Here is a 55429-nt window from a genome sequence, read left to right as displayed (position 1 = left end):
CAAGGCGATCGCGGCGCGCTTCGGCGCGGTCTGCTACGCCGACCCGTTCGTGGCGAACAACAACGACACGGTTGAGGAAGGCATTCTGACCCGCGCCATGGAATGGCTCGCCCTGCCCACCGCGGCGGTGCGCGACCGCATTGCCATCCCCAGCCGGCAGAAGGGGCAGCTCGCGCTGCCGGCCCCCAGTCAGCGGCGCGATCAGCCGAGGCAGGGTTCCAGAATGGCCGAATCGGAAAGAAGGGTGAGAAGTCGTTATGCTCCTCAGAGCGCTTAGCCGTCGGTCGACCGGCTTTGGCCTAAGGGCCCGTCTCCAGTCTCCCATGCTTGGCCTCTGCGGCTTGCTGATGCTGTTCGGCCTTGCCGCGGATCGCGCCGTCGCGTCCGATCCGGCCAAGACGCTCGGACCGAATGCCTGCGGCGAATGCCACAAGCAGGAGACGGAGGCCTGGAAGGGCTCGCACCATTTCAAGACCTTCCGCGAATTGCCGCGCAACGAGAAGGCGAAGGAGATCGCCGACAAGATGGGCGTGCGCCGCATCCGGTCGGAAGGGCTGTGCCTGAACTGCCATTACACGGTGCAGCAGAAGGACGGCAAGGAGGAGGTCGTCGCCGGCATCTCCTGCGAATCCTGCCATAGCGCCGGACAGGACTGGATCAAGGTCCATAGCGAGTTCAGCGGCAAGACCGAGCAGTCGGAGACAAAGGCCGAAAAGGAGGCGCGCTGGAAGCTCGCCGATTCCAAGGGCATGATCCGGCCGGAATCGCTCTATGCGCTGGCGAAGAACTGCCTGGGCTGCCATGTGGTGCCGCAAGAGGACCTGGTGAACAAAGGCGGCCATCCCGCCGGCAGCGCGTTTGAACTCGTGTCCTGGTCGCAGGGCGAGGTGCGGCACAATACCTGGCTCTCCAAGGGCAAGGACAACGTGCCGGCGGACGCCGCGCGCAAGCGGATGCTCTATCTCGTCGGCCTTGGCGTCGAGCTCGAGACCGGCATTCGCGGCGTTGCCCGCGCGACGGCGAGAAAGCAATATGCCTTCGAAATGGCCAAGCGCGTCGACCGCGCGCGCAAGCAGCTCTCCGCCGCGGCGAAGGCGGCGCCGGGCGTGCCGGAAATTGCGGAGATGGTCAAATTTGCCTATTCAGCCGGACTGAAATTAAATAATGAACGGTACCTGACGGCGGCTGCCGACGGCGTCTCCAAGCTGCTCGTGAGCGTCACTCAGAAATATGACGGCAGCACCTTGGCCGGGCTCGACAGCCTGATCCCGGGACCGGACAAGTTCAAGGGCACGGCGACGAAGGCCGGCGCAACCAATTGATCCCGGCCAGCCGGCCAACGACAACAAGCTGAATGGATTTGATGGGGAAAGAACCACCGCGGATGGGTGATTTTGTGAGGCTGCCGTGAGATCGGCGGGACGGCGCGCGGGCGACGCCTCGATCGGTGGACGCGGTATGGGCCTCGCCAGATTTGTCAACGGCCAGACAATCCAGGGCGTTCTGATCGCCGCCATTTCCGGCGGCCTGTTCTGGCTTGTCTGGATCTATGGCAACGGCCTGCGCGACCCCCGCTTCCTCGACGGCTGGCTGCTCGCCAGCGGCATGACCGTCCAGCTCTATTTCCACATCGCCATCAAGACCTCGCGGCTGGCGCCGAAAGCCGCCATGCGCTGGCGCAAGATCCATATCTTCCTCGGCTATCTGCTGGTCGCCGCCTTCGTCTCGCATTCGGATTTCTCCCTGCCGGACAGCGGCTTCGAATGGGCGCTCTGGCTCGGCTTCGTGCTGGTGACGCTGAGCGGCATTTTCGGCACCTATCTCGCCTGGGGCCTGAAGGCCAAGAGCGGCATCGAGGAGGGCACCGGCTTCGATCGCATCCCGGCCCGCCGCGCCGAGCTGGCGCGCGACGTCCACGCCGCCGTCACCAAGGCCGACCCGGCCGCGGCGGCATTCGCCTTGCCGGCGGCGCCGCATGACGCCTGGGTGATGGACCTCTACGCCAACCACCTGCGCGATTTCTTCGAAGGCCAGCGCAATTTCGCCGCCCATCTGATCGGCTCGCGGCGGCACATCAAGCGGCTGACGGTGGAGATCGACAATCTGTCCCGCTATGTCGACAAGCCGAGCCAGGAGAAGCTGGCCATCGTCAGGGAGCTGGTCATCGAGAAGGACCGGCTCGATTTCGCGCGCGTCTATCTCGGCTTGACCAAGGCCTGGCTTTTCGTGCATGTGCCGGTCACCTATGGGCTATTCGTACTGATGGTGCTGCACGTCATCGTCGCCTATGCCTTTTCGTCGGGGGCGTGGTGATGCGGCGACCAGTACGAATGAGATCGGGACGGGCTCCGAGGGCCGAGCGGCCGTCGAAGCCGCCCTCCCCGCGCGACCGTTTGGCGGTGCTGCTGGCGATCGTCACCGCCATTTGCCTCGGCGCGGCCTTCTTGTTCTCCAGCGGAAAGCAGTTTCTGGCGCCGGGGCCATTGGCCAGCGCTCACGGCGCCATCGAGAATTGCGGCGCCTGCCACACCAAGAGCGGCAGCGGCAGTTTCAGTTGGGTGCAGGGCCTCGTTCCCGGCGATCCGCTCGCCGACAGCAAGGCCTGCCTGACCTGCCACAAGATGCCGAAGACGGCCTTCAACCCGCATGGCGCTCTGCCGGACGTCTTGAAGCAGAGCACCAAACGGCTGGCGAAAGTCGCGGCGGTGACGCCGGCGCCGCAATCGGCCCGCGCCCAGAGCATCGCCTTCCCGACCGATGCGGCGGTTGCGGGCGGCCTCAACTGCGCGACCTGCCACCAGGAACACAAGGGCGCCAATTTCAATCTGAGCAAGATCTCCAACGAGCAGTGCCGCTCCTGCCATGTGGTGAAGTTCGACAGCTTCGATGGCGATCACCCGCGATTCGACAATTACCCGTTCAAGAGCCGCACGCAGATCGTCTATGACCATGCCGGCCATTTCGGCAAGCACTTCCCCGACGTGGCGCAGAAGGACAAGGAAAAGCGCATTCCCGCGACCTGCTCGACCTGCCATACGAGCCGCGCGGACAAGCGCATCATGGCGGTCGCGCCGTTCGAGCAGACCTGCACCGACTGCCATTTGGACCAGATCGTCGGCAAGGAACGGGCAACCGGCCCGAAAGGCATCGCCTTCCTGACGCTGCCCGGCCTCGACGTGCGGACGCTGAAGGAGAAGAACGCCGCGATCGGCGAATGGCCGGAAGGGTCCGAGGCCGAGCTCACCCCGTTCATGAAGGTGATGATCAGCCGGAGCGAGAAGGGCCGCGCCATCATCAAGACCGTGAGCGGCGTGAATCTCCAGGATCTCGGCAACGCGACCGAGGAGCAGCTCAAGGCCGTGACGGGCCTCGTATGGGAGATCAAGGGCCTGTTCTACGCGCTGATCTCGGGCAAAGCCTCCGACGTCCTCGGCGACCTCAACATCGGCGGCGGGGCGAAGCTCAGCCCCAGTCTGGTCGCCGACCTGACGGCGAGCCTGCCGCGCGACGTGGTCATCAGCGCGCACCAGGAGTGGCTGCCCAATCTTGCCACGGAAATGGCCAGCGGCCAGGCCGCGAGCGATCAGGACCAGGGCGGCTGGGCCGCTGCGATCACCGAATCGCGTTTGGCGGCCTCGGTCTCTCCCGAGGAGCTGTTCGGCGCGGGCTCGCCTCAGGCATCGCCCCGATCAGCCCCGCAGACCGGAGGCGGCGACGCCGCCAGCTCGGCCAAGCCGGTCCAACTGGCTCAGGCCAATCAACTGGTCCAATCCAAGAGCACGCCCGGCACGGTCGCCGAGAAAAGCCTGCGGATCGATCCCTATGGCCGGGTCGCAAAGACCCCGGAAGAGGGAATCGAGACCGCCCAGGCCGCCCCGCCCGTAAGCGCGGCGAGGGAACCGGCCTCCGCGGACATTCAGCCCCAGGCCAAGGCGGCGGACCAGACCGACGACCTGCTCTCGCCGGATGGCGGAACGGCCGAGGCCCCGGCAAGAGGCCCGGAAAACGAGCCGGTTGCCGCTCAGCCCCAGCCGAGGGCAGCAGCCCGTCCCGAAGCCCCGGCCGGAGGCGGCAGGCAGGTCGCCGCCGCCGATCCGCCTCCGCAGGGCAAGCCGGGTGACCAAAATGACGATCTGCTGAACCCCGATGGTGGAGCGGCGGACTCCACGGGTGGCGCGAGCGACGGCCCCGTCGGCGGCGCCTCGCCCGAAGTCAGCGCGGCCCCTGCGGACGCCGCCCCTGCTGGCGCCGAGCCGCAGGGCCGCGCCGCGCCCGGCATCGTCAGCATACAAAGCGACGTGGACGCGGAGAGCTGGGCCGAATATGGCGGCTGGTATCACCAGGATTTCGGCATTTTCTATCGCCCGACGGGTCACAAGGACAAGTTCATCTATTCCTGGCTGTTCCTGACGGGACCGCAGGCGCCCAAGGGCAATAAAGGCCCGGCGGCGGCTGTGTTCGATTCTCTGATCGACAAGGACGCCCAGGGCTCCTGCACGAAATGTCACAGCGTCGATGATATCCGGGGCAAGGGGCGGCTGGTGAATTTCTCCCCGCCCAAGGTCGACACCAAGCAGGGGCGCTTCACCAATTTCATCCATGAGCCGCATTTCGGCATCCTGGAGAATCGCGGCTGCCTCACCTGCCATAATCTCGAAAAAGGCCGGCCCTATCTGAAGAGCTATGAGCAGGGCAATCCGCTGAGCTTCGTCTCTAATTTCGGTGCGGTGAAAAAGGAGCTCTGCCAGACCTGCCACACCAGCACCATGGCGCGCCAGGACTGCCTGACCTGCCACAAGTACCACGTGAACGGCGTCGTCACGCCGATCATGAATACCAGGATCCCGACGCCTTAGCGCGGGATCGCTCGGGCTGGAATAAGGGCCGGAGCGCGGGTTCCGCGACCTTTGCATATTGCATCCGCGCTTCCTCCCGTCGTCCCGGGCGACCCTCAGGCCGGACCGGGACCCACTCGCGGATCAGCGGGCACTGCGGCAAGAATAGAGGCGAGTAGGCCCCGGCTCTGACGGCCGGGCGACGGAATTTTGCATCGCTCGCGTTTTGCGGAGGAGAGCGGCGGCGGGTCGGCCCGCGCCACGATCGGGCTTGCCGCATAAAAAATGGCCGGCATTGCGCCAGCCATCCAAGGCGGAATCCCTTAAAACGCGATCAGCGCAGGTAAGGGCAAAGCTTGCTGCGGCCGCCATAGGTCGTGTAGCGGCCCGTATCCCAGTCGAAAGACTTGAAACGGCGGGCGCAGCGCTCTTGCGCCGAATAGGGCGCGCCGCCTTCATCGTCCTCGTCATAATAAGAGGCGCTGGTCGACCCGTCCGGATAGTCATAGACGTAGTGCGGTCCGATATGGGTCGGGTAATAGCCGCGGCTGTAATAATAGGGATAGTCATAATAGCGGTAGCTCGGCCCGACAGACAGATGGGCCTCCGGGGCGCGGCTGCGGCCCCCCACCTCGATGAGATGATCCGCGCCGCTCTCCGCTGGCTTCACCATGGACGGCCCGGCCGACGCCGCATTGGCCGCTGGCGCGAAGCCCCCCAGACCGCCCCCCAACAGGCAAGCCATCAGCATGGATGCGCATAAATTCCGGCTGCTCATGAAATTCCCCTCGCTTGTGCTATGAACGTCATTGCTAGTTGGCGGCCACGCCCATGGCCTGCGCCGCTTGAACGATGCGCTGCTGCGTCTCGGGCTCGTCGGCGAACACGGTCTTGGCTTTCTCGAGCGCGGCCCGCGCCTTCTCGGCATCCTTCATCGCCATGCGCGAGCGGATCAGCATGATCCAGCCATCGGGATCCTTCGGCGAGGTCTCCAGACGGCCCGCGAGCCGGTCGACCATGCCCGACACCATCGATTGGCGATCCTGGTCGCTGAGCTGCTTGGCGCTCTCGATATCGGCCGCGCTCGGGCCTACGGCGCCAGGGTGGGCAGGCATGGCAGGAGCCTGCGCCACGGCGGCGCCCGCCGGTTTGGCCTCGGCGAGCTTGGCGCTGACGTCGATGCCGGCGGCCTTGGCGGATTCCTCGATGCGGCTGCGCAGATCGCCGGTCCATTCGGCATCGGCGGGCGCGATCTTGTAGAGCGCCAGCCAATCGTCGATGGCGCCTTGCGTATCGCCCTTCTGCTGCTTGGCGGCCCCCTTGAAGAAGCGGGCGCGCTCGTCATTGGGGTTCATCGCCAACACCTCGTCGAAAGTCGCCAACGCCGCGTCCGTCACCATGCCGGCCGCCTTGACCTGCGCCTCGCCATAAAGGGCGCGCAGGGTCGGGTTGTCCTTCTGCAGCTCGACGGCCTTGCCATAGGCGGTGACGGCGTCCTGATTGCGCCCGATGGTGTCGTAGGACCAGCCGAGCACGCGCCAGCCATCGGCATCCTTCGGGTTGGCCTCCAGCCGCTGCTCGAGCCGCTTCACCATCGCCTCGACGTCGCCGCCGCCGGGCTGGCCCTCCACCGCCTGAGCGGTCTGGCCTTGCGGCCCGGCGACCACCGCCGCCCGCTGCGCCCATGCATCCTGCGCGGGAGCGGAAACCGCCGCCAATTCCGGACGGCCGAGCGAAGCGTAGAGCCCGACCGAGCCCAGGATGACGATGGAGGTGACGCCGGTCACCATGCGGTATTGCCAGTTCGGCGCGACCCGATCGGCGGGACCGTTCTCGGCTTTGCCCGCCGACAGAATCCGCCTTTCGATCTCGAGGCGCATGGAGGCGGCTTCGGCCTCCTCGATCAGCCCCTGCGTCCGGTCGCGTTCAACTTCGGCGAGCTGGTCCTTATAGACATCGATGCTGGACGCAGCGCCCGTATTGGCGCCGCGGAACAGGAACGGCGCCGCGACAATCAGGGCAGCGACCGCCGATAGAATGGTGAGAATCAACCAAAGCGTCATGCCGTTGGACTTTCTTTAAGAATGGATTGCAATGCCTTGCGTTCCGCCTCCGTCAATGCCGGGGACGCATCGGCCTCGGCAGTGCCGGGACGCCTGCGGACGAGGCTCCAGCCGGCGAAGAGCGCCAACATGAATATGAGGGCCGGACCGAACCACAAGAGCAGCGTGTTGATCTGCACGGGCGGCTTCAGCAGGACGAAATTGCCATAGCGGGCAACGATATAGGCGTTGGCGGCTTCATCCGAATCGCCGGCCTGCAGCCGCTCGCGCAGCAAAACGCGCAGATCGCGGGCGAGCGGGGCGTTGGAATCGTCGATGGACTGGTTCTGGCAGACGACGCAGCGCAGATGCTGGCTGAGATTGCGCGCCCGCAGCTCCAGCGCCGGATCGGCAAGCACCTCGCTCGGCTCGACGGCCAGCGAAGGCCTGGACGCCGCCAGCGCGCAGAGTAGAAAGGATGCCACTAGAAGGCGGTGCTTCATAGAGGTGTGCTCCTATTCGGCCGGGGCGAGCGCCGGAGCGCGCCGCGCCCGTTGCGGCGCCCCCAGGCGGAAGCGGCGATCCGAAAGCGAGACGAAGCCGCCGAGCGCCATGATGATCGGCCCGAACCAGATCCAGGGCGCGAGCGGATGGTAATAGGCCCGCACCGTCCATTCCTTCGTGCCGTTCCGCTCGCCGATGGCGAGATAGACATTCGAGAACAGATTGGTGTGTATGCCGGCCTCGGTGGTCTGCGTGCGGCGGACCGAATAATAGCGGCGCTCGGCATGCAGCGTGGAGACGTGGCTGCCATTGCGGCCGATGTCGAACAGCGCCCGCTCGGCCTGATAGTTGGGACCGGCAACGTCCGAGACCGATTTCAGCGTCACATGATAGCCGCCGACATCGAGCTGGCCGCCGACCGGCAGCGAGCGCAGCTCCTCCTGCTTCCAGGCCGACATGGCGGTGATCCCGGCGACCGTAACGCCGATGCCGGCATGGGCGAGGACGAGGCCGTAGACCGAGCGCGGGGTGAGCCGCGCCAGATGCAGGCTGGCCGGGACGGGCACCTGTCCAAGCCGGGTGCGGTGCGCCAGGATGGCGAGCGATCCGACGATCACCCAGACCGCCAGGGCGAAGCCGAAGGCAGCGAGCGCATGGGCGCCGAATGTGGCGATGAGGATCGCGGCCAGGACGAGACCGGCAATGACGGCCGGCCGCATCAGTTTCGCCAGGCCGGCGCGAATGCTGTCGCGTTTCCATTTCAGCATCGGCCCGAGCACCATGACGATGAGCAGCGGAATCATCATCGGGACGAAGGTGAGGTTGTAGAAGGGCGCGCCGACGGTGATCTTGTCGTTGCTCGTCGCTTCGATGATGAGCGGATAGAAGGTGCCCAGGAAGACGGTGGCGCAGGCCGAGAGCAGCAGCACGTTGTTCATGACGAGGCTCGATTCGCGGCTGAAGCCGGCGAAGGGCGCCCCCTGCTTGAGGGACGGCGCGCGATAGGCGTAGAGCGCCAGAGCGCCGCCCGAAGTCAGCGCGATCAGGCCGAGGATGAACACGCCGCGCGCCGGGTCCATGGCGAAGGAATGCACGCTGGTCAGCACGCCGGAGCGGACCACGAACGTGCCGATCAGGCTGAGGGAAAAGGTTAAGATGCCGAGCAGGATGGTCCAGTTGACCAGCGTCTGGCGGCGCTCGACGACGAGCGCGGAATGCAGCAGGGCGGTGCCAGCCAGCCAGGGCATGAAGGAGGCGTTCTCGACCGGGTCCCAGAACCACCAGCCGCCCCAGCCGAGCTCGTAATAGGCCCAGAAGCTGCCGAGCGTGATGCCGATGGTCAGGAAACACCAGGCGGCGAGCACCCAGGGCCGCACCCAGCGCGCCCAGCTCGCATCGACCTTGCCCTCGATCAGAGCGGCGACGGAGAAGGAAAACGCCATCGAGAACCCGACATAGCCGAGATAGAGGAAAGGCGGATGGATCGCCAGCCCGATATCCTGCAGCAGGGGATTGAGATCCTGGCCGTCGGGCGCGGCTGGAAACAGCCGGATGAAGGGGTTGGAGGTGAACAGGATGAAGGCCAGGAAGCCCGTCCCCACCGTGCCCTGCACCGCAAGCGCGCGCGCTTTCAGCGGCGCCGGCAGGTTGCCGCCGAAAATCGCCACTGCCGCGCCGAAGATCGCCAGAATCAGCACCCAGAGCAGCATCGAGCCTTCGTGATTGCCCCAGGCGGCCGTCACCTTATAGATTAGCGGCATCGCCGAGTTGGAATTTTCGGCGACATTCAGCACCGAAAAATCGGACATGACATAGCAGCCGATCAGCGCGGCGAAAGCGGCGGTCAGGAAGACCATCTGCCCGATCGCCGCGGACGAGGCGAATCGCATCAATTGCAGATCGCCGAGGCGGGTTCCGATCAAGGGCACGACCGATTGCGCCAGCGCGAGCGTCAATGTCAGGATGAGGGCAAAATGACCGGTTTCAGCGACCACCACGATTTCCCTTATTGCGGATGAGTGAAGGCGCATGCGGGAACGTTGCCGGTACACGCGCTTTCCGGAGAGGCCTACCCTAGAGCTTTTATAAGGCGATGAATGGGCGGCTTGCTGTCTGGACTATGGCAATTCGGCCCCATCCCGTGAACAATATAATTCGATTTTTTTCGCTTCAGAATTGCCATAACACAATCATTGTGGCAGCGGGGCATATTTCCAACCCATTGAATCTAATGTCATTTTTTCGATGGATTAGAAATTTTCATAACATCTATCTCAAACTTGCCATCTTTGTCATGGTTTCGCTTCAGACGCGGCCATCTAACGCCCCTTTTGATTATTAATCTCCGGTTCAGCAATCCCGTACGGCGGTCGAGCGCCGTTTTCGCTTGAGCGATCAAATCGGGGCCACCCTGAAATCTATGGGGGAAGAAGGGGCGATGAAACGACGAACCGCACTATCCATGGGCGCTTTCGCCAGCGCCGTTTTGCTGCAAGCGGCATTCCTGAGCCATACGGCCGTCGCCGGGTCCACCGAGACCTTGGCGGCGCCAACCGTACAAGCACAGCCCGGGCTGAGATTTGCCCAAAATGTCGGAACGCACGGAGCCATCGACGCGCATTCGGCGCTCGAGGCTCTGATCAAGGAGGACGAGGCGAAACGAGCCTCGGGCGAAGGCGCCAAGTCACAAGTCGTCGGCGGCGAGCAGAAGCTGTCCGCCGATGCCGACGCGGACGGCTATGGGCAGACCTCCCTCCTCGCCGCGGCCGCGAGAGAATCCAAAGGCAAGGAATCGCCGATTCCGGCGGTCGACGAGGAGACGCTCTCTTTATATCCGACCGCCGCGCAATGCGGCGAATGCCATAAGCAGATCTATGAGGAATGGTCTTCCTCGCAGCACGCCTATGCCTCGATCTCGCCGATGTTCCACGCCTTCGAGCAGAAGTTCCAGGAGCTCACGCGCGGCACGGTCGGCACCTTCTGCGTGCGCTGCCACCAGCAGGTCGGCACGCAGCTCGGCGAGGCTCGCGACACCCCGCTCTGGGCGCGCAGCCAGATCTCGCGCGAGGGCATCAGTTGCATCACCTGCCACCGCGTCAAGGAGAACTACGGCAAGGTCAACGGCGAACGCCGGGTCGAGCCGGGCAAGATCTACGAGCCGGTCTATGGCAGCGGCGAAAAGAGCGTGATCAAGGACGTTCTTGCCAACAAGGACAGCTATTCGGTCAAGACCAGCCCCGAAGGGCGCGGTAACGACATTCACGACGGCATGATCCTCAACAGCCAGATGAAGACGTCGGAGTTCTGCGTCAGTTGCCATCAGGTGGCGGTGAACCTCGGCATCAAGCTCGAGATCGTGTGGGATCAATATCGCGACAGCCCGGCCAAGAAAGCCGGCGTGACTTGCCAGGACTGCCATATGGGTCAGGTTCCGGGCAAGGCCGAGGGTTACGCGACCGCTCCCTCCGCCATCGTCGGCGGCAAGGAGATCAATCCGGGACGCAAGCACGCCAATCACAGCTTCGTCGGCCCCGGCTATTCGATCGCCCATCCCGGCATCTTCCCGCAGAACAAGAAGGCCCAGGCTTTCAGCATCAAGGATTGGCTCCAGTTCGACTGGCGCGCCGGCTGGGGCACCAAGGACTTCGAGGACAAGGTTGCCGACGGCAAGATCAAGGTCAACTTCCCGCAGCGCTGGGCCGATGCCCTCGATCGTGAAGACGGCCGCGTGATCATCGAAGAGAACCTCAAGAAGCTCGACGCACGCGACGCGCTCCGGCATGAGGTGATGGAGAACAGCAGCAAGGTCGACGGCCCCTATATCGAAAGCAAGCCCAGGGTCGGCGGCGATCTGGCCTTCTCCTACAAGATCAAGAACATGAATACAGGGCACAACCTGCCGTCCGGTTCGCTGGGTGCGCAGCCGCAGCTCTGGGTGAACGTCGCCCTCGTCGATCCTGACGGCCAGAATGTCTGGGAGTCCGGCTATATCGACAGCAATGGCGACATGGCCGACCTGCACAGCCTCGACGTGGCGGCTGGCAGCATCAAGACCGACCAGCAGCTGGTGCACTTCCAGACCAAGTTCTTGACCACCAACATCAAGGGCACGGACCGTGAAATGTACCTGCCGGTGAACTTCGACATCGACCAGCTGCCGCAGCTGCGCGCGCCGCAGGTCCCGACCACGGTTCTCAACCATCCGCCGCTGGTGCGCATGGAGAACCACTCGCTGACGCCGCTCGGCGAGAAGGTGGCCAGCTACAACGTGCCGGGCAGGCTGATTACCAAGCCCGGCAAGTACCGCCTCGCCTTCCGCATGCGCAGCCGGGCCGAGCCGATCTACTTCATGCGCTTCGTCGGTGCCACCAAGGAAATGGAGCAGCGCATGAATGAGCGGATGGCAAGCTTCCATGCCTTCGCCGTGGATGTGGAAGTGAAGTGACGCGCGACTAGCAGCCGACGGTTTCGGATTGGGGACCCGCCTTGGGGTCTAAAAAAGCGGGTCCCCAGCCTTTCCGAGACATCCTGCGGGGCGGGCAGCCCCGCGGGTCAGAGCCACGAAGATCACCGCATCGACAGCGATCTGCTGTGGCCCAAGTGGGGTGGTGAATCCCACTTGGCGGGTCCGAGGGACGGCCCTGCCTGACGTCGAGACGAGGGAGAATTGGGTGACTAAGACAGATGGGGGTTTCCACGTGACTTGGAGAGCAAAAGGCAACCTACGGTATTGCGTCAGGACAACGACCGTCCTGGCCACGACCGCGCTGGTGGCCGGCGGCTACCTTGCGATGTCCGGCACGGCGGCGAATGCTGAGGCAGGTTTGAGCAACGAGGCCCGCAAGGGCGGCAAGTTGATCGCCGCCGGCGAGAGCACCAACGAGGCGCGCAAGGAAGGCAAGCTGGCCGCGCCGGGCGAAAGCATCAATAGCGGCGGCAAGGGAAGCCGGTTGAGCCAGGGGGCGGCCGCCCCGCAGGGCGATGGCGGCGATTCCGACGCGCAATATGTCGAGCAATATTCCGAAGCCAAGACCGCGGACCAGACGTCGGATCCCGGGATCGGCACGAGCAGCAACAAGTCCGGCAAGGAAGACCTCTTCCGCCCCGGCCCGCAATATGACGGCAATTACAACGCCGACAAGAATGTCGACGTCTACGGCGCCAAGAAGGCGGTCGAGCCGTCGCGTCCGCTGATCGAGGCGGGCCGCGAGCAATATACGGCCGGCGACTACAATCAGGAGAGCTCGCTCCTTGGCCAGAACAACCTGCTGATCCCCGGCCTTGCCATTTACGGCGACTGGCGCACGGCGATCGCCTACAACCAGAATAACGGCAAGGACATCGCCCAGATCGCGACGCGCGTGAATATCGACGTCGACTTCAAGATCACCGGCACCGAGCGCATCCACGCCTTCTTCACGCCGCTGCAGGACAACAATCAGTTCACCCGCTTCGAGTTCGGCGGCGGCGACGGCAATAAGGACTTCAACGAGGAATTCGACCTGAACCCGCAGACCTTGTTCTTCGAGGGCGACGTCGGCTCGATCTATTCCGGCCTGTCGGGCTCGGCCGCCGGCTTCGATCTGCCGTTCACCGTGGGTCTGTTCCCGCTGTTCCTGCAGAACGGCATCTGGGCCAACGACGCCATCCTCGGCGGCGCGGTGAGCCTCACCGCCAAGAACTCGCAGAAGCTGGGCCTGTCCAACTACGACATCACCTTCTTCACCGCGGTGGACAATGTCGACAACGCCATCGTCAATGGCGGCGACTTCGCCAACCGCAACAACAACGTCTCCAACCTTTATGGCGTGACCACCTTCATCGACGCCTTCGGCGGCTATATCGAAGCCGGCTACGGCCTGATCCAAGGCGTCGACGACCAGGTGGACGGCCAGTTGACCAATTTCGTCACGGCCTCCTATACGCGGCGCTACGCCAACACCTTGTCGAACTCGACGCGCTTCTTCGCCAATTTCGGCAATGGCGACGAGGACGAAGGCTTTGCCATCATCTCGGAAAACAGCCTGATCTCGGGACTGCCGAGCACGCTGCTGCCCTATGCCAACTTCTTCGTCGGCTCCGGCAATCCGCAGCCGCTGGTCGACGGCAATGGCGCCGGCATCCTGAAGAATGTCGGCATCAACTTCGAGACCGACGCGCTGACGGGCTTCCCCAAGCTCAACGACACCGGCTCGAACGCGTATGGCGGCGCTGTGGGCCTGCAATATCTGTTCAATCTGGATCAGCAGCTCGTCTTCGAATTGGCCACGGTGCAGCCCTTCGGCGAGACCATCGCCGGCATCGGCACGGCGGACCCGCAATATGGCTTCGGCGTCCGCTACCAGATCCCGCTCAACAACGACTGGCTGTTCCGCGCCGACGCGACCTATCAGATCGTCGACAATCCCGAGGTCGAAGACAATTTCGGCCTCCGCGCCGAGTTCCGCCGGAAGTTCTGACCGGCGGCCTTCCATGATGCGGCCGGCTTGCGCGGGGGATGCCTTGCGCAAGCCGGATCATCCCGCCGGCCCGGCCGTCCGGGCTGTAGCACTCCCCCTCAAATCAGCACCAAAGCCGCTCCCGACCCTGCCGCGCCAGGCTTTGCCGGCCGCGCCGCCGCGGCCGCCGTGACAATGCGGGGTGGCGCGACGGCGCGCGGCACCGTATGAAGGGGCTCGATCAACCCCGCGCGAGGATATTCAGCCATGATCCGCGAGACGATTTCGGCGGCGCTCAAGGACGCCATGAAGAGCAAGAACGAGGCGGGCGTCTCGACCATCCGGATGATCAATGCCGCCATCAAGCAGAAGGATATCGACGTCGCCCGGCCGCGCGGCGACGAGACCATCGCCGACGAGGAGGTGCTGAGCCTGCTCCAGGCCATGATCAAGTCGCGCCGCGAGGCGATCGAGATGTTCAGGCAGGGCAATCGCGACGATCTGATTCAGAAGGAGACCGCCGAGATCGGCCTGATCGAGCAGTTTCTGCCGCGCCAGCTCGGCGCCGAGGAGACGGAGGCGGCGATCGCCGCCGTCATCGCCAAGACCGGCGCGGCGAGCGTCAAGGACATGGGCAAGGTGATGGCCGCGCTGAAGGCGGACTATGCCGGCCAGCTCGACATGAGCCGGGCGAGCGCCCTGGTGAAACAGCAGCTCAGCGGCAATTGACCGGCCATCGCGGCCTCGTCCATGCCGACCGGGACGAGGCCGTGCTTAGCCCTTGGCGGGCAGGAGCGAGACGAAGCCGATCGCCAATGCGGTGAAGCGTTTCAGCTCGGCGTCCTCGGCGAGCCCCTCGACCGAGACCATGGCCCAGCCCCGCATCACCTTGCCCGTCACATCCATGGGTTTGACATGCCGTTCGGCGGCGAGGGACGCAGCGGCGGCCTCGCCGACCCGGATGATGAGCCAGTCCTTATGGATGCCGACGCACATATTGCCGTTCAGCATCCAGCAAATGCCGCCGAACATGGTCCGGGGCCGGAACCCAGGGCAGCCGGCGAGAATGTCCTCCAGCCTCGCCGCCAGCCCCGGATCGTAGAGCCTGCGCTTGTTGGCCACGCCGCGGCGGGGCGCGATGCGAAGGCTTGCCGTCAATATTGCGCCGCCGTGAACCCGGCAGGCGCCGCATCGATCACCTGATTGCCGAAGCGCTGCACCTCCAGCACCGCGAAGCCGCGCTCCGACGTGCCGTCCGGGCGCAGGCGGAACAGCCCGTCGACGCCGGCAAAGCCGCTCGACCGGGTCAGCGTCGCCGTACCGAAGCGCGAGCCCGCCGGGTTGTTCGACAGCGAAATGGCAAGGCTCACCGCGTCATAGGCGAGCGTCGACAGGCGCGGCGGCACGTCGCCATAGGTCTCGACATAACGCTTGGTGAAATCGGTCCAGCCCTTGGGATCGGGGGCCGAGAACCAGCCGCTGACCAGCGCCTGTTCCTTGCCGACGCCGGTATAGTCCCAACCCGCCGTGCCGACGACCTTGATCTGCGTGGTGTCGACTTCCGAATAGGGCAGCAGCGGCGCCAGCGCCGGCAGCGAATCCTGCCCCGCCGGGATGAACAGCACGTCGAACTGCGCCGGCTGGCCCTTCTTGGCCAGCTCCGCGATCTCGCGCACCGGCGCCAGCATGCCATTGGCATCCTGCGGATAGCTCTTCACGGCGACGATCTGCCCGCCGAGCTGCTTCACCGAGCCGAGGAAGCTCTGCTCGACGAGACGGCCATATTCGGTCTGCGGGATCAGCGCCGCAAAGCGCGTCTTGCCCTGCGTCACCGCATAGGAGACGATGCGCGGCACGTCGCTGCCGGCGAGGAAGGACAGCAGATACACGCCATTGCCGGCAACCTTGCGGTCGCTGGAGAAGGCGATCATCGGAATGTTGGCGCGCTGCGCGATGGGCGCGGCGGCGGAGACCTCATTGGCGAAAAGCGGCCCGATGATCAGCTCGGCGCCTTCCTTGACGGCGCTTTCGGCCGCGGCCTTGGCGCCTTCCGGCGTACCGCGCGTATCCTTCGGCACCAGCTCGACATTGGGATTGTCGAAATCGAACAGCGCCAATTCGCCGGCCTGCTTCAGCGCCTGCGCCACTTTCGCCGAATTGGGCGAACTCATCGGCAGCAGGAAGGCGACCTTCACCGCCGTCTTGGCGGGGCCCGCCGTCACCTTGGTGGTGCCGGTGCCGGCGGCATCGTCGCCGCCGCCGCCGATCAGGCTGCGCCCGCCGCCGATCGAGCAGCCGGCCAGGAATAGCGCGCCAAACACAAGGGCCGCCGCGCTTTTCAGCGCCAGGCCGAACCGGGTGGATCCATGAAAGCTGTGAGCCAACATCTAACTCTTATCATCCTCTCCGTGCCAGGGAGCCGAAGCGCCGCCGCAGCCTCGCGGTCCCCCATCCCATTCCCGGGCTGACCGCTTCCACTTCAATGTCGGACGTCGGGGCGAAGCGTATGATCATGGGAATCACCGGCCGCACGCCGAGGGTGGCATATTTTTCCGCGCCTATCACCCCATCTTTTGCTATGCGGTGAGTGTGGCCATAGAGTGGTGTACCGGCGGCCAACGCACGCAAAACGCTTCATCGACGGATCCAGCCATGGCCGAAATGCTGAACGAAGCCGTGCAGGCGGCGCTGGCCAGGGAAATGGCGGCCCCGCTCGCCCCCGGCCTCTACCTGGTCGCCACGCCCATCGGCAACCTGACCGATATCAGCCTGCGGGCGCTCGCCGTGCTCGCCCGCGCCGACCGCGTCTTCTGCGAGGACACCCGCCACAGCCAGAAGCTGATCTCCCATTATGGCCTGCCCTCGCGCCTTGCCGCCTATCACGACCACAATGCCGCAAGGGAGCGGCCCAAGATCCTGAAGGCCCTGGAAGGCGGCGCCTCGGTCGCCCTGATCTCCGATGCGGGCACGCCGCTGATCTCCGATCCCGGCTACAAGCTCGTCCGCGAAGCCGCCCTGCAGGGCACGCCGGTGTTCAGCATCCCCGGCGCCTCCGCCGTGCTGGCGGGCCTCGCCTCGAGCGGCCTGCCGACCGACGCCTTCTTCTTCGCCGGCTTCCTGCCTCCGCGCGAGGCCGCCGCCCGCGCCCGGCTCGAGGAGCTGACCGGGATCCCCGGCACGCTGATCCTCTTCGACACCGCCAGCCGCCTCGACAAGACGCTGAAATCCCTCGGCGAGCTCTTCCCGGCCCGCGAACTGGTGATCGCCCGCGAACTGACCAAGCGCTTCGAGGAAGTCATCCGCGTCACCCTGCCCGCCCCCGCGCTCATCGGCGCCGACTGGAAAGGTGAATTCGTCCTGCTGATCTCCCCGCCCGCCGAGCAAAGCGTCGATGAAGACGAGATTCGCAGCGCCATTATCGACGCCCTTCAGCACTCGAGCCTGCGAGATGCTGTGGAGGACGTAAGAAGAACATTGCGTGTACCGCGCCGTCAGGTCTACGATTTGGCCCTGAAGCATCAAAAGGGTTCATCCCGTGACGAGTCTGAGTAAAGCCGGCAAGATCCAGGCCTATCACCGGGGCCTCAAGGCCGAGGCGGACGCCGAAAACCTGCTCGCCGGGCGCGGCTATGAAATCCTCAGCCGCCGCTACCGGTCTCCGGCCGGGGAGATCGATCTGGTCGCCGCCAGGGGCGCGCATCTGGCCTTTGTCGAGGTCAAGGCGCGGAGGAGCCGCGATGACGCCGCCTGGTCCGTCACCCCGCGCCAGCAGCGCCGCATCGCCGATGCCGCCAGCTACTGGCTGCAAAGCTTTCCGGAATATCAGGACCGCGATATTTCCTTCGACGCCGTGCTGTTCGCGCCGGCGGCCGGGGCCGAATATATCTCCGATGCCTTCCGGCCGGGATTCTGACAGAGGGCGTCAAAGCGGCGCTGCCGCATATCCGGCTGGACCTTGGCCGCAATAGGCGCTAACTCCGCTCGACTTGGCACCCGGCAAAGTGGCGAGCCGGCATGTCTGCCCTCAAGCAGGAGACCCCCATGGCGCTGCGCGTCGCTTTTCAGATGGACCCGATCGACAGGCTGGCGATCAAGGGCGATTCCACTTTTGCCCTGATGCTCGAAGGCCAGCGGCGCGGGCATGAGCAGTTCTACTACACGCCGCCGGACCTGTTCATGCGCGACCGGCGCGTGCTTGCCCATGCCAGCCCCGTCCAGGTCGCCGACGAAGCCGGCAGCCATTACCGCCTCGGCGAGCGCCAGCTCCTCGACCTCGCCGGCTGCGACGTGGTGCATCTGCGCCAGGATCCGCCCTTCGACATGAGCTACATCACCACCACCCATCTGCTGGAGGCGCTCTCGCCCGGCGTCTTGGTGGTCAACGATCCGGCCAGCGTCCGCAACGCGCCGGAAAAGCTCTTCGTCACCCAGTTCCCCGAGCTGATGCCGCCGACGCTGATCACCCGCTCGCTCGAGGACGTCAAAGCCTTCCGCGCCGAGCACCGCGACATCATCCTGAAGCCGCTTTACGGCAATGGCGGCGCGGCCGTCTTCCGGATGCAGCCGGACGACACCAATATCGGCTCGCTGGTCGAGCTGTTTCAAAGCGTCTTCCGCGAACCCTTCATCGTGCAGCGCTACCAGCCGGAAGTGCGCAATGGCGACAAGCGCATCATCCTGGTCGACGGCGAGATCGCCGGGGCCATCAACCGCATCCCCGCCGCCGAGGAGACCCGCTCGAACATGCATGTCGGCGGCCGCCCCGAGCCGACCGGCATCACCGAACGCGAGCGCGTGATCTGCGCCACCATCGGCCCCGAGCTGAAGCGGCGCGGCCTGATCTTCACCGGCATCGACGTGATCGGCGATTTCCTCACCGAAATCAACGTCACCTCGCCGACCGGCATCCGCGAAGTGAAACGGTTCGGCGGCCCCGACATCGCCGCGATGATCTGGGACGTGATCGAAGCCAAGCGCGCCGGTGGGCCCGCCGCTTCCGCTCCGTAATGCTGCTTATGTTCGCGCAATGTTCCCGCTGCTATGGTCGCCCCATCTTGGTCGGCGGCGACCGGCATGAGGGTGGAACGGATGTTTGCGCAAGTCTCGACGGTGGCCTTTCTGGGGATCGACGCCCGCCCTGTCGACGTGCAGGTGCAGATCGGCCCCGGCCTCCCCTCCTTCTCCATCGTCGGCCTGCCGGATAAGGCGGTCGCGGAAAGCCGGGAGCGGGTGCGGGCCGCGCTCTGCTCCATCGGTCTCGGGCTGCCGGCCAAGCGCATTACGGTCAATCTCGCGCCCGCCGATCTGCCGAAAGAGGGCAGTCATTACGACCTGCCGATCGCCGTCGGGCTGATGGTGGCGAGCGGCGCCATGCCGGGCGACGAGGTCGCCGATTATGCGGTGATCGGCGAGCTGGGCCTCGACGGCTCGGTCGCCGCCGTGACGGGCTGCCTGCCCGCCGCCATCGGCGCCAACGCCATGGGCAAGGGTTTGATCTGTCCCTATGCCTGCGGCCCCGAGGCCGCCTGGGCCTCGCCCGACATGGCCATCCTCGCGCCGCCGCATCTCCTGGTGCTCGCCAATCATTTCAAGGGCCTGACCTGCCTGCCCCGGCCGAACCCCGAACTCGACACCGGCCAGCCGGAAACGCTCGACCTGCGCGATGTGCGCGGCCAGGAGATGGCCAAGCGCGCCATCGAGATCGCCGCAGCGGGCGGCCACCACCTGCTGATGACCGGACCGCCCGGCGCCGGCAAATCGATGCTCGCCCAGCGCCTGCCCGGCCTGCTGCCGCCGCTCTCGCCGCAGGAGATGCTGGAAATCTCGATGATCCAGAGCATGGCCGGCCAGCTCGGCGGCGGCCGCCTCAGCAGGGTGAGGCCGTTCCGCACTCCGCACCATTCCGCCAGCATGGCGGCGCTGGTCGGCGGCGGCTCACGACCGAGGCCCGGCGAAGTCGCCCTCGCCCATCACGGCGTGCTCTTCCTCGACGAGCTGCCTGAATTCGCCCCGCAGGTCATCGACGCGCTTCGCCAGCCGCTCGAATCCGGCGCCATCGTCATCGCCCGCGCCAATCACCGCATCTCCTACCCGACCCGCATCCAGCTCGTCGCCGCCATGAACCCGTGCCGCTGCGGCCATGCCGGCGAGCCGGGCTTCTCCTGCCGCCAGGGGCAGAACTGCAAGGAGCGCTATCTCTCCCGCATCTCCGGCCCCATCCTCGACCGCATCGACATCCGCATCACCGTGCCGTCGGTGACGGCGGCCGATCTCGCCCAGCCGCCCGCCCGCGACGGCAGCCGCGAGGTCGGCGCCCGCGTCGAGGCGGCGCGCCTGCGCCAGTTCGAGCGCTACGACGCCATCGCGCCGGGCACGAGGACCAACGCCGAATGCCCGCCCTCCCTGCTGGACGAGGTCGCGACGCCCGACGCCGCCGGGCAGAAGCTGCTGCAGGAGGCGGCGCTGAAATTCGGCATGTCCGCGCGCGGCTATCACCGCAGCTTGCGGCTCGCCCGCACCCTCGCCGATCTCGACGGGGAAGCCAGGGTGCGCCATCTGCATGTCGCCGAGGCGCTGGCCTATCGCGGCGGCGGCATCGGCGGTTTGGGGGAGAATGCCCGGCCGCCCTTGCAGATCGAATCGTCTCTGGCTGCGCCGTTCTGAGTCTGGGCGCGCGAGAGCCGGCCGGCGGCCGCATACGGAACGCGACAACGGTTCCGTATACCGGGGCGCCGCCTAATTATGCCGTCGGCGCCTCGGCCTCCGCCCGCACATCCGCCGGATGAAACCGCAGCACCGAGGCGAGCAGCCCCGGAAAGGCCCTCTCCATGCAGGGCCGCAGCGACACGAAACACCGCGTCCCCTCCTTGCGGTGCTGGATCACGCCGGCCAGCCGCAAAACCTTCAGATGATGGCTGAGCGTCGAATTGGCGATGTCGCAGTCGAAAGCGCTCGAACCGCGTTCGCCGCACTCCGCCAGCTCCCGCACGATGTCGAGGCGCACGCTATCGCTCAGGGCCGCCAGCACGGCGGTCAGAGTCAGCGCCTCCTGACAGGGATGCTCGAGCTGCTTCATGCGAAAATTCCTCTTTCATTCGATGTTCGTCGAACATAGATTAACGGACGGCCGGACGCCATCGCAAATGGAGTGCCCGGCCATTCCTTGATCCCAGCGGCGGGCAGGCCGCATATAGGGCGACTATCATGAGCATTCTATTCGAACCCATCGTGGCGGGCGAGTTTCGCCTGCCCAACCGTATCGTCATGGCGCCGCTGACGCGCAGCCGCGCCGGCGACGCCAGACTCCCCAACGCGCTGATGGCGCAATATTACGCCCAGCGCGCCGATGCCGGGCTGATTCTCACCGAGGCGACCTCAGTCTCGCCGATGGGCGTCGGCTATGCCGGCACGCCGGGCATCTGGTCGAAGGAGCAGGTGGAGGGCTGGAAGCTGGTCACCGGCGCCGTCCATGCGCGCGGCGGGCGCATCGCGCTGCAGCTCTGGCATGTCGGCCGCATTTCGCATCCGACCTTCCTGAACGGCGAGCCCCCGGTCGCGCCGAGCGCCATCGCGGCGAACGGCCATGTCAGCCTGCTGCGCCCCGAACAGCCCTATCCGGTGCCGCGCGCGCTCGAGATCGGCGAGATCCCCGGCATCGTCGAGGCCTTCCGGCGCGGCGCCGAGAACGCCATGGAGGCCGGCTTCGACGGCGTCGAGATCCACGGCGCCAATGGCTATCTGCTGGACCAGTTCCTGCAGGACATCTCCAACCACCGCGAGGACGGCTATGGCGGCCCGGTCGAAAACCGCGCCCGGCTGATGCTCGAGGTGGCCGACGCGGTGATCTCGGTCTGGGGCGCGGGACGCGTCGGCATGCATCTGGCTCCGCGCGGCGACAGCCATTCCATGGGCGACAGCAACCGGCCGGACACCTTCACCCACGTCGCGACGGAGCTCGGCAAGCGCAAGCTGGCCTTCATCTGCGCCCGCGAGCATCTCGCCGACGACAGTCTCGGCGCCCGCCTGAAATCCGCCTTTGGCGGCGTCTATATCGTCAATGAGCGCTTCAAGAAGGACGCGGCGGAAGCGCTGATCGCCTCGGGCAAGGCGGATGCCGTCGCCTTCGGCAAGGCCTTCATCGCCAATCCCGACCTCGTCCGCCGCCTGCGCGAGGACGCCCCGCTCAACGAATGGGACAGCGCGACATTCTACACAGGCGGCGAAAAAGGCTATGTCGATTATCCTGCCCTGACGTGAGATAGATCGTCATCGTCAACCAACAGGCCGAGCCCATGCAGACCATCGACACGATCGAAGCGCTGGAAGCCCTCTACGGCCGGCCTGTTGCCGCCTCGCTGGTGAAGGAGACGGACCGCGTCACGCCGCATTACGCCGCCTTCATCGCCGCCTCTCCCTTCGTCGCGCTGGCGACGGCCGGCCCCGAGGGGCTCGACTGCACGCCGCGCGGCGACCTGCCGGGCTTCCTGCGCATCCATGACGAGAAAACCCTGATGATGCCGGACCGGCGCGGCAATAACCGCGTCGATTCGCTGCGCAACATCATCCGCGACCCGCGCGTCGGCCTGCTCTTCCTGATCCCCGGCTCGGGCACGACCTTGCGCGTCAACGGCCGGGCGCGGCTCGCGATCGAGCCGGAACTGCTCGCCTCCTTCGCCGTCGACGGCGAGCCGCCGCGCTCGGTGATCGTCATCACCGTGGACGCCGTCTATTTCCAATGCGCCCGCGCCATCATCCGCTCCAATCTGTGGAATCCGGAAAAGCATGTCGACCCGTCCAGCCTGCCGACCATGGGTCAGATCATCGCGGCGATGAGCGACAGCCAGCATGGCGGCGAGGCCTATGACAAGGCCTGGCCCGAACGCGCCAAGAAAACTATGTGGTAGCCTCGACCGGCAACGCACTGTAGAATTGCGCCTTCGACAGTCTCCGTCCGATTGCGTTGAACAGCGTCTTCGCGTAACAACCGCGATTTTTCCGCAATCCTGAACGATTATGCGTTCGTTTACCACATCCTTTGTTTTGCCGGAATGAGGACGGACCCGTAACCGGGACTCAAATATATAGAGTGTAGCAAGTAGTCTCACGGATTGCGACAAGCGCCAGGCGCCGGACGTCTTTACCAATGCTCAGACTGATCCATTATTCGCTCGATCCTTTCTCCCGCTCGATCCGTCTGGCGCTGGCCGAATGCGGTCTGGTGGTCGAGCTGGAGGATGAGCGGCCCTGGGCCTGGCGGCGCGATTTCCTGATGCTCAACCCGGCCGGCACGCTGCCGGTGCTCGCCCAGCGCCAGGGTTTCGTCCTCGCCGGCGCCTATGCGATCTCGGAATATCTGGGCGACACCCACGGCAAGCTGAACGGCGAGGGCCCGCCGCGCAATCTGATGTTCCCCGGCACGGCCATCGAGCGGGCGGAGGTGCGCCGGCTGGTCGACTGGTTCCACGTCAAGATGGACCAGGAAGCCAGCCGCTATTTCCTGGAAGAGCGCCTCTATCAGCGCTTTTCCGATTTCGGCCGCAACACGCCCGACACCGACATCATCAAGGCGGGCCGGGCCAATCTGCGCTATCATCTGAGCTATGTCAGCCATCTCCTGGAGAAGCGGCCATGGCTCGCGGGCGACGAATTGAGCTTTGCCGATCTCGCCGCGGCCGGGCATTTTTCGGTGCTGGACTATCTCGGCGAAGTGCCCTGGGAGGAGTTCCCCCGCGCCAAGACCTGGTATACGGTACTGAAAGCGCGGCCTTCCTTCCGCCCCTTGCTGGCCGACCGTCTCCCCGGCGTGCCGCCGCCGGAGATCTATGCGGAGCTTGATTTTTGAGTCTTGGGCCGGCTTCAGTTCCATTGCCTGTCAACCGTTCCGACGCCGTCGCCCTGAAGGCCGCCCTCATCGCGCGGGCGGGCGTTGAAGGTTTCGACGCGCTCGGCATTGCGCGGCCGGACGGCATCGGCCGGGCGGGCGAGCATCTGGCGGCCTTCCTCGCCGAGGGCATGCATGGCGACATGAGCTGGCTCGAAGCGGAGAGCCATCGCCGCCGCCATCCGTCCGCGCTCTGGCCGCAGGCGCGCTCGATCATCATGCTCGGCCTGAATTACGGGCCGGAAACCGATCCGCTCAAACTGCTCGAACAGCGCTGGCGCGGCGCCGTCTCCGCCTATGCGCGCGGCCGCGACTATCATGATGTCGTCAAGGGCAAGCTGAAGATCCTGGCCGGCTGGCTGCATCGCGCCAGCGGCGCCGAGGTCAAAGTCTTCGTCGATACCGCGCCGGTGATGGAAAAGCCGCTGGCGCAGGCGGCGGGTCTCGGCTGGCAGGGCAAGCACACCAATTTGGTCTCGCGCGAGCTCGGCTCCTGGCTCTTCCTCGGCGCCATTTTCACCACCGCCGATTTGCCGCCCGACCGCGCCGAATCCGATCATTGCGGCTCCTGCCGCAACTGCCTCGACATCTGCCCGACGAGCGCCTTCCCCGCGCCCTACCGGCTCGATGCCCGCCGCTGCATCTCCTATCTGACCATCGAGCATAAGGGCCATATCGGCCGCGAATTCCGCGAGGCGATGGGCAACCGCATCTATGGCTGCGACGATTGCCTCGCCGTCTGCCCCTGGAACAAGTTTGCCGCCAAGGCGAGCGAAGCCAAGTTCGCGGCTCGCCCCCTGACCGATGGCGCGCCGCTCTCCGAATTGCTGGCGCTCGACGATGCAAGCTTTCGCGCCGCCTTCTCCGGCTCCCCGGTCAAGCGCACTGGGCGCGACCGCTTCATCCGCAATGTGCTGATCGCGGCGGGCAATTCCGGCGAGCCCGCGCTGGTGCCGAAGGTGACGGCTTTGCTCGGCGATCCGAGCCCGCTGGTGCGGGCGATGGCGGTCTGGGCCGCGCGCCGGTTGCTGGATGGCGATCCGCTGGCCGCCGCGGCGCTGCGCGAGCGGCATCTGCCGGCGGAGACCGACGCCGAGGTCCGCCGCGAATGGGATTGGGATGAGAGTCGATTCACAACGGGATCCGCTACACCCAGGTGTCATCCCCGCGACAGCGGGGATCCCGTAAAGGGCAACATCAATGGCGGGGCTCTGCCGTAACCGCGATTGCTGCGGCGTCCTGGATCCCCGCTGTCGCAGGGATGACAAAAAAATTGTGACTGAGGAGACCACCCCATGAACACGCTGCTCGCCATCGGTCTCGGCTATTCGGCCACCGCGATCGCCGCCGATCTGAAGGCCGAGGGCTGGCGCATCATCGGCACCGCGCGCGGCGCCGACGGCGTCCGCGCCATCGAGGCGCTGGGCTATGAGGCCATCGCCTTCGACGGGGAAGCGCCCTCCCCCGCCCTCGCGGGCGCACTGCGCCAGGCGACGCATCTCCTCCTCTCCGCGCCGCCCGGCGCGGATGGCGATCCGGTCCTGCGGCACCATGCGAACGATCTCGCCGCTGCCTCGAACCTTGCCTGGATCGGCTATCTCTCGACCATCGGCGTCTATGGCGACCATGGCGGGGCCTGGGTCGACGAGACGACCGTCCCCAAGCCGATCTCCGACCGGAGCCGGTGGCGGCTCGGTGCGGAAATTGCCTGGGCCGCGTCTGCGTCCTCGCTCGGCGTACCGCTGCAGGTCTACCGCCTCGCCGGCATTTATGGGCCCGGGCAAAACGCGCTGGAGCGCCTGCTCGCCGGGCATGAACGCCGCATCGAGAAGCCCGGCCTGATCTTCAACCGGACCCATCGCACCGACATTGCCGCGACTGTCGAAGCCGGCATCCGCGCGGGCGGCAATGCGGTCGGCGTCTTCAATGTCACCGATGACGAACCGGCGCCGCCGCAGGATGTTGTCGCCTACGCCGCCGACCTGCTCGGCGTCGCGCCGCCGCCGCTTGTCCCCTTCGCCCAAGCCGAACTCAGCCCCATGGCGCGCAGCTTCTACGCCGAGAGCAAGCGCGCCCGCAACGACCGCATCAAGCGCGACCTCGGCGTCACGCTCGCCTACCCGACCTACCGCGAGGGCCTGCGCGCGCTGGCGGCTGAGCTGAAGCGATGATCCAGCCTGCTCCGCTTATCGAAGCTTTGCACAATCCCTAATCCCGTCGCCCCGGCCGGCCGTCAGAGCCGGGGCCCACTCGCCTCACCTCTTGCCGCAATGCTGGCGGATGCATGATTGGGTCCCGGCTCGCCGCTGCGCGGCGTCCGGGATGACGAGGAGATGCCGCGCGATGTCCAAGAGCCGTTAGGCCAAAAACTCCGCAATTATCGTCATCAGCAGGGCGAGATCCTGGTCGCGCGACAGCCGGTGCTCGGCGTCCTTGACCAGGGTCAGCCGCACATCATCGCCGCCGAGCTGGTCGACCAGCCGTACGGCGTGCTCCCAGGGCACATCGGCATCGCGCAGGCCCTGCAGAATCCGCACCGGGCACCCCGGATCGAATCCGCTCCCCAGCAGCAAATGATTGCGGCCCTCCTCGATCAGCGTGCGGGTCAGTGCATAGGGCTCGCCATATTCGGAGGGGCGATGGAAGACGCCGTCGCGCTCGAGAGTCGCGCGCGCTTCGGGCGAAAAGCGCTTCCACATCAGCTCCTCGGTCATGTCCCAGGCCGGGGCGATCAGCACGATCGCCTTCAGCCGGGTGCCCTCGCCGCGCGCGACCAGCGCCCGCGCCAGCAAAAGCGCCAGCCAGCCGCCCATGCTCGAGCCGACCAGAATCTGCGGCCCGCGGCTCAGAGCCTCGAAGGCGGCCAGCGATTCGGCGAGCCAGTCGCCGATGGTGAAATCCTCGATCCTGCCGCCCGATTCTCCGTGCCCCGAATAATCGAAGCGCAGAAAAGCCGCTCCGCGCGCCTCGGCCCAGGGCGCCAGCGCCGCGACCTTGGTGCTCGCCATGTCGGACTTGAAACCCGACAGCCAGACCAGCCCAGGCGCATCGGCGCGGGCGCCCGGCGCCTGCCGGTAGGCGATCTTGCGGTCCGGCCGCCCGGGGACGGTCACATCGAGGAATTGCGTGGCGGGGCTCATATCTCTATTAGGTCATCTGGAACGGGCGATGCGCGCAATCTGACACGCCGCTCCCGGCCTGCCAATCTCTGATCGCCCCAAGTGAACCCATGTCCACCATGCCCGTCATCCTGCAGATCATCCCCAAGCTCGATACCGGCGGCGCCGAGCGCACCGTGATCGAAGTCGCGGAAGCGGTGCGGATGGCCGGCGGGCAAGCGCTGGTGGCGAGCGAGGGCGGCCGGCTCGAGGCCGAGCTGGCGGCGGCCGGCGGCGAGTTGATCCGGCTGCCGGCCGCCGCGAAGAACCCGCTGACGCTGCTCGCCAATGCGCGGACGCTTGAAAAGCTGATCGCAGAGCGCGGCGTCTCGCTCGTCCATGCGCGCAGCCGCGCCCCGGCCTGGAGCGCGCTGATGGCGGCGCGCCGGGCGAATGTCCCGTTCGTGACCACCTATCACGGCGTCTACAATCAGAAGGGCGCGCTCAAGGCCTGGTATAATAGCGTGATGGCGCGTGGCGACCGGGTCATCGCCAATTCGCATTACACCGCCGGCATCGTCCGGCAGCGCCACCGCACCCCGGACGAACGGCTGATCGTCATCCAGCGCGGCGTCGATCTGGCGCAATTTTCGTCCGACGCCGTGACGGCGGCGCGCATCGCCGCGCTGCGCGCGCGTTGGGGCGTGGATGAAAAGGCCCGGCTGGTGGTGCTGGCGGCAAGGCTGACGCGCTGGAAAGGCCAGCATGTCGCCATCGGCGCGGCGTCGCAATTGCGTACCCGGCCCGGATTCGACGACGTGGTGTTCATCCTCGCCGGCGACGATCAGGGCCGCACCGCCTATCGCGAGGAACTCGCCGCGCGGATCGAAACGCTCGGACTCGGTCACGGCGTCCGCCTCACCGGCCATTGCGACGACATGCCCGCCGCCTTCGCGACCGCCTCGCTCGCCCTGGTGACGTCGATCGAGCCGGAAGCCTTCGGGCGCATCTCAGTCGAGGCGCAGGCGATGGGCTGCCCGGTGATCGTCAGCGATCTCGGCGCGCCGCCGGAAACCATCGACGCCGCCGCGCCGACCGGATGGACGGTCCGCCCCGATGACGAAACCGCCCTCGCCGACGCCATCGCCGCCGCCTTGTCGCTCGGGGCCGCGAAGCGCGCCGCCATCGCCCGCGCCGCACGCCATCACGCCGCCACATATTTCTCGAAGGCGCAATTGCAGCGGCGCACGCTGGAGGTCTATGACACCCTGCTTGCGACCGGTCTGGCGCAAGCGCTCGACCAAAAACTGTGGGCAAATGAGGATTCTATGCCATCACGCGCTAGAATTCCGGTCTAGTTTATTTGCCGCCGCCAGCAAATCACTTGACTTGTCAAGACGGATTATTGATCCTATTTCCTCATAGTCTCTCCCAAGCAACGAAGGCATGCAGCCCTTGAATTGCGCGGGAGTCGCCGTGATTTATACCCTTTCAACAATCTAGGAGAGTTAACCATTCGTAGACCCTTTAAAGCCGAGCCGAGCAAGGACAGCGGCCCCCGGATCAACGACGCAATCGTGGCCCGGGACGTTCAGCTTATCGACGAAAACGGTGAGAATCTGGGGCTCGTGCCCAAGCGCGATGCATTGACGCGCGCTGAGGAGGCTGGGCTCGATCTCGTCGAGGTCGGCAATTCGAATCCGCCTGTCTGCAAGATCATGGACTTCGGGAAGTATAAATATCAGTCGCAAAAGAAGGCTTCCGAAGCCCGCAAGAAGCAAAAGACCGTCGAGGTCAAAGAAGTCAAGCTCCGTCCGAATATCGATACGCATGATTATGATGTAAAGCTTCGTTCGATGAAGCGCTTCTTCGATGAGGGCGACAAGGTCAAGGTAACCCTGCGGTTTCGCGGCCGCGAGATGGCCCACCAGGATATCGGCATGCAGCTCCTGCTGAAGGTCAAGCAGGAATCCGAGACCTTCGCCAAGGTGGAATTGGAGCCCAAGCTCGAAGGCCGCCAGATGATCATGATTTTGGCGCCGCGCTGAGCGCCCGAGGTCAGCCCGCAAGCGGCTTGACCGGCATTGAGGTCTAAAAGAGCGCCGAGCCTTCAGAAAAAAGGGCCCGGCGCTTGAGACCGCAGATTGCAATGTTGCCGATGTTGAATCCCCGCGTCGCCGAATGCGTTCGACGCGCGGCGCTCGCGAGGGCAACACAGTGACCAAACATGAAATCCGACACCCCAGCGTGTCGTAGGTTTTCTGTCTCAGTCACCTTTTTCTGTCATAGCATAAAATTCACTTTCCGTAAGGCGGAAATCGTTAGCCAGCGTGCATTGACGCGCAGCATTCGCCCACTTGCGCACGAGCCCGTTTGCACGTAATTTGCGCCCCGATGAGCCGCCCGGCGTAAGGGCATGCCGTGGCGGCTCGCAAACGCTTCTCAACCACGCGATGAGAGCATCAGAGCCCGCCGTCAACGGCCGGGCCGGTTCATATTTGAAAGGAAGCAAAATGCCCAAACTGAAAACCAAGAGCGGTGTGAAAAAACGCTTCAAGATCACGGGCACCGGCAAGGTGCTCGCGGCGCAGGCCGGCAAGCGGCACGGCATGATCAAACGGACGCCCAAATTCATCCGTCAGGCGCGCGGGACGCAGGTCCTGTCCGAGCCGGATGCCAAGGTCGTCAAGAAGTTCATGCCTTACGGCAACGCATAAGCGCGCCCGTACGCCTAGCCATCCTCTGAAAGGAGCACCGCCATGTCGAGAGTCAAACGGGGCGTCACCGCGCACGCTCGCCACAAGAAAGTTCTGGAGCAGGCCAAAGGGTTTTACGGCCGCCGCAAGAACACCATCCGCATTGCCCGTCAGGCCGTTGAAAAGGCCGGGCAATATGCCTATCGCGACCGCCGCACCAAGAAGCGCAATTTCCGCGCCCTCTGGATCCAGCGCATCAACGCCGCGGCGCGCGAGCTTGGCCTCACCTATGGCCGATTTATCGACGGCTTGAACAAGGCCGGCATCGAAGTGGACCGCAAGATCCTCGCCGATCTCGCCGTTCGCGAGCCGGAGGCGTTCAAGGCGCTGGCCGACAAGGCGCAGGCGGCCCTTCCGAAGGCCGCGTAAGTCTCCTCCTCATTCCGGGCGTCCAAGGCGCGCCGGATTGAGGAGCGCTTCGTCTTATTTCCGCCCCGCGCGTCCGGCCCCGCCGGCGCCCGTGGGCGATCATCCCATTGGAGAGGCTCATGGATGCGGTAGCGCCGGCATCGGAGAGCGATCTGAAGAAGCTCGAGCAGGAGCTGATTGTCCGCATCGAAGCCGCGGCCGATCTGGCGGCGCTCGAGGATCTGCGCGTCGGCACGCTCGGCAAGAATGGCAGCGTCACCGGGCTGATGAAGACGCTCGGCCGGCTGCCGCCGGATGAGCGGCGGTCATTCGGGCAGGCGGTCAATGCCGTCAAGGACCGGGTCAGCGGCGCCCTCGAGGCGCGCAAAAGCCTGCTGCAGGACGAAGCGCTGGCCAAGCGTCTCGAAACCGAGCGCGCCGATATCAGCCTGCCGGTCCGCCCAGGCGCGCAATTCGAGGGCCGTATCCATCCGCTCAGCCAAGCCTGGGACGAGATCACCGCGATCTTCGCCGATCTCGGCTTCGCGGTCGCCGAAGGGCCGGATATCGAGAGCCAGGACTATAATTTCACCAAGCTCAACATGCCGGAGGAGCACCCCGCCCGGCAGGAGCACGATACGTTCTATTTCAACGAGAAAGCCGACGGCTCGCGCCTCGTGCTGCGCACCCATACCAGCCCGGTGCAGATCCGCACCATGCTGTCGAAGAAGCCGCCGATCCGCATCATTGCTCCGGGCCGCGTCTATCGCAGCGACAGCGACCAGACGCACACGCCGATGTTCCACCAGATCGAAGCGCTGGTGATCGACGAGGCCACCCATATGGGCCACCTCAAATGGCTGATCGCCGAATTCTGCAAGGCGTTCTTCGAGGTCGACGAGCTGCGCGTGCGGCTGCGCGTGTCGCATTTCCCGTTCACCGAGCCGTCAATGGAAGTCGATATCGGCGCCGAGGCGATCGGCAAGCCCGGCCGCTGGCTCGAAATCGGCGGCAGCGGCATGGTGCATCCCAATGTCATCACCGCCTGCGGGCTCGACCCGGAAAAATATCAGGGCTTTGCCTTCGGCTTCGGCATCGACCGCATGGCCATGCTGAAATACGGCATCCCGGACCTGCGCCCCTTCTTCGGCGCCGACCTGCGCTGGCTGAAGCATTACGGCTTCCTGCCCTTCGACGTGCCGAGCCTCGCGGGCGGCCTGTCGCAATAGCGCGGATCACCCACGGATGTCATCCTCGCGAAAGCGGGGATCCAGTCATCACCGAGACGCTGCGGAGTACTGGATTGCCGCTTGCGCGAGTATGATAAGGAATGTGTCTCCCAATGCGAAATTCCCGCGAAGGCGGGGATCCATTCCGCCGCAGCGCAAGTGGTTGGGCACAAAGCCACTTCGAGTTTGTGATTACTGGATCCCCGCCTTTGCGGGGATTTCGAAAACGAAACAAGCTTTCGCAATTGCGTCAGCCGGAGACCGGGCAGCCATAGGCGTAGGTGACATTCGGAAAACTGACCTGCGGCCTGCCCGCCAGTTCGGGCGTGCGGGCGATCAGCGCCCTGAGTTGCGCGACCACGCTCTCCCGTTCGGCGGGAGGCAGTTCCGCGATGGCGCTCACCGACAGCACGCGGTCGACGATGACAGTTTCGGGCGGTCCCTTATGCAGATTCTGAAATTGCCGCTCCGCGAGAGGCCCGAATCCGACCGCCGGAAACGCCTTGCGCCACGCCATCGCCTCCCAGCCTGGCGGCCAGGTGTCGTAAGGCGCCATGATCTCGATAATCTCGGCGACCCACGGCACGCGGGCGTCACGAATATTCCAGATCAGCCCGAGCGCGCCGCCCGGCTTCAGGACGCGGCGGATTTCCGACAAGGCTTGCGAGGTCGCGAAGAGATGGAAGCACTGGGCGCAAATCACGGCATCGACCGACCCGTCCGGCAACGGGATGGCCTGCGCCGTTCCGGCCACCGCTTCGACATCAGGGAAACGCGCGGTCAGATGCCGCCGCATCTCCCCCAGCGGCTCGACCGCGAGCACATCGGCCCCGGTCGCGAGCAGCCTGGGCAGGAATTTGCCCGTACCCGAGCCCAGGTCGAGCGCCCGCGAGCCCTCGCCGATGCCGAGGTCAACGCGCAGCCAGTCCTCGGCTGCTTCAGGGTAATCCGGCCGGCCCCTGGCAAAGGCGGCCGCTTGCTCGGCCAGGGCCAGATTGTTGGCCATGAACCCCGTCCCCCTGCTTGCCAGTCGCTGGCAAATGTCTAAAAAGGAGCGGCATGGGACAACTCCCATTCCGGGCAGAGAAGACTATCAGGACATAAGATGAAATTCACCCTGAACTGGCTCAAAGACCATCTCGACACCAAGGCCACGCTGGACGAGATCCATGACGGGCTGATCCAGGCCGGCCTGGAAGTCGAGAGCATCGAAAACCCGGCCGACAAGCTGAAGGATTTTACCGTCGCCCGCGTGCTCGAGGCGGCGCGCCACCCCGATGCCGACAAGCTGCAGGTCTGCAAGGTCGATACCGGCAAGGGCATCGTGCAGGTGGTCTGCGGGGCGCCCAATGCGCGCGCGGGGCTGATCGGCGTATTCGCCGCGCCCGGCGTCTATATTCCCGGCTCCGATTTCACCCTCGGCAAGGCGAAGATCCGGGGCGTCGAGTCGGTGGGGATGCTGTGCTCGGAGCGCGAATTGCAGCTATCCGGCGAGCATAATGGCATCATCGAGCTGCCCGAAAGTGCCGCCGGCCATATCGGCGAGCGCTATGTCGACGTGATGGGCATCGGCGATCCCGTCATCGACATCTCCGTCACGCCGAACCGGCCGGACTGCCTCGGCGTGCGCGGCATCGCCCGCGATCTGGCGGCGCTGGGGCTCGGCAAGCTGAAAAAGGAAGATGAGGGTTTTGCCGGCAAGGGCAAATTCGCGAGCCCCGTCACGGTCGCGCTCAATTTCGACGCGGCGAGCATCGACGCCTGCCCGGTCTTCGCCGGACGCTATATTAAAGGCGTGAAAAACGGCCCGTCGCCCGACTGGCTGCAGCAGCGCCTGCGCGCCATCGGCCTGCGCCCGATCAACGCGCTGGTCGACGTCACCAACTATCTCACCTTCGACCGCTGCCGCCCCTTGCATGTCTATGACGCCGACAAGATCCAGGGCGGCATCCAGGCCCGGCTCGGCAGGAAGGGCGAGAGCTTCCAGGCGCTCGACGGCAAGACCTACGAGGTGGACGAGGCGGCTTGCGTCATCGCCGACGACAAAAGCGTGCTCGGCTTCGGCGGCATCATGGGCGGCACCGAAAGCGGCAGCGGCGAGGAGACCGTCAACGTCTTCGTCGAATCCGCCTATTTCGACCCCATCCGCACCGCCCGCACCGGCCGCAAGCACGGCATCCATTCCGACGCCCGCTTCCGCTTCGAGCGCGGCATCGACCCGCAATCGGAACGGCTCGGCATCAATCTGGCGACCAAGCTGATCCTGGACATCTGCGGCGGCGAGCCGAGCGAGATGGTGGTCGCCGGCAAGGAGCCGGACGGCAAGACCGTCATCGCCTTCGATCCGGCGCGGGTGGAAAAGCTCAGCGGCCTCAAGCTGAAGCCCGCCGAGATCACCAACACGCTGAAGAAGCTCGGCTTCGCGGTCGAAAGCGGCGGCAATGTGCTGACCGTCACCGCGCCGAGCTGGCGGCCGGACGTGCATGGCGGCGCCGATCTGGTCGAGGAAGTCGTGCGCATCACCGGCGTCGACAATGTGCCGGTGACGCCGATGCCGCGCGCGCCGGGCGTCTCCAAACCTGTTATGACCGAGGGCCAGAAGCGCACCGCGCGCGCCCGCCGGGTGCTGGCCGGACGCGGCCTCGTCGAGGCGGTGACCTGGTCCTTTGTCCCGCGGCCCGATGCGGAACTGTTCGGCGGCGGCCAGCCGGAGCTGGAACTCGCCAACCCGATTTCCAGCGAAATGTCGGTGATGCGGCCGAGCCTGCTCGCCGGCCTCGTCGCGGCGGCGCGGCAGAACGCCAATCGCGGCTTCGACGACATCGCCCTGTTCGAAGTCGGCCAGATCTATCGCGGCGACAAGCCGGAGGATCAGCTCATGGCGGCGGGCGGCCTTCGCTCCGGCACGGCCAAGCCGACCGGCGGCGGGCGGCATTGGGACGGCGCGGCCAAGCCCGTCGACCTGTTCGACGCCAAGGCCGACGCGCTGGCGGTGCTCTCCGCGCTCGGCCTCGATCCGGCCAAGCTGCAGATCGCGCGCGGCGCGCCCGACTGGTTCCATCCCGGCCGCTCCGGCGTGATCCGGCTCGGGCCGAAGACCGTGCTCGGCCATTTCGGCGAATTGCATCCGCAGGCGCTGAAGCGGATGGACCTCGACGGCCCGGCGGCCGGTTTCGAGCTGTTCCTCGAAGCCATCCCCGCCTCTCGCCGCAAGTCCAGCGCCAAGCCGCCGCTCGACCTTGCCGATTTGCAGCCCGTCCGGCGCGACTTCGCCTTCGTGCTCGCCTCCGAAGTGCTGGCGGGCGACGTCGTCCGCGCCGCGCAAGGGGCGGACAAGGCGCTGATATCGGGCGTGTCGGTGTTCGACGTGTTCGAAGGCGCGAGCCTGGGCGAAGGCAAGAAGTCGCTCGCCATCGAGGTGACCTTGCAGCCGCGCGAAAAAACCCTGACCGACGGCGAGATCGAAGCGGTCTCGGCGCGCATCGTCGCCGAAGTGAAGAAGGCGACGGGCGGCGAGATCCGCGGCTGACGCGAGAACCGGAGCACAGGCATGGGACAGGCCGTGAATTTCGCCCGCGAATTGGAGCAGGTTACCGATTATTGGTCGCCGCGCGTCGTCGGGCGCGTCAACGATCAATATGTCAAAGTCGCCAAGCTGAAGGGCGAGCTGGTCTGGCACAAGCACGATGCCGAGGACGAACTCTTCTATATCGTCAAGGGCCGGCTCGTGATTCAGTACGAGGACAAGGCCGTGACCTTGAACCAGGGCGATTTCCACGTCGTGCCCAAGGGGGTCATGCACAATCCGGTGGCCGAAGAGGAATGCTGGATCGCGCTGATCGAGACGGTCACCACCGCCCATACCGGCGATGTCGTGACCGAGCGCACGAAATCGCTCGAGGATCAGCTCGGCGGATCCGGGGTCACGACAATCTAAATCCGAGATCCCCGCGAGGGCGGGGATCCAGGACGCCGCAGCGCCAGGGTTCAGGCAGAAAGTCGATCCTGAGTTTGTGAATACTGGATCCCCGCTTTCGCGGGGATTTCGAAAAAGGTGACCTGACCGGACCAGTCTCTCGACCGTACGGTTTCAATCGGAAGCGTGCAGTCGCCGTCGCCACGCCTCCGTTTGGAATGCCATGACCACGTCGCCGAAAACCCGCCTCGACCAATTGCTGACGCTGCGCGGCCTCGCCCCGACGCGCTCGCGCGCGCGGGATCTCATCAAGCGCGGCGCCGTGCTGGTCGCGGGCAAGGTCGAGACGCGCGCCGGGGTGGACCTGCCGCCCGACGCGGAAATCGCGGTGAACGAGGATTGGAGCGGCTATGTCTCGCGCGGGGCGCTGAAACTCGCCGCCGCGCTCGACGCCTTCGCATTCGAATGCGACGGCCGCATCGCGCTCGACATCGGCGCCTCGACCGGCGGCTTTGCGCAGATCCTGCTGCGGCGCGGCGCGCGTCACGTCTATGCCGTCGATGTCGGAAGCGGCCAGCTTCACCCCGACATTGCTGCCGATCCACGCATCTCGAACCTCGAAGCCACCGACTCGCGCCGCCTCGACGCCCAACTGGTCCCCGCCCCCATCGACGCCATCACCGCCGATGTCAGCTTCATTGCCCTGAGCAAGGCACTCCCGACCGCGCTCGCCCTCGCAGCCCCCGGCGCGTGGCTGATCGCACTGGTCAAGCCGCAATTCGAGGCGGGGCGCGAGAATATCGGCAAGGGCGGCATCGTCCGTAGCGAGGCCGCGCGCGAAGCGGCTTTGCAGAATGTGATCGCCTTCATCGCCGCGCAACCGGGCTGGCGCGTCGGGGCGACCATCCCCTCGCCCATCGCCGGGCAATCCGGCAATGCCGAATATCTGCTGGGCGCCCGCTATGCGCCGTGACCTCACCATCGCGCGCCTCGGCCATCAGGGCGACGGCATCGCCGACACCGAATCCGGCCCGGTCTACGTGCCGTTCACCCTCCCCGGCGAACGCATCGCCGCGGAGATCGACGGCAACCGCGGCCGCCTCCTTGAAATCCTGCAAGCCTCGCCCGAACGGATCGCCCCGGTCTGCCGCCATTTCGGCCTTTGCGGCGGCTGCGCCTTGCAGCATCTCGAATGGCGGCATTATCTCGACTGGAAGCGCCAGCGCGTCACCGAAGCGCTGCGCCTGGAAGGCATCGCCTTCGAGCCCGAACCCGTCCGCGCCTTCGGCCCGCATACCCGCCGCCGCGCCACCTTCACCGCGATCAAATCCGGCGGCGCGCTGGCGCTGGGCTACCGCCGCGCGCAAAGCCACGAACTCGTCGACATCGCGGAATGCCCCATCCTGCTGCCGCGCCTCGAAACCGCCCTGCCCGGTTTGCGGGATTTTCTCCGGCAACTCCTGCCCGAGGGCGAGGCGCGCATCGTCGTCACGGCCTGCGATAACGGCCTCGATCTGCTGATCGAGAAGACCGAGACCAAGCTCCGCGCCTTCACCCCGGCGCTGGGCAAGGCGGCCGAAGCGCTCGGCATCGCCCGGCTCGTTGCCGGCAAGGACTTGCTGCTCCGGCTCGCAACGCCGCAGATCAGCTTCGCCGGAATCCCCGTCGAGCTGCCGCCGGGCGCCTTTCTGCAAGCCTCCCGCGAAGCCGAAGCGGCGATGGCCGAGATCGCCGTCGGGTCCATCGGCAAGGCCAAGAAAGTCGCCGACCTGTTCTGCGGCCTCGGCGCCTTCACGTTCGCCCTGGCGCGGAAAGCCGCCGTCACCGCCGTCGAGCACGACCGCACCATGCTCGCCGCCCTCGACGCCGCCACCCGCCGGGCGCAGGGTATAAAGCCGGTGAAGACGCTCGCCCGCGACCTGATGCGCGAGCCGCTCTCGCCGCCCGAGCTGAACGCCTTCGACGCCGTGCTGTTCGACCCGCCCCGCGCCGGCGCACTCGCCCAAGCCACAGCACTCGCCAAATCGCGCGTACCGGCCGTGATCGCGGTCTCGTGCAATCCAGCGAGCTTTGCAGCGGACGCCCGCGCCCTGATCGGAGGCGGCTTCAAGCTGAAGCGCCTCGTCCCCATCGACCAGTTCGTCTACTCCGCCCATGTCGAGCTGGTCGCGGTCTTCGGCCGGAAATAGTGGGACGTGACGATGCGGCCGCCCTAGCCCGTCTCCACGGCCCAATTCCCTCTCCCATGGGAGACATTTGCGTATCGTATGAACTCTCTCCTCGTCGTCCCGGACGGCCGTCAGGTCGAGCCGGGACCCAATCATATTTCCGCTATCGCCTCTCCGCGAGCACCATGCCCGCTGGTCTGCCAGTGGGTGCCGGCTCGCCGTGACGGGCGTCCGGGACGACGAGGGGAGACTCCGGTGTCATCTCAATCGAGGACCTCGGTCGCGGCGGCTGCTAACGTCCGGCCAACAAAAACCCCGCCTCAGGTCCGAGGCGGGGCGCATCTTCATCTCTGCCGGCGATGCTTACGCCGAGATCGCGACCTTCTCGCGCTCGGCATCGACCTTGCGGACGCCGCCATTCGGCGCGGCCTTGGAAATCGCAATCGTCCGGGGCTTCATCGCCTCGGGGATCTCGCGCTTCAGGTCGACATGCAGGAAGCCGTGCTCAAGCGTCGCGCTGCCGACCTCGACATAGTCGGCGAGGCGGAAACGGCGCTCGAAATTGCGGGCCGCGATGCCGCGATGCAGATATTCGCGGTTGCCGGTGTCGGCCTGCTTCTCGCCACGCACCGACAGCGTGCCCTCCTTCACCTCGATGTTCAGGTCCTCGGTGGAGAAGCCGGCGACCGCCAGGGTGATGCGGTACTCGTTCTCGCCGAGCCGTTCGATATTATAAGGCGGAAATCCGCTGTCGCCCTCGCTCGAGGCCATCTGCTCGATCAGATTGGCCAGATGCTCGAAGCCGATCGACTGGCGATAGAGCGGGGTCAGATCAAAACGTCTCATCACACATCCTCCTGTTGAAGCGACATGGAGCTGCCTGCCGGAACGGCCAGGCTTTCGCTCACGATTTGCGCACCCGATACCGGCGTGCAGTCAAAAATTTAGTCGGGCCAAAACGGCTTTCAAGAGCCCGAAATGCAAAAAATGCGCTTCATATTCCCGGTCCCGGGCCGGCAATGTGAGGCGCGGTGCTTGAGCCGCGCCCCGGCATTGGACTATGGTTCCGCCAGCAAATTTGAGGATGATCGGGCCATGGAACTCGTGGGCATAGCGCGCAATCCGGTGCCGAACGGCGCGGTGCCCGGCAGTTTCGTCGCGCGCGACGGCGTCAAGATCCGCTATGCGCTGTGGCCGCGCACGGCGGATAAGCGGCTCGGCACGGTCTGCCTGTTCGGCGGGCGCGGCGAGTTCATCGAGAAATATTTCGAGACCATCACCGATCTGCGCCGGCGCGGCTTCGCCGTCGCCATGATGGACTGGCGCGGCCAGGGCGGCTCGGACCGCCTGCTCCGCAATCCGCGCAAGGGCCATGTCGAGGATTTCGCCGACTACGACAATGATCTCCGCCAGTTCATGGCCGAGATCGTGCTGCCCGATTGCCCCGCCCCGTTCTACGGCGTCGCCCATTCCATGGGCGCCCACATCCTGCTCCGCTCGGCCCTCACCAAAGTGTGCTGGTTCGACCGCATCATGCTGAGCGCGCCGATGATCGACATCAATCCCGAGATGACCAAGCGCCCGTTCCTGCGCGCCTTCATCGAGGCGCTGGTGCTGTTCGGCGGCGGCGATTTCTACGTGCCGGGCGGCCGGCCGGAATCGTTCGAGCTGCGCCTGCCGGAGGCCGCCCAGCACACCAGCGACCCGCTGCGCCTCGACCGCGTCCGCGAGATCCTGAAAACCGCGCCCTGGCTGACGCTCGGCTCGCCGACCATCGGCTGGCTGAACGCCGCCGCCCGCTCCATCATGCATATCAACAGCTTCGGCTTCGCCTCCGCCATCCGGGTGCCGATCCTGATCGTCGCGGCGGGCAATGACACCGTGGTCTCGACCCGCATCATCGAACAGTTCTCCAGTCAGGTGAAGACCTGCCGCCTGCTGGTGATCGCCGGCGCGCGGCACGAGATCCTGCAGGAGCGGGCCGAAATCCGCGACCAGTTCTGGGCCGCCTTCGACGCCTATGTGCCGGGCTCCAACCGGACCATGAGCGAAAGCCAGATCGGCCTTTAGACCATCGGGCCGCTTGCACGCGGGGCGGAGCCAAGCGTTAACCCGGCCGGTCGAATTTTACGAATCACCCGTCGCGGGCCCGCCGCCGGCCGCCATAAGCGCCTGTCACCCCTTCGATTTTATCCTTCGCTGCCGCCTGCATTTTGGGCAGATCGCTCGAATTGAGCGGATTTCCGCAAGCTCTGTGTTGGCTTTGCCACAAATACACGCCCCGCATGTGAATAACGCCCGCGCTGCGGCCTGCCGCAAGCTTCGGATGAATGATCGGCCTTGTTGACGGCGAATTGCCCCGGCGAATCAACCGGAGGGACCCATTCGAAGTCAGGCGTTCGCGTCCGGACTGGAAGCCGCGCAAGATCAAGGGGACCCATCGCAATGGAAGAGCAGAACAGCCTATTCGGGACGCTTCGCGCCAGCTTTTTGGGCGGCGCGCTACTCGTGGTTTTGAGCGGCGCCGCCATGGCGGACGATGCCGGCGGCAGCACCAAGGACGCCCCCGCCGCGCCGGCCCCCGCGCCCGATCACACCCTCACCGTCAATGGCGGCCTGACGACCGATTACGTCTTCCGCGGCTTCTCGCAAAGCGATGAAGGCCCCGCCGTATTCGCCGGCGCCGACCTCGCCTATCGCTGGTTCTACGCCGGCGTCTGGGCCTCGAGCGTCGACGAGCTGACCTCCGACGGCAATATCGAGATCGATCTCTATGGCGGCATCAAGAAGTCCTGGAACGGCGTCGATCTCGATGTCGGGGTGATCTACTACTATTACCCGAACAATAATTTCGACGTCGAACTCGACTATGTGGAGATCAAGGCGCTGGCAGGCGCCAAGGTCTGGCGCGAGGTCGCCGTGACCGGCGCCGTCTACTTCTCCCCGGATTTCTATGCCGAGACCGGCGCCACCTGGACGCTCGAAGGCATAGCCACCATGCCCTTGCCGTTCTGGGGCCTGAGCCTCAGCGGCACGCTCGGCACCATCATCAGCAACGACAATGACAGCGCCTTCGCGGACCTCTATGGCGACGACCAATATGTCTACTGGAATGTCGGCCTGTCGAAGACCTTCCGCGAACATTACACGGTGGATGTGCGCTATTGGGGCACCGACGTCGACGACAGCGACGATTTCGACAATTCGCTGGCCGACAACCGGGTCGTCGGCACGGTGAAGTTCAACTACTAGCGAGCGCTGCCAAGGGACCGGGCGGTCTCGAAGTGCGGGCGAACGGGAATGCTATGCACAACCCCGTATGTTCTCATTTTGTACCGTTTCCCGCTTGACGACTCAGCCGCGATTTTCTAGAACGGATGCAGAACAGAGACGCAGTGAGTTTCCCCGCTCCGGTCAACGTTCAGAGCTGTCACGGACACCCCTTATCCGCTGAACAGCCCCTTAAAAGAGAGCAGGCAGGCTTGTCCCCGCCGAACGGCTCATGCGCGAGGAACCTGGTGCGGCGCACCTCCCGCAAAGCCGAAGCCCGAACGTCATCTTCCCCCGGATGACCGGGCGTTCAGCCAACCCTGCCTGCTCCTCTTTTCCTTTGCGGACGACCATTGAGACGCGCCGGCGGAGCCTGCCGGGCGAAGACACTCCGCTTTCTCGAAATCCTCGCGAAGGCGGGGATTCAGTACGCCGCAGCGCCAGAACCAAAGGCACGGTCCCACCCTACGCACCGGGATTACTGGATCCCCGCCTTCGCGGGATGACAAAAACGGGTGGCCTAAGGCAGGGTCGCTTTCGATAGCCACGGGCAGGGTCTACCTCTCCACGATCCGCAGCCGGACCCCCTCTCCCTTGGGAGAGGGCTGGGGTGAGGGGTTCGTGAGCGAGCCGTTGAGTCCGCAACCCCTCGCCCGGCACGCTTCGCGTGCCACCCTCTCCCCTCGGAAAGGGTTTAGCTGCGGCGAGGCGAGGCGCGGTGCTTCCGACCAGAACGAAACCGCTCCGGCGTGAGGACCTCAATTTCCTTGTCGTAGCCGCAGCGCGAGTCGTTGGGCAGAGCGCCGCTTTCGTGGCCGTGAATACTGGATCCCACCCTCGCGGGAGATTTCGCAGGCATACGGGGCGATTGGGTCCCCTACCCAGCCCTCGCGATATGCACCCCGCGCAAGCCAGCAACCACGGCGAGCCATTGGGGTTGACGCGGCGTCACCGCCGCCCTCTGATGGTTGCGGCGCGCGAGCAACCGAAAGGCGCGAAATTGGCAGACATCCTCATCGCCGGCGCGGGCATCACCGGCCTCTGGCAGACGCTGACCCTGGCGCGCGCGGGCCACCGCGTACGGCTGGTCGAGCGCTCGGCCGAGCCTTTCGCCGACGCCGCGAGCCGCCTTGCCGGCGCCATGCTCGCCCCGTACTGCGAATCAGAGAGTGCCGAGCCGCTGATCGCCGAGCTGGGCTTGCAGGCCTTGCCGCTGTGGCGCGCGCTCTATCCCGAGACCCGCCAGCAAGGCAGCCTCATCCTCGCCGCCCCGCGCGACCTGCCCGAGCTTGCCCGCTTCGCCCGCATGACCTCGCATTTCGAACGGCTCGACGGCGCCGGCGTCGCGGCGCTGGAGCCCGCGTTCGCCGGGCGCTACGGGCAAGCGCTGTTCTACCCGTCAGAGGCCCATGTCGAGCCGGGCCGCGCCATGCCGGCGCTGCTGCGTCTGGCGCAGGAGGCGGGCGCGCGTGTCGAATTCGGCGCGCGCTGGGACGAGGCCGAGCCCGGCTCATACGACCACGTCATCGACTGCCGGGGCATCGCCGCCAGCCCCGACCTGCCCGAATTGCGCGGCGTGCGCGGCGAAATGCTGGTCGTCGAAACCGATGAAATCGCGCTGCGCCGCCCCGTCAGGCTGCTGCATCCGCGCTTTCCGCTCTATGTCGTGCCTTGGGCCGAGAACCGTTTCATGATCGGGGCGACCGTCATCGAAAGCGGCGACCGGGGTCCGGCGACCGTCCGCTCCGCCCTCGACCTGCTGGGCCTTGCCTATACGCTGCACCCGGCTTTCGGCGAGGCGCGCATCCTCCGCTTCGCCGCCGATGTCCGCCCCTCCTTCCCCGACAATATGCCCCGGATCACCTTGCGGGGCCGGCGAATCCTGGTGAACGGCCTCTACCGCCACGGCTTTTTGCTGGCGCCCTCTCTTGCGGCGCTGGTCGCGCACTATATAAAGGATGGGACCACGCGGCAGGATGTCTTCCTTGAGGATTATTGTGAACGGTGAGACGCGCGAGACCGGCGCCAGGACGCTGCAGGAGCTGTGCAGCAGCCTCGGCTATGGCGAGATGAAGGTCGCGACCGCCCTCAACGGCGATTTCGTCCCCGCCGGCCGCCGTGCCGCAACGCCGATCAGCCAGGCGGATCGCGTCGAAATCGTCGCGCCCCGGCAGGGAGGCTGACCATGGTCGCATTTTACGGCGAGAGCTTTGCCTCGCGGCTCATCCTCGGCAGCGCGCTTTACCCCTCGCCCGAGATTTTCCAGCGTTCCGTCAAAACCGCCGGCGCCGAGATCGTCACCGTGTCCCTGCGCCGCGAGGGCGCGCGCGAAAAGACCGGCCAGCAATTCTGGTCCCTGGTGCAGGCCCTTGGCGTGCGGGTGCTGCCCAACACCGCGGGCTGCCGCACGGCGAAGGAGGCCATCGCCACGGCTATGATGGCCCGCGAGCTGTTCGAGACGCCCTGGGTGAAGCTGGAAGTCATCGCCAATGACGACACGCTGCAGCCCGACCTGTTCGGCCTCGTCGACGCGGCCGGAACGCTCAGCGCCGAGGGTTTCAAAGTCTTCCCCTACACCACCGAGGATCTGAGCGCGGCCGAAAAGCTGCTCGCCGCCGGATGCGAGGTGCTGATGCCCTGGGCCTCGCCGATCGGCTCCGGCCAGGGGCTCGCCAATCCGGGCGGACTGAAATCGCTGCGCGCCTATTTCCCGGGCGTCCCGCTGGTGGTGGATGCCGGGCTTGGCGCGCCGTCGCATGCGGCGGAGGCGATGGAGATGGGCTATGACGCCGTGCTGCTGAACACCGCCGTCGCCAAGGCCGCCGACCCGCCGCAAATGGCCGCCGCCTTCGCCAAGGCCGTCGAGGCGGGCCGCATGGGTTTTGAGGCCGGGCTTATGCCGCGCCGCGACATGGCAGCCCCCTCGACGCCGGTCGCCGGCACGCCGTTCTTCGATTTCAGCCATGCCCGATAGATTCTACCCCATCGTCCCCGATGCCGCCTGGGTCGCCCGCATCGTGCCGCTCGGCGTGAAGACCGTGCAATTGCGCGTCAAGGACGCCGATGCCGCGACCATCGCGCGGGAAATCGCGGCCTCGCTTGCCGTGTGCAAGGCGCATGGCAGCCAGCTCATCGTCAATGATTACTGGCGCGAGGCCATCGCGCTCGGCGCCGATTACATCCATCTCGGCCAGGAGGATCTGGCCGACGCCGATCTCGCCGCCATCCGCAAGGCCGGCCTGAAACTCGGCATTTCCACGCATACGCACGAGGAGTTACGCATCGCGCTCGTGGCAGAGCCGGATTATGTCGCGCTCGGCCCGATCTACGAGACGACGCTCAAAGTCATGAAATACGACCCGCAAGGGCTCGCCCGCATCGGCGAATGGAAAAGCCTGATCCGCTGCCCGCTGGTCGCCATTGGCGGCATCAGCCTCGAGCGCGCGCCCGGCGTGTTCGCCGCCGGGGCCGACAGCATCGCCGTCGTCAGCGACATCGTCGCCAGCCCCGATCCGGAGGGCCGGATCGCCCAGTGGCTCGCCATGTGAGCGAAGTCCGCAAGGCCCCAAGGCAACCCCGCTTACCCTAAGCAATCCCACTCATGGTACGTGACAGTAATTTCACGTACCATTGCTTCCCCGAGTTCTCCAACATAACGAGTATCATGGCGTACCGCCTCAACCCCGGACAGCCCGTCACCGACAGTGTCAGACAGGTCGGCACGGATCAAATCGACCGTGTCCTGAAGGGATTCTCACCCAAAGCCCGCAATGGCAACGCCGTGCATGAGGCCCGCAAGGCCATGAAGCGGCTGAGGGCGCTGCTGCATCTGGTCAAGCCCGCCATGCGCAAAGAGGATTTCCGCCGCCAGGAGGCCCAGATCAAGCAGATCGCCAAGCTGCTGTCGGGCATGCGCGAAATCCAGGCCGCGCTCGAGACCATCGCCAAGCTGGAAGCCTATGACGAAGCCGGGGAGTGTTCCGCGATCTGCGCCGCCCTGCGCGCCCGCTTCGAGGCACGGTGCGCCGCCGCCCAGAAAAGCCTCAACGCCTCCGGCGCCGCCCAGACCCGCAAGCTGTTGCGGGAGGCGCGGCAAGGCTTTGCCGAGCTCGAGCTCGAGCATGACGGGTTTTCCGTGATCGCCGCGACGCTGGAGACCGATTACCGCAAGGCGCGCCGGACCTTCGAGCGGGCCTATCGCCTCGAAGAGGACGAGGCCTTCCACGACTGGCGCAAATATGTCCAGCGCCATTGGCGGCAATTGATCCTGGTCGCCCCCGCCTGGCCCAAGGCCATCCGCCCGCATATCGCGCTCGCCCGCGCGCTCTCCGAAATCCTCGGCGACGACCATGATCTCTCGGTGCTGGTCGAACTGGCCCGCGCCGAAGCCGAGCCGCTTGGCGAGGAGCCCGACCTCCTGGCCTTCGAGGCGCTTTGCCGCCGGCGGCAATCGCTGCTGCGCGAGGTCGCCCGCGACATGGGCGCCCGGCTGCTGGCGGAAAAGCCCTCGTCGCTCTCGGCGCGGCTGAGCGCCTATTGGGCGACCGCCTCGCGCATCGACAAGCAGGATCTGGCCGGCGACGACGAGACCTCCGACAACGTCATTGCTTTGCGCTGACCGGCTCCAGCCGGTTCTCGGCGAAGCCCAGCGGCAAGGCCGTCGTGTATTTGATCTGCTCCATGGCGAAGCTGGAGCTGACATCGTTCAGCGCGATACGCTCGATCAACTGCTTGTAGAAGCGGTCATAGCTCTCGATGTCGGGCACGCAGACGCGCAACAGATAATCCACCTGCCCGCTCATCCGGTAGGCCTCGACGACTTCGGGGAAATCGCGCAGCACGGCGTGAAATTTCTCCAGCCATTCCATATTATGCGCGCTGGTGGTGATGGCGACGAAGACGGTGACGCCGACATCGACCTTTTTCGGGTTCAGGAGCGCGACGCGGGACTCGATGATGCCTTCCTGCTCCAGCTTCTGGATGCGCCGCCAGCAGGGCGTCGTCGACAGCCCGACCTCCTTGGCGATGTCGGCGACGGAGACGGTGCAGTCGCGCTGAAGAATGCGCAGGATGTTGATATCGATCGCATCGACCATAAGCGCCCTATGAGCATAGAATTGCGTGAAGCCCCACATTCGCGGCAATAATAAGCATGTCCGCCGCGAGTTTCCAAGGAATTTGGATTTTTTTGCTACGGCAACTCAGGCGGGGAGAAGCAGCCGTCTGACTTCCGCGCGCAGGTAAGGCAGCACCTCGGCCGCGAACCAGGGCTGGCGCCGCAGCCAGCCATTGTTGCGCCAGGACGGATGCGGCGTCGGCAGGTAGCTGGTGCCGCCCCCGGGGGAGAGATAGTCGCGCCAATGCGCCACGGTCTCGGTCAGCGAGCCCTTCACGCGGCCGCCCAGATGCCAGCTTTGCGCATAGGAGCCGACCAGCACCACCAGCTCGAATTGCGGCAACGCCTCGAACAGGCCCGCGCGCCAGGCGGGCGCGCATTCCCGGCGCGGCGGCAGGTCGCCGCCCTTGGCATCGAGCCCTGGGAAGCAGAAGCCCATCGGCACGATGGCGATGCGGCTGACGTCGTAGAACTCGTCGGACGTCACGCCCAGCCAGTCGCGCAGCCGGTCGCCGGAGGCGTCGGTGAAGGGGGTGCCGGAGGCGTGCACGCGCGTGCCCGGCGCCTGACTGCAAATGCACAGCCGCGCCGTCCGGCTGATGCGGAAGACCGGGCGCGGCTCATGCGGCAGCGGCGCGCCGCGCGGCGCGTCGCGGCAGATCCGGCAGGCGCGGATGCGCCGGGCAAGCGCCGCCAGCGGCTCGCCGAGCCCGGTTTCGTCCAAAAACCCGTCCTGGACCGTCAAAAGTCGATCACCATGCCATCATCGGCCATCAGGCAGCGCTGCCCGTCCACATCGCCATGCCGCGCCAGCATCGCCTCGCTCATATGGGTGAGCACCAGCTTCTTGGCGCCGATGCGGTCGAAATGCTGCGCGATGGTCAGATAGTCAAGATGCATCGAGAGCTTGAAATCATATTGATAGCACTCGATCAGGTAGAGATCGGCGTCCTTGCCCGCCGCGACCACATTGTCCGACCAGCCCGCATCGCCGGAAAAGGCGAACACCTTGCCGTCCATCAGGAAGCGCAGCGCGTGCGAGGGAGAGCCGGAATAATGGTTCACCTCGAAGGGCATGAGCTGGACGCCGCCGATGGTGGCCGGCACCCCGGCGCTGACTTCAATGAAGCGCAGCTCGAAATCGCGCTTCATGTCCAGCGAGCGCGGATAGAACACTTCGCAGGCAAGCCGGAAGCGGGCTTCGAGGCCGGGCGGCCCGATCAGGGTCAGCGGCTCCTGGCGCGCCGCCGGAAAGATCGCGTCGAGCAGCAGGAACGGCAGCCCGCCAATATGGTCGCCGTGCAGATGGCTGATGAAAATATGCGGGAAATCATTTGAGGACAGGCCGGCGCGCTTCAGCGCAGGCAAGATCGCCGGACCGCAATCGAGCAGAAATCGTGTTCCGCCGCTTTCGAGCATGTAGCAGCTCGGAAAGCGGCCGCCCGAGCTGAACGCATCGCCCGAGCCAATGACAGTCAGTCGCATGACATTCTCACGATTTGCCAAGCCGGCACCACCCTGGCCGGACCGATGGCGGAAATTCGCCCCGATCCGCCGCAGGCCGTGCCGGTCCGCCAGCCGCCCGCCCGCAGCGACGCTACGGGCCAAACGACCGGCATTATTAGATTTTTTTTCCCCGCCGCTGTAAATCCGAAACCTTGCATTTGAATTATGTGCCGGTTCGAATTGCGTCCGCTTGTGGCATTTCTGAACTGCGGGATTTGCAGGCCGCCCAGCATGATCGCCGTGCTAGCTTGCGGCAAGTCCGCGCCCGACCGGGCTTGACCGCGCCAGCTTTCCCGGCAAGGTCGAAGGCGAACCGAACGGAGACTGCCGCATGAAAATCGTCGAGATCCGCGAGGCCGTCGTGCCGATCGCATCCGAAATCCGTAACGCCTTCATCGACTTCAGCAAAATGACGGCGAGCGTCGTCGCCGTGGTGACGGATGTGGTCAAGGACGGCAAGCCGGTGATCGGCTACGGCTTCAACTCGAACGGGCGCTATGCGGCGAGCGGCCTGCTGCGCGAGCGCTTCCTGCCGCGCCTGAAGGAGGCCGCGCCTGAAAGCCTCTTGAGCGAGGCGGGCGACAATCTCGACCCGCATAAGATCTGGCGCACCATGATGATCAATGAAAAGCCGGGCGGTCACGGCGAGCGCTCGGTCGCCGTCGGCACGGTCGACATGGCGGTATGGGATGCGGTGGCCAAGATCGCGGGCGTGCCGCTCTACAGGCTGCTCGCCGAGCGCCATGGCGACGGCCAGCCGGACGAGAAGGTCTTCGTCTATGCCGCCGGCGGCTATTACTATCCCGGCAAGGACGACACCGCGCTGCAGGACGAGATGCGCCGCTATCTCGACATGGGCTATTCGGTCGTGAAGATGAAGATCGGCGGCGAGAGTCTGGCCGACGATCTGCGCCGCATCGAGGCGGTGATCGCGGTGACGGGCTCGGGCAAGAAGCTGGCGGTCGACGCCAATGGCCGCTTCGACCAGGAGACCGCCGTCGCCTATGCCAAGGCTTTGGCGCCCTACGATCTGTTCTGGTACGAGGAGGCCGGCGACCCGCTCGACTACGCGCTCCAGGCCGAGCTCGCCCATCATTATGACGGCCCGATGGCGACGGGCGAGAACCTTTTCTCGCACCAGGATGCCCGCAATCTGGTGCGCTATGGCGGCATGCGCCCGGACCGCGACTGGCTGCAATTCGACTGCGCGCTCTCCTACGGCCTCGTCGAATATTTGCGTACGCTGGCGCTGCTGCCCGATTACGGCTTTTCCTCGCGCAACTGCATCCCGCATGGCGGCCACCAGATGTCGCTGAACATCGCCGCCGGGCTGCATCTGGGCGGCAATGAGAGCTATCCGGGGGTTTTTGCGCCCTTCGGCGGCTTTGCCGACGGCATCCGCGTCGAGGACGGCTATGTCAGCCTGCCGCAAGCGCCGGGCGTCGGCTTCGAGGAAAAGGCCGCGCTGATCAAGACCATGCGCGAAGCCACCGGCACCTGAGGCGCGGGCCTGCCGCGCGACGATACTGTCATACCCGGCGGAAGCGGGAACCCGTTACGCCGCAGCAATCGTGTCTAGCGCAGAGACCGCCGCAAGGGTTGGCCTTTTACTGGCTCCTCGCTTTCGCAGGGATGGCACATGTTTGTCCGGTGAGGCGTGGTGCCGCCGCTGCGATCCGATCGGTTTTTCCAAGGCGGGGCCGGTTCAGACGGAGAGAGAACCCAAGCCCGTAAATCCAAGCCTCAGCCGAGTTCCCTCTCCCATGGGGAGAGGGTTAGGGTGAGGGGGTAATCCCTATCGGTAGGGCACAACCTCGCCTCACCGATAGGCATTACCCCCTCACCCGGCACGCTGGCGCGCGCCGCCCTCTCCCCATGGAGACCTTTGCATATCGAAGGTCCTCTCCCCGTCGTCCCGGACGGCCGCCAGGCCGAGCCGGGACCCAATCATATTTCCGCTATTGCTGCGGCAAGTGGAGAGGCGAGTGGGCCCCGGCTCTAACGGCCGGGGCGAAGGAATCGAAGTTTTGCAAAGGTCTCCCATGGGAGAGGGCTAGTCGCGGCGCAGGGCGAGGCCGAGAAAACGCCGCCTGCCGCTTCCATCTCATGCGATCCCGCTCTGGAACGCGGGGGCGGCGAGGCGCTGGGCGTAGTCGCGCAGGTCGCGGGGCCAGTTCGCGATCTGCGCGGCGAAGCGCCCGGCATCGGCGGCGAACAGGGCGCGCGTGGCCTCCTCCATGCCGGGCTGGTTGCCGGCCATCGCGGTCATGAACCGGTAGGCGGCGGTCTGCGCGGCGCGGATGCGGTCCCGGCCCTCATGGGCGCGGCGGGCCTCGTCGACCAGCTTGCGCAGCGCCACCGACGCGCCGCCCGGCTGAGCGTTCAGCCAGTCCCAGTGGCGCGGCAGCAAGGTGACTTCGCGCCCGGTCACGCCGAGTTTTGGGCGGCCGGGCCGTTTTGCGCCCGGCTCCGTCTCCGCCGCGCCGCCGTCCGGCCCGTCGGCGGACAGAATCTGGCCGGCGCGCGCGACCACCGCCGCGACACTGCCGCGAAAATCCAGCTCGACAATACCGGCGGAGCGATCGTCGAAGATCAGGATTTGCGCCATCTGGTCGGCGTCGAGCGCCGCCTTCGCGCTGGCGGCGACCTCCTCCAAGCCGCCCGACGCAATGCATCGCGTGCCGTCAAAGGCGGTATAGTTTCGCTGCGTGGTCATGATAGCCCTCTCCTCGCTCGGATCGGAGGGTTTTACCCGGATGAAATGGCGCCGTCAATATTACCCGGGTATTATTCCCGCGATCAATTCGTCTTGGTCACCACGCGGGCGAGGCGGGGCCGGAAGAAGGCGTTGCCGGAAATGTCGATGGTGCCGATGAAATGGCTGAGCGCGGGCCGGAAATTCTCATATTCGGCCTCGACCGCGATGATGCTCGAATTGGCCTCGGTCAGCCCCGCCCTCGGCAACGCGTAGGCGCTTCCGGCAGCGGGAGCGCCGGCTCCGCTGCTCCAGAGCACGGTGGTCGCGGTATTTTGGGCGTTGGCGACGACCGACATGATCCGCACGCGCAAGCCCGTCGTGGGATAGGGCCGCATGAGCTGGTTGGCGATGGTCACGATGTCGTCGAGATCCTGGCTCGTCACCGAGGCGCGCTGCGACACCAGATCGGCGACCGTCGCCGCCACATTGTCGACCTTGCGCTTGATCGAGAAGGCCTCGCCGAATTCCACCATGCCGATGAACATGATGATCATGATCGGGAAGATCAGCGCAAACTCGATCAGCGCGAGGCCGTCCTCGCCCGCCCGCAGCGCGCGGCCTGCCCGCCTGAACCGTTCCCCGAGCCTCATCCCCACCCCCATCGGCGACGCTTAGCCCGGCCAAGGTTCGTTCTGGAACGCGGCCGAGGCGCGCAGCAGCCGGTTGCCGCTTCCCATGTTGGAGAGGCTGGCGGCGGTCATCGGCGTGATCAGCGGCCATTCATAGAACGTGGTCACCAGCACCAGCGAGCGGGGACCGCCCGGGCCCCACGGCCCGTCATTCAGCAGCTCGCCATCCGAATCGGTCGAGGGCTCGACGACCGCGCGCTGCATCTCGGCGAAGCTGGTGAAGCTGCGGACGTCGACCTTGAGCCTTGCCTCGCATTGGGCGAGCAGCGACACGCGGCTGCAGACCAGCGCCTTGAACGCGCCGCGCCGCATATTGGCGGCGGCGACCTGCCCGGTGCGGATCTCGCGCGCCGCCTGCTCGGTGGCGTTTTCGAGCTCGTAATTGCCCCAAAATACCAGCCCGACCTCGATCGTGCCGAACAGCATCAAAAGGAACGGCACCGCGATCAGCGCGAATTCGACCATCACGGCCCCGCGCTCGCCGCGCAGACGCCGGAGCCGCAGCCGGCGCAACAGCCCAACCCTCCCCGCGCTCCGCCCGGACCCCAATCCGCTTGCGCTCATCGTCAGACCCCCGTCTCAACGCCTTGCCCACCGATATTATGGATTGTTTTAGCCGCAAGCCGGGTCGGGCGCAATGCACGGGGCGGATACCAGAATAGCCATCGGAGGTACACCCGCCCCCTTTCAGTTGGGTTGGAAACCCCTTCGCTTTGCGTTATGTAAACTCATTGGGGTAGGGGCCGGCGCCATGCGCCGGGGCAAAGATGGTGGGGATATTGTGCCGGTTGATCCGGCGCTGGCGGCGTGACGAACGCGGCGCGGTCTTGATCCTGTTCGCGCTGGTGGTGCTGCCGCTGTTGATGATCATCGCGCTGGTGATCGATTTCAGCCAGTCGCTGGTGGTGAAGCGCCAACTGACCGCCGCTGTCGACAGCGCCGCCCTTGCCCTCGGCTCGCTGCCGCAGATCAAGGAGCCGGGTCCACTGAAGGCGAAGGCGGAGGAGTATATCCGGGCCAATTACACCGCCGCCGCGATCGGCGACCTCACCGGCTCGACCGCCGTCCGAAACGGCGATTCCGTCACCGTCACCGCGACCGCCACCGTGCCGACCGCCTTCATGGGGCTTGCCGGCGTCAATTCCCTGACCGTGAATGTCAGCTCCACCGTCGTGCGCAGGGACACGAAGCTCGAAGTGGTGATGGTGCTGGATAATTCGGGGTCGATGAATGACCGTCCCGGCGTCGGGGAGCCGGCCAAAATCGAGTCCCTGCGGTCGGCGGCGAATACGCTGGTGGACACGCTGTTCACCGGCATTCCAGCAGATTCCGATCGCGTCAAGATCGGGCTGGTGCCGTTTACCGGCGGGGTCAATGTGAAGGATGCCTATGCCGTCGCCGGCTGGGACGCTCCCAACCCTGCGCCTGCCCTCAATCAACTCGATCGGGTTCATCCGGCGGCGCTCAACTACGCCCTCTTCTCGGATCTGGACAAAGGCAAGACGCCCCCCGAAAGCACCTGGAGCGTTTTAGGCACGATGGGAACGGGCGGCCAGATCGGCACCTACTGGAAAGGCTGCCTGCGATCGCGCGCCAATCCCTATGACACCGACGACACGGCGCCCGCCCCGGGCAATGCCGACACGCTGTTCTCCGCCTATTTCAACCCCTATGACGGCAGCCGCAAAAACGCTTACCGGGGCGACACGGGTGACGATCAAAACTTCAATTGTCCGGCGGCCCGGGTGCAGCCGCTGACCAGCGATAAAGCCGTGATTCAGACCGCGATCAAAAACATGGTCGCCGAGGGCAGCACCAATATTCCGGAAGGGCTCGCCTGGGGGTGGCGCGTAATCTCGCCGACGGCGCCTTTCACCGAGGGGGCCCCCTACAGCGCGCCCGACACCGTAAAGGCGATCGTCGTGCTGTCGGATGGGGCGAACAATGTCAGCGGCTTTTTCTCCTCATATGGCGAGGGCAACCGCGACAACGCCCAGATCGGCCCGAGCGTGAATGCGGGCCTGGACGCGAAAATGAACGAGGTCTGCACCAACATCAAAAAGAATTGGGATGATGATGACGGCGACCAGGACATCGTCGTCTACAGCATCGCCTTCAATGTCTCGGGAGACATTTTGAACCGCATGCGCGATTGCGCCAGCGAGCCGAAGAACTTCTTCAACTCCCCGACGGCCGAGTCATTGGAAAACGCGTTCGCCGCCATCGCCGCCAGCCTCAACCAGCTTCGCCTCACGCAATAGGCGGCGCTGCCCGAGCGCTGCCGCGCAAGCAAGGCCGCAGTAACCATCGGCACTCCCGCCGAAGACCTGCCCCTGCCCGCGCGGGAATATCGGCCACGGAAAAACTATTCGCCGCCCTCATACTTGAATGACAGCTTCAACTTGGTCCTGAATGCCGTGATCGAGCCGTTCTCGATGACGATGTCGTTGGCCACGACTTCGGCGACGCGCAGATCGCGCAAGGACTGGCCCGCCCGCTCCACCGCGACTTTCGCGGCATCTTCCCAGGATTCCGTGCTGGTGCCGATAATCTCGACGATTTTATAAACACTGCCAGGCATAGTCGCCTCCTGTTCTTTTGAACGCCGGATTATTTCTAGGCGTCCTCCCAAGCTTGCTAGCTTAGTCCTTTTTCACGATTGGCCAAGCGCGTAAATAAAGCGTGAGCGGCGGCGCTCATCGCCGCGCGGCCTCGCCATCCCGCCATTGCTTCTGCTAAAACTCTCGTGATTTAAGTCCGCGCCGACCCGTCACCTGCCAGGAGCTTTCGCATGACGCTTTCCCCCGCCGCCGGTTATGTCTTCGATCCGCCCGCCGTCGCGGCGCTCCCTGTCGCGGGTACGGAAAACTTGTTCCCGGTCCACCGCATCTATTGCGTCGGCCGCAACTACGCCGACCACGCCATCGAAATGGGCCACGACCCCTCGCGCGAGGCGCCATTCTTCTTCCAGAAAAATCCCGATTCCATCCTGCCGCCCGGCCACGATTTCCCCTATCCGAGCGCCACGCGCGACGTGCATCACGAGATGGAACTGGTGGTGGCGCTCGGCGGCGGCGGCGTCGACGTGCCGGTCGATCGGGCGCTCGATCTGGTCTTCGGCTATGGCGTCGGCCTCGACATGACGCGGCGCGACCTGCAGGGCGAGGCCAAGAAGGCCGGCCGCCCCTGGGAAGTCGGCAAGGCCTTCGAGGCCTCCGCCCCGGCCTCGGCGATCGTCCCGGCAAGCCGGATCGGGCACCCGGCGTCGGGGCGCATCTGGCTGGAGGTCAATGGCGCGGTGAAGCAGGACGGCGACCTCGCCCAGATGATCTGGAAAGTGCCGGAGATGATAGCCTATCTCTCGGGCCTGTTCCGCCTGCAGCCGGGCGATCTGATCTTCTCCGGCACCCCCGCCGGCGTCGGGCCAGTGGTGCGCGGCGACCGCCTGCGCGGCGGCGTCGACGGCGTCGCGGAGATCGCGCTCGGGGTAGTGTGAGCGGGGCGTCGGTTCCCGAGCGGGATGGGTTTAGATAAGGCGCGCAAGACGATAATGATGTCATTCCCGCGAAAGCGGAATCAGTACGCCGCAGCAACCGCGTTTTGGGCAATGGGCAAGGGCAGACTTTGCCCTTTACTGGATCCCCGCCTTCGCGGTGAAGCTCTTCGCCTACTGCGGCGCGATGTTCGCGCGCACCCAGCTTTTCAATGCGTCTTCCGCCAGCGTGCCGGAGGCGAGGCGCATCATGATGTCGGCCGCGTCATGCTCCCTGGCGTCGAGATAGAAGCCGTTGAGTTCCAAGACGACGCCGAGCGCAATCAGCGCGATGCGCTTATTGCCGTCGACGAAGGCGTGGTTGCGGCACAGGCTGGCGCAGACCGCGCAGGCCACATCCACCGCATCGGGATCGTCGCCCGCATAGGCCAGGATATGATCCGCCCGCGCCAGCGAGGCCTCGAGCGCGCCGCGATCCCGGAGGCCGGGGGCGCCGCCAAAGCTTTCGATGCTCTCGGCATGGAATTCGATCAGCGCGTCGGCGTCGGGCAGCTTCACTTGGCGAGAGCGGCGAGGGCGCGGGAATAGCGGGCCATGAACCGGCGCCCGATTTCCAGCACCGCCGCACGGTCGCTGTCGGCCTTGGCGATGACGACGCGGCCACCATCCGCCTCGACGGTGACATCGTCGCCGCGCGCCAGTCCGGCACCGCGCAACACCTCGCGCGACAGCGTCACGCCGGTCGAATTGCCGATGCGGGTCAGCTTGGTGACGGTCTTTGCGTTGGGCATGGCGAACTCGCGCGTCGAAACGGTGAGCTACTATGTAATAACTCACGTCATTACGTCAAGCTGCGGCCACTCACCCGCCCACCGGCCTAGAATGAATCCTTCGCCCCGGACGCCGCGAAGCGGTGAGCCGGGGCCCAATCGCCTTGCGGCTCGGCATTGAGTTGAGGAGCGGCCAATGGGTCCCGGCTCGCTCGCTTCGCCGGCGAAATCAAAGATTTCGGGCAAATCGGCGTCCGGGACGACGGCTGTGCCTCACCCGACTGCCCGGCGCGGCTCCGGGCGGGGCGCTGCGGCGGCGCGGTGGTCGCGGATGACGGCGAGGAAGATATCGCCGTATTTTTCCAGCTTGCTCTTGCCGACGCCGTGGACAAGTTCCATCTGGGCGCGGGTTTCCGGCTTCAGATGCACCATGTCGAGCAGGCTGCGGTCGGCGAAGATGACATAGGCGGGAACGTGCTGCTCCTTGGCGAGGCCCTGGCGCGCCGCCTTCAGCGCGTCGAACAGCGCGCGGTCGGCCTCGCCGAGATTGCCCTGCGGCACGGGCGAGCGCTTCGCGCCCGCCGCCTTGCCGACCGGCGCGTTCATGGTCTCGCGGCGCAGCTCGACCTTGGCCGCGCCCTTCAGCACCGTGCGGCCGAAATCAGTCACCGTCC

At 65.7% G+C, this 55429-nt stretch carries 55 protein-coding genes (2 of these 55 running past the window's edge); 35 read left to right on the top strand and 20 right to left on the bottom strand.

Features of this window, described 5'->3' with window-relative positions; genetic code table 11:
* The 4 genes from BLEFHOIH_RS13220 to BLEFHOIH_RS13205 form a co-directional block, all read left to right on the top strand.
* A protein-coding gene (locus tag BLEFHOIH_RS13220) for a 2Fe-2S iron-sulfur cluster-binding protein (RefSeq protein ID WP_088346154.1) crosses the window boundary here: on the top strand, positions 1-277 show its final stretch. The gene continues 884 nt to the left of window position 1, outside the view; only the last 277 of its 1161 coding nucleotides appear in the window; its start codon lies off the left edge, out of view; it ends in the stop codon at positions 275-277.
* Between the two features lie 46 nt (positions 278-323).
* Positions 324-1322 (top strand): cytochrome c family protein, encoded by a 999-nt coding sequence (locus tag BLEFHOIH_RS13215; protein ID WP_245296998.1) that lies wholly within the window; start codon positions 324-326, stop codon positions 1320-1322.
* 85 nt (positions 1323-1407) lie between these two features.
* Positions 1408-2313 (top strand): hypothetical protein, encoded by a 906-nt coding sequence (locus BLEFHOIH_RS13210; RefSeq protein WP_245296997.1) that lies wholly within the window; start codon positions 1408-1410, stop codon positions 2311-2313.
* A gap of 17 nt (positions 2314-2330) precedes the next feature.
* The gene (locus BLEFHOIH_RS13205; protein WP_125461693.1) at positions 2331-4856 is read left to right on the top strand and encodes a hypothetical protein; all 2526 of its coding nucleotides are present in this window, start codon (positions 2331-2333) and stop codon (positions 4854-4856) included.
* 313 nt (positions 4857-5169) lie between these two features.
* Here BLEFHOIH_RS13205 and BLEFHOIH_RS26660 read toward each other — a convergent pair whose 3' ends face one another.
* From BLEFHOIH_RS26660 to BLEFHOIH_RS13185, 4 genes are all read right to left on the bottom strand, one after another.
* Complete coding sequence (locus tag BLEFHOIH_RS26660) at positions 5170-5508, bottom strand: BA14K family protein (protein WP_170937144.1); 339 nt, start codon at positions 5506-5508, stop codon at positions 5170-5172.
* Positions 5509-5647: 139 nt separating this feature from the next.
* Complete coding sequence (gene ccmI / locus BLEFHOIH_RS13195) at positions 5648-6898, bottom strand: c-type cytochrome biogenesis protein CcmI (protein WP_088346146.1); 1251 nt, start codon at positions 6896-6898, stop codon at positions 5648-5650.
* The gene (locus BLEFHOIH_RS13190) at positions 6895-7380 is read right to left on the bottom strand and encodes a cytochrome c-type biogenesis protein (RefSeq protein ID WP_088346144.1); all 486 of its coding nucleotides are present in this window, start codon (positions 7378-7380) and stop codon (positions 6895-6897) included. Before BLEFHOIH_RS13190 ends, ccmI begins: the two co-directional genes overlap by 4 nt.
* Before the next feature lie 12 nt (positions 7381-7392).
* Positions 7393-9375 carry a heme lyase CcmF/NrfE family subunit gene (locus BLEFHOIH_RS13185; protein WP_088346142.1) on the bottom strand — a complete coding sequence of 661 codons (1983 nt, stop codon included), beginning with the start codon at positions 9373-9375 and terminating at the stop codon, positions 7393-7395.
* A 443-nt stretch (positions 9376-9818) separates the two neighbouring features.
* Here BLEFHOIH_RS13185 and BLEFHOIH_RS13180 point away from each other — a divergent pair, with 443 nt between their 5' ends.
* From BLEFHOIH_RS13180 to BLEFHOIH_RS13170, 3 genes are all read left to right on the top strand, one after another.
* Positions 9819-11825, top strand: a complete 2007-nt coding sequence (locus BLEFHOIH_RS13180; protein ID WP_088346274.1) for a multiheme c-type cytochrome — start codon at positions 9819-9821, stop codon at positions 11823-11825.
* A gap of 379 nt (positions 11826-12204) precedes the next feature.
* Positions 12205-13839, top strand: coding sequence for a hypothetical protein (locus BLEFHOIH_RS13175; protein ID WP_245296996.1), 1635 nt, complete (start codon positions 12205-12207; stop codon positions 13837-13839).
* 246 nt (positions 13840-14085) lie between these two features.
* Positions 14086-14547: a GatB/YqeY domain-containing protein gene (locus tag BLEFHOIH_RS13170; protein WP_088346138.1), complete on the top strand. Its 462-nt coding sequence runs from the start codon at positions 14086-14088 to the stop codon at positions 14545-14547.
* Between the two features lie 45 nt (positions 14548-14592).
* On the opposite strand, the gene BLEFHOIH_RS13165 is transcribed toward BLEFHOIH_RS13170, so the two are convergent.
* Both BLEFHOIH_RS13165 and BLEFHOIH_RS13160 read right to left on the bottom strand, forming a co-directional pair.
* Positions 14593-14976 carry a TfoX/Sxy family protein gene (locus BLEFHOIH_RS13165; RefSeq protein ID WP_088346137.1) on the bottom strand — a complete coding sequence of 128 codons (384 nt, stop codon included), beginning with the start codon at positions 14974-14976 and terminating at the stop codon, positions 14593-14595.
* Positions 14973-16205: a penicillin-binding protein activator gene (locus BLEFHOIH_RS13160; protein WP_088346135.1), complete on the bottom strand. Its 1233-nt coding sequence runs from the start codon at positions 16203-16205 to the stop codon at positions 14973-14975. Before BLEFHOIH_RS13160 ends, BLEFHOIH_RS13165 begins: the two co-directional genes overlap by 4 nt.
* Before the next feature lie 265 nt (positions 16206-16470).
* Between BLEFHOIH_RS13160 and rsmI the strand changes: the two genes are divergently transcribed.
* From rsmI to BLEFHOIH_RS13140, 4 genes are all read left to right on the top strand, one after another.
* Positions 16471-17370: a 16S rRNA (cytidine(1402)-2'-O)-methyltransferase gene (rsmI, locus tag BLEFHOIH_RS13155; RefSeq protein ID WP_245296995.1), complete on the top strand. Its 900-nt coding sequence runs from the start codon at positions 16471-16473 to the stop codon at positions 17368-17370.
* Positions 17354-17731, top strand: a complete 378-nt coding sequence (locus tag BLEFHOIH_RS13150) for a YraN family protein (RefSeq protein WP_088346133.1) — start codon at positions 17354-17356, stop codon at positions 17729-17731. The genes rsmI and BLEFHOIH_RS13150 overlap by 17 nt, the downstream gene beginning before the upstream one ends.
* A 128-nt stretch (positions 17732-17859) precedes the next feature.
* A complete protein-coding gene (gshB, locus tag BLEFHOIH_RS13145) occupies positions 17860-18825 on the top strand; it encodes a glutathione synthase (RefSeq protein ID WP_088346270.1) in 966 nt (321 codons plus the stop codon).
* An 81-nt stretch (positions 18826-18906) separates the two neighbouring features.
* The gene (locus tag BLEFHOIH_RS13140; RefSeq protein ID WP_088346131.1) at positions 18907-20481 is read left to right on the top strand and encodes a YifB family Mg chelatase-like AAA ATPase; all 1575 of its coding nucleotides are present in this window, start codon (positions 18907-18909) and stop codon (positions 20479-20481) included.
* 76 nt (positions 20482-20557) lie between these two features.
* Here BLEFHOIH_RS13140 and BLEFHOIH_RS13135 read toward each other — a convergent pair whose 3' ends face one another.
* The gene (locus BLEFHOIH_RS13135) at positions 20558-20893 is read right to left on the bottom strand and encodes a helix-turn-helix domain-containing protein (protein WP_088346129.1); all 336 of its coding nucleotides are present in this window, start codon (positions 20891-20893) and stop codon (positions 20558-20560) included.
* Positions 20894-21021: 128 nt separating this feature from the next.
* Between BLEFHOIH_RS13135 and BLEFHOIH_RS13130 the strand changes: the two genes are divergently transcribed.
* The 5 genes from BLEFHOIH_RS13130 to BLEFHOIH_RS13110 all read left to right on the top strand — a co-directional run bounded on the left by BLEFHOIH_RS13130 (position 21022) and on the right by BLEFHOIH_RS13110 (position 25869).
* Complete coding sequence (locus BLEFHOIH_RS13130) at positions 21022-22074, top strand: alkene reductase (RefSeq protein WP_088346127.1); 1053 nt, start codon at positions 21022-21024, stop codon at positions 22072-22074.
* Between the two features lie 35 nt (positions 22075-22109).
* The gene (locus tag BLEFHOIH_RS13125) at positions 22110-22721 is read left to right on the top strand and encodes a pyridoxamine 5'-phosphate oxidase family protein (RefSeq protein WP_088346125.1); all 612 of its coding nucleotides are present in this window, start codon (positions 22110-22112) and stop codon (positions 22719-22721) included.
* Positions 22722-22960: 239 nt separating this feature from the next.
* Positions 22961-23659, top strand: a complete 699-nt coding sequence (locus tag BLEFHOIH_RS13120) for a glutathione S-transferase family protein (RefSeq protein ID WP_088346123.1) — start codon at positions 22961-22963, stop codon at positions 23657-23659.
* A gap of 23 nt (positions 23660-23682) precedes the next feature.
* Positions 23683-24918, top strand: coding sequence for a tRNA epoxyqueuosine(34) reductase QueG (queG, locus tag BLEFHOIH_RS13115; protein ID WP_088346121.1), 1236 nt, complete (start codon positions 23683-23685; stop codon positions 24916-24918).
* 75 nt (positions 24919-24993) lie between these two features.
* The gene (locus BLEFHOIH_RS13110; protein ID WP_088346119.1) at positions 24994-25869 is read left to right on the top strand and encodes an SDR family oxidoreductase; all 876 of its coding nucleotides are present in this window, start codon (positions 24994-24996) and stop codon (positions 25867-25869) included.
* 186 nt (positions 25870-26055) lie between these two features.
* Here the strand turns inward: BLEFHOIH_RS13110 and BLEFHOIH_RS13105 are convergent, their stop codons facing one another.
* Entirely contained in the window at positions 26056-26838 is a 783-nt protein-coding gene (locus tag BLEFHOIH_RS13105; RefSeq protein ID WP_088346117.1) for an alpha/beta hydrolase, read from the bottom strand.
* 89 nt (positions 26839-26927) lie between these two features.
* On the opposite strand from BLEFHOIH_RS13105, the gene BLEFHOIH_RS13100 reads away from it, so the two are divergent.
* The 5 genes from BLEFHOIH_RS13100 (at position 26928) to pheS (ending at position 31129) form a co-directional block, all read left to right on the top strand.
* The gene (locus BLEFHOIH_RS13100; protein ID WP_088346115.1) at positions 26928-28154 is read left to right on the top strand and encodes a glycosyltransferase family 4 protein; all 1227 of its coding nucleotides are present in this window, start codon (positions 26928-26930) and stop codon (positions 28152-28154) included.
* 156 nt (positions 28155-28310) lie between these two features.
* On the top strand, positions 28311-28844 hold the full coding sequence (gene infC, locus BLEFHOIH_RS13095; protein WP_088346268.1) for a translation initiation factor IF-3: 534 nt from the start codon (positions 28311-28313) through the stop codon (positions 28842-28844).
* A 465-nt stretch (positions 28845-29309) separates the two neighbouring features.
* The gene (gene rpmI / locus BLEFHOIH_RS13090) at positions 29310-29513 is read left to right on the top strand and encodes a 50S ribosomal protein L35 (protein ID WP_088346113.1); all 204 of its coding nucleotides are present in this window, start codon (positions 29310-29312) and stop codon (positions 29511-29513) included.
* Positions 29514-29555: 42 nt separating this feature from the next.
* Positions 29556-29921, top strand: a complete 366-nt coding sequence (rplT, locus tag BLEFHOIH_RS13085) for a 50S ribosomal protein L20 (RefSeq protein WP_088346111.1) — start codon at positions 29556-29558, stop codon at positions 29919-29921.
* Between the two features lie 119 nt (positions 29922-30040).
* Positions 30041-31129 (top strand): phenylalanine--tRNA ligase subunit alpha, encoded by a 1089-nt coding sequence (gene pheS, locus BLEFHOIH_RS13080; RefSeq protein ID WP_088346109.1) that lies wholly within the window; start codon positions 30041-30043, stop codon positions 31127-31129.
* A 250-nt stretch (positions 31130-31379) separates the two neighbouring features.
* Here the strand turns inward: pheS and BLEFHOIH_RS13075 are convergent, their stop codons facing one another.
* Entirely contained in the window at positions 31380-32135 is a 756-nt protein-coding gene (locus tag BLEFHOIH_RS13075) for a class I SAM-dependent methyltransferase (RefSeq protein WP_088346107.1), read from the bottom strand.
* A 99-nt stretch (positions 32136-32234) separates the two neighbouring features.
* Here BLEFHOIH_RS13075 and pheT point away from each other — a divergent pair, with 99 nt between their 5' ends.
* From pheT to BLEFHOIH_RS13055, 4 genes are all read left to right on the top strand, one after another.
* Entirely contained in the window at positions 32235-34658 is a 2424-nt protein-coding gene (gene pheT / locus BLEFHOIH_RS13070; RefSeq protein ID WP_088346105.1) for a phenylalanine--tRNA ligase subunit beta, read from the top strand.
* Between the two features lie 21 nt (positions 34659-34679).
* Positions 34680-35066, top strand: coding sequence for a cupin domain-containing protein (locus BLEFHOIH_RS13065; protein ID WP_088346103.1), 387 nt, complete (start codon positions 34680-34682; stop codon positions 35064-35066).
* A 202-nt stretch (positions 35067-35268) separates the two neighbouring features.
* Positions 35269-36018 (top strand): TlyA family RNA methyltransferase, encoded by a 750-nt coding sequence (locus BLEFHOIH_RS13060; RefSeq protein ID WP_088346101.1) that lies wholly within the window; start codon positions 35269-35271, stop codon positions 36016-36018.
* Complete coding sequence (locus tag BLEFHOIH_RS13055; protein ID WP_088346099.1) at positions 36008-37234, top strand: class I SAM-dependent RNA methyltransferase; 1227 nt, start codon at positions 36008-36010, stop codon at positions 37232-37234. The genes BLEFHOIH_RS13060 and BLEFHOIH_RS13055 overlap by 11 nt, the downstream gene beginning before the upstream one ends.
* A gap of 342 nt (positions 37235-37576) precedes the next feature.
* Here the strand turns inward: BLEFHOIH_RS13055 and BLEFHOIH_RS13050 are convergent, their stop codons facing one another.
* Positions 37577-38059, bottom strand: a complete 483-nt coding sequence (locus tag BLEFHOIH_RS13050) for an Hsp20 family protein (protein WP_088346097.1) — start codon at positions 38057-38059, stop codon at positions 37577-37579.
* A gap of 249 nt (positions 38060-38308) precedes the next feature.
* Here BLEFHOIH_RS13050 and BLEFHOIH_RS13045 point away from each other — a divergent pair, with 249 nt between their 5' ends.
* From BLEFHOIH_RS13045 to BLEFHOIH_RS13015, 7 genes are all read left to right on the top strand, one after another.
* Complete coding sequence (locus BLEFHOIH_RS13045; RefSeq protein WP_088346266.1) at positions 38309-39283, top strand: alpha/beta hydrolase; 975 nt, start codon at positions 38309-38311, stop codon at positions 39281-39283.
* 375 nt (positions 39284-39658) lie between these two features.
* Entirely contained in the window at positions 39659-40465 is an 807-nt protein-coding gene (locus tag BLEFHOIH_RS13040) for a TorF family putative porin (protein WP_088346095.1), read from the top strand.
* 1018 nt (positions 40466-41483) lie between these two features.
* Positions 41484-42491: an FAD-dependent oxidoreductase gene (locus BLEFHOIH_RS13035; protein WP_348626052.1), complete on the top strand. Its 1008-nt coding sequence runs from the start codon at positions 41484-41486 to the stop codon at positions 42489-42491.
* Positions 42469-42666, top strand: coding sequence for a sulfur carrier protein ThiS (thiS, locus tag BLEFHOIH_RS13030; RefSeq protein ID WP_088346091.1), 198 nt, complete (start codon positions 42469-42471; stop codon positions 42664-42666). Before BLEFHOIH_RS13035 ends, thiS begins: the two co-directional genes overlap by 23 nt.
* A gap of 2 nt (positions 42667-42668) precedes the next feature.
* A complete protein-coding gene (locus tag BLEFHOIH_RS13025) occupies positions 42669-43457 on the top strand; it encodes a thiazole synthase (RefSeq protein WP_088346089.1) in 789 nt (262 codons plus the stop codon).
* The gene (locus BLEFHOIH_RS13020) at positions 43447-44031 is read left to right on the top strand and encodes a thiamine phosphate synthase (protein ID WP_088346087.1); all 585 of its coding nucleotides are present in this window, start codon (positions 43447-43449) and stop codon (positions 44029-44031) included. Before BLEFHOIH_RS13025 ends, BLEFHOIH_RS13020 begins: the two co-directional genes overlap by 11 nt.
* Positions 44032-44147: 116 nt before the next feature.
* Positions 44148-45101 (top strand): CHAD domain-containing protein, encoded by a 954-nt coding sequence (locus tag BLEFHOIH_RS13015; protein ID WP_170937143.1) that lies wholly within the window; start codon positions 44148-44150, stop codon positions 45099-45101.
* Here the strand turns inward: BLEFHOIH_RS13015 and BLEFHOIH_RS13010 are convergent.
* The 3 genes from BLEFHOIH_RS13010 to BLEFHOIH_RS13000 form a co-directional block, all read right to left on the bottom strand.
* On the bottom strand, positions 45085-45579 hold the full coding sequence (locus BLEFHOIH_RS13010; protein ID WP_088346264.1) for an Lrp/AsnC family transcriptional regulator: 495 nt from the start codon (positions 45577-45579) through the stop codon (positions 45085-45087). The genes BLEFHOIH_RS13015 and BLEFHOIH_RS13010 overlap by 17 nt on opposite strands.
* Positions 45580-45684: 105 nt before the next feature.
* Positions 45685-46323: a uracil-DNA glycosylase family protein gene (locus BLEFHOIH_RS13005; protein WP_088346262.1), complete on the bottom strand. Its 639-nt coding sequence runs from the start codon at positions 46321-46323 to the stop codon at positions 45685-45687.
* A gap of 17 nt (positions 46324-46340) precedes the next feature.
* Entirely contained in the window at positions 46341-47084 is a 744-nt protein-coding gene (locus BLEFHOIH_RS13000) for an MBL fold metallo-hydrolase (RefSeq protein WP_125461692.1), read from the bottom strand.
* A gap of 352 nt (positions 47085-47436) precedes the next feature.
* Here BLEFHOIH_RS13000 and BLEFHOIH_RS12995 point away from each other — a divergent pair, with 352 nt between their 5' ends.
* Positions 47437-48606, top strand: coding sequence for a mandelate racemase/muconate lactonizing enzyme family protein (locus BLEFHOIH_RS12995; protein ID WP_088346081.1), 1170 nt, complete (start codon positions 47437-47439; stop codon positions 48604-48606).
* Positions 48607-49209: 603 nt separating this feature from the next.
* On the opposite strand, the gene BLEFHOIH_RS12990 is transcribed toward BLEFHOIH_RS12995, so the two are convergent.
* The 3 genes from BLEFHOIH_RS12990 to BLEFHOIH_RS12980 all read right to left on the bottom strand — a co-directional run bounded on the left by BLEFHOIH_RS12990 (position 49210) and on the right by BLEFHOIH_RS12980 (position 51005).
* The gene (locus BLEFHOIH_RS12990) at positions 49210-49821 is read right to left on the bottom strand and encodes a DUF2239 family protein (RefSeq protein WP_088346080.1); all 612 of its coding nucleotides are present in this window, start codon (positions 49819-49821) and stop codon (positions 49210-49212) included.
* Positions 49822-49904: 83 nt separating this feature from the next.
* Complete coding sequence (locus BLEFHOIH_RS12985) at positions 49905-50453, bottom strand: TadE/TadG family type IV pilus assembly protein (RefSeq protein WP_170937142.1); 549 nt, start codon at positions 50451-50453, stop codon at positions 49905-49907.
* Between the two features lie 21 nt (positions 50454-50474).
* A complete protein-coding gene (locus BLEFHOIH_RS12980; protein ID WP_170937141.1) occupies positions 50475-51005 on the bottom strand; it encodes a TadE/TadG family type IV pilus assembly protein in 531 nt (176 codons plus the stop codon).
* 266 nt (positions 51006-51271) lie between these two features.
* On the opposite strand from BLEFHOIH_RS12980, the gene BLEFHOIH_RS12975 reads away from it, so the two are divergent.
* Positions 51272-52753, top strand: a complete 1482-nt coding sequence (locus BLEFHOIH_RS12975) for a pilus assembly protein (protein WP_170937140.1) — start codon at positions 51272-51274, stop codon at positions 52751-52753.
* 104 nt (positions 52754-52857) lie between these two features.
* On the opposite strand, the gene BLEFHOIH_RS12970 is transcribed toward BLEFHOIH_RS12975, so the two are convergent.
* Positions 52858-53073 carry a dodecin family protein gene (locus BLEFHOIH_RS12970; protein ID WP_088346073.1) on the bottom strand — a complete coding sequence of 72 codons (216 nt, stop codon included), beginning with the start codon at positions 53071-53073 and terminating at the stop codon, positions 52858-52860.
* 210 nt (positions 53074-53283) lie between these two features.
* On the opposite strand from BLEFHOIH_RS12970, the gene BLEFHOIH_RS12965 reads away from it, so the two are divergent.
* Positions 53284-53988: a fumarylacetoacetate hydrolase family protein gene (locus BLEFHOIH_RS12965; RefSeq protein WP_088346071.1), complete on the top strand. Its 705-nt coding sequence runs from the start codon at positions 53284-53286 to the stop codon at positions 53986-53988.
* Between the two features lie 171 nt (positions 53989-54159).
* On the opposite strand, the gene BLEFHOIH_RS12960 is transcribed toward BLEFHOIH_RS12965, so the two are convergent.
* From BLEFHOIH_RS12960 to recQ, 3 genes are all read right to left on the bottom strand, one after another.
* A complete protein-coding gene (locus BLEFHOIH_RS12960) occupies positions 54160-54543 on the bottom strand; it encodes a type II toxin-antitoxin system death-on-curing family toxin (RefSeq protein ID WP_088346069.1) in 384 nt (127 codons plus the stop codon).
* Positions 54540-54776 (bottom strand): AbrB family transcriptional regulator, encoded by a 237-nt coding sequence (locus tag BLEFHOIH_RS12955; protein ID WP_088346067.1) that lies wholly within the window; start codon positions 54774-54776, stop codon positions 54540-54542. The genes BLEFHOIH_RS12960 and BLEFHOIH_RS12955 overlap by 4 nt, the downstream gene beginning before the upstream one ends.
* Before the next feature lie 252 nt (positions 54777-55028).
* Positions 55029-55429, bottom strand: the final stretch of a protein-coding gene (recQ, locus tag BLEFHOIH_RS12950; RefSeq protein ID WP_088346065.1) for a DNA helicase RecQ. It continues 1456 nt past the right edge of the window; only the last 401 of its 1857 coding nucleotides appear in the window; its start codon lies off the right edge, out of view; it ends in the stop codon at positions 55029-55031.

Origin of the sequence: Rhodomicrobium sp. R_RK_3 (assembly GCF_002198715.1) — a bacterium.
In the GTDB taxonomy this organism is placed as follows: domain Bacteria; phylum Pseudomonadota; class Alphaproteobacteria; order Rhizobiales; family Rhodomicrobiaceae; genus R-RK-3.
The sequence above is the reverse complement of the archived record's forward strand: the minus strand, read 5'-3'. Positions and strand labels throughout refer to the sequence as shown.

Bases quoted from the DNA above. Each gene is read 5' to 3' on its own strand.
- BLEFHOIH_RS13215 (WP_245296998.1), top strand. From the start codon at position 324: ATGCTTGGCCTCTGCGGCTTGCTGATGCTGTTCGGCCTTGCCGCGGAT.
- BLEFHOIH_RS13205 (WP_125461693.1), top strand. From the start codon at position 2,331: ATGAGATCGGGACGGGCTCCGAGGGCCGAGCGGCCGTCGAAGCCGCCC.
- BLEFHOIH_RS26660 (WP_170937144.1), bottom strand. From the start codon at position 5,508: ATGGTGAAGCCAGCGGAGAGCGGCGCGGATCATCTCATCGAGGTGGGG.
- ccmI (WP_088346146.1), bottom strand. From the start codon at position 6,898: ATGACGCTTTGGTTGATTCTCACCATTCTATCGGCGGTCGCTGCCCTG.
- BLEFHOIH_RS13190 (WP_088346144.1), bottom strand. From the start codon at position 7,380: ATGAAGCACCGCCTTCTAGTGGCATCCTTTCTACTCTGCGCGCTGGCG.
- BLEFHOIH_RS13180 (WP_088346274.1), top strand. From the start codon at position 9,819: ATGAAACGACGAACCGCACTATCCATGGGCGCTTTCGCCAGCGCCGTT.
- BLEFHOIH_RS13170 (WP_088346138.1), top strand. From the start codon at position 14,086: ATGATCCGCGAGACGATTTCGGCGGCGCTCAAGGACGCCATGAAGAGC.
- BLEFHOIH_RS13160 (WP_088346135.1), bottom strand. From the start codon at position 16,205: ATGTTGGCTCACAGCTTTCATGGATCCACCCGGTTCGGCCTGGCGCTG.
- rsmI (WP_245296995.1), top strand. From the start codon at position 16,471: ATGGCCGAAATGCTGAACGAAGCCGTGCAGGCGGCGCTGGCCAGGGAA.
- gshB (WP_088346270.1), top strand. From the start codon at position 17,860: ATGGCGCTGCGCGTCGCTTTTCAGATGGACCCGATCGACAGGCTGGCG.
- BLEFHOIH_RS13140 (WP_088346131.1), top strand. From the start codon at position 18,907: ATGTTTGCGCAAGTCTCGACGGTGGCCTTTCTGGGGATCGACGCCCGC.
- BLEFHOIH_RS13135 (WP_088346129.1), bottom strand. From the start codon at position 20,893: ATGAAGCAGCTCGAGCATCCCTGTCAGGAGGCGCTGACTCTGACCGCC.
- BLEFHOIH_RS13130 (WP_088346127.1), top strand. From the start codon at position 21,022: ATGAGCATTCTATTCGAACCCATCGTGGCGGGCGAGTTTCGCCTGCCC.
- BLEFHOIH_RS13125 (WP_088346125.1), top strand. From the start codon at position 22,110: ATGCAGACCATCGACACGATCGAAGCGCTGGAAGCCCTCTACGGCCGG.
- BLEFHOIH_RS13120 (WP_088346123.1), top strand. From the start codon at position 22,961: ATGCTCAGACTGATCCATTATTCGCTCGATCCTTTCTCCCGCTCGATC.
- BLEFHOIH_RS13110 (WP_088346119.1), top strand. From the start codon at position 24,994: ATGAACACGCTGCTCGCCATCGGTCTCGGCTATTCGGCCACCGCGATC.
- BLEFHOIH_RS13105 (WP_088346117.1), bottom strand. From the start codon at position 26,838: ATGAGCCCCGCCACGCAATTCCTCGATGTGACCGTCCCCGGGCGGCCG.
- BLEFHOIH_RS13100 (WP_088346115.1), top strand. From the start codon at position 26,928: ATGTCCACCATGCCCGTCATCCTGCAGATCATCCCCAAGCTCGATACC.
- rpmI (WP_088346113.1), top strand. From the start codon at position 29,310: ATGCCCAAACTGAAAACCAAGAGCGGTGTGAAAAAACGCTTCAAGATC.
- rplT (WP_088346111.1), top strand. From the start codon at position 29,556: ATGTCGAGAGTCAAACGGGGCGTCACCGCGCACGCTCGCCACAAGAAA.
- pheS (WP_088346109.1), top strand. From the start codon at position 30,041: ATGGATGCGGTAGCGCCGGCATCGGAGAGCGATCTGAAGAAGCTCGAG.
- BLEFHOIH_RS13075 (WP_088346107.1), bottom strand. From the start codon at position 32,135: ATGGCCAACAATCTGGCCCTGGCCGAGCAAGCGGCCGCCTTTGCCAGG.
- pheT (WP_088346105.1), top strand. From the start codon at position 32,235: ATGAAATTCACCCTGAACTGGCTCAAAGACCATCTCGACACCAAGGCC.
- BLEFHOIH_RS13065 (WP_088346103.1), top strand. From the start codon at position 34,680: ATGGGACAGGCCGTGAATTTCGCCCGCGAATTGGAGCAGGTTACCGAT.
- BLEFHOIH_RS13060 (WP_088346101.1), top strand. From the start codon at position 35,269: ATGACCACGTCGCCGAAAACCCGCCTCGACCAATTGCTGACGCTGCGC.
- BLEFHOIH_RS13055 (WP_088346099.1), top strand. From the start codon at position 36,008: ATGCGCCGTGACCTCACCATCGCGCGCCTCGGCCATCAGGGCGACGGC.
- BLEFHOIH_RS13050 (WP_088346097.1), bottom strand. From the start codon at position 38,059: ATGAGACGTTTTGATCTGACCCCGCTCTATCGCCAGTCGATCGGCTTC.
- BLEFHOIH_RS13045 (WP_088346266.1), top strand. From the start codon at position 38,309: ATGGAACTCGTGGGCATAGCGCGCAATCCGGTGCCGAACGGCGCGGTG.
- BLEFHOIH_RS13040 (WP_088346095.1), top strand. From the start codon at position 39,659: ATGGAAGAGCAGAACAGCCTATTCGGGACGCTTCGCGCCAGCTTTTTG.
- BLEFHOIH_RS13025 (WP_088346089.1), top strand. From the start codon at position 42,669: ATGGTCGCATTTTACGGCGAGAGCTTTGCCTCGCGGCTCATCCTCGGC.
- BLEFHOIH_RS13020 (WP_088346087.1), top strand. From the start codon at position 43,447: ATGCCCGATAGATTCTACCCCATCGTCCCCGATGCCGCCTGGGTCGCC.
- BLEFHOIH_RS13015 (WP_170937143.1), top strand. From the start codon at position 44,148: ATGGCGTACCGCCTCAACCCCGGACAGCCCGTCACCGACAGTGTCAGA.
- BLEFHOIH_RS13010 (WP_088346264.1), bottom strand. From the start codon at position 45,579: ATGGTCGATGCGATCGATATCAACATCCTGCGCATTCTTCAGCGCGAC.
- BLEFHOIH_RS13000 (WP_125461692.1), bottom strand. From the start codon at position 47,084: ATGCGACTGACTGTCATTGGCTCGGGCGATGCGTTCAGCTCGGGCGGC.
- BLEFHOIH_RS12995 (WP_088346081.1), top strand. From the start codon at position 47,437: ATGAAAATCGTCGAGATCCGCGAGGCCGTCGTGCCGATCGCATCCGAA.
- BLEFHOIH_RS12990 (WP_088346080.1), bottom strand. From the start codon at position 49,821: ATGACCACGCAGCGAAACTATACCGCCTTTGACGGCACGCGATGCATT.
- BLEFHOIH_RS12985 (WP_170937142.1), bottom strand. From the start codon at position 50,453: ATGAGGCTCGGGGAACGGTTCAGGCGGGCAGGCCGCGCGCTGCGGGCG.
- BLEFHOIH_RS12970 (WP_088346073.1), bottom strand. From the start codon at position 53,073: ATGCCTGGCAGTGTTTATAAAATCGTCGAGATTATCGGCACCAGCACG.
- BLEFHOIH_RS12965 (WP_088346071.1), top strand. From the start codon at position 53,284: ATGACGCTTTCCCCCGCCGCCGGTTATGTCTTCGATCCGCCCGCCGTC.
- BLEFHOIH_RS12955 (WP_088346067.1), bottom strand. From the start codon at position 54,776: ATGCCCAACGCAAAGACCGTCACCAAGCTGACCCGCATCGGCAATTCG.